Annotated in this window: 54 protein-coding genes (2 of these 54 cut by a window edge); 20 read left to right on the forward strand and 34 right to left on the reverse strand. The window is 66.4% G+C overall.

The features are described 5' to 3' along the window. Positions 1-637 carry the end of a PAS domain S-box protein gene (locus NWF24_RS15185; protein WP_258354892.1) on the forward strand. Its footprint begins 1,478 nt before the window's first position, so 637 of the gene's 2,115 nt are visible here — the last part of the coding sequence; its start codon lies off the left edge, out of view; it ends in the stop codon at positions 635-637. 17 nt (positions 638-654) lie between these two features. Here NWF24_RS15185 and NWF24_RS15190 read toward each other — a convergent pair whose 3' ends face one another. After that, positions 655-1,407 carry a Crp/Fnr family transcriptional regulator gene (locus NWF24_RS15190; protein WP_093074280.1) on the reverse strand — a complete coding sequence of 251 codons (753 nt, stop codon included), beginning with the start codon at positions 1,405-1,407 and terminating at the stop codon, positions 655-657. A gap of 236 nt (positions 1,408-1,643) precedes the next feature. Between NWF24_RS15190 and NWF24_RS15195 the strand changes: the two genes are divergently transcribed. Together NWF24_RS15195 and NWF24_RS15200 are read left to right on the forward strand one after the other, a co-directional pair. After that, positions 1,644-2,147 carry an ornithine carbamoyltransferase gene (locus NWF24_RS15195; protein ID WP_093060163.1) on the forward strand — a complete coding sequence of 168 codons (504 nt, stop codon included), beginning with the start codon at positions 1,644-1,646 and terminating at the stop codon, positions 2,145-2,147. A 53-nt stretch (positions 2,148-2,200) separates the two neighbouring features. Next, the gene (locus NWF24_RS15200) at positions 2,201-2,854 is read left to right on the forward strand and encodes a BON domain-containing protein (RefSeq protein WP_258354893.1); all 654 of its coding nucleotides are present in this window, start codon (positions 2,201-2,203) and stop codon (positions 2,852-2,854) included. A gap of 194 nt (positions 2,855-3,048) precedes the next feature. Here the strand turns inward: NWF24_RS15200 and NWF24_RS15205 are convergent, their stop codons facing one another. Next, entirely contained in the window at positions 3,049-3,873 is an 825-nt protein-coding gene (locus NWF24_RS15205; protein ID WP_258354894.1) for a universal stress protein, read from the reverse strand. 185 nt (positions 3,874-4,058) lie between these two features. On the opposite strand from NWF24_RS15205, the gene NWF24_RS15210 reads away from it, so the two are divergent. After that, complete coding sequence (locus NWF24_RS15210; protein ID WP_258354895.1) at positions 4,059-5,639, forward strand: oleate hydratase; 1,581 nt, start codon at positions 4,059-4,061, stop codon at positions 5,637-5,639. Positions 5,640-5,804: 165 nt separating this feature from the next. On the opposite strand, the gene NWF24_RS15215 is transcribed toward NWF24_RS15210, so the two are convergent. From NWF24_RS15215 to NWF24_RS15225, 3 genes are read right to left on the reverse strand one after another with little or no spacing between them, the layout of a single operon-like run. Continuing rightward, positions 5,805-6,017 carry a hypothetical protein gene (locus tag NWF24_RS15215; protein ID WP_093074290.1) on the reverse strand — a complete coding sequence of 71 codons (213 nt, stop codon included), beginning with the start codon at positions 6,015-6,017 and terminating at the stop codon, positions 5,805-5,807. Positions 6,018-6,061: 44 nt separating this feature from the next. Continuing rightward, complete coding sequence (locus NWF24_RS15220; RefSeq protein WP_258354896.1) at positions 6,062-6,589, reverse strand: hypothetical protein; 528 nt, start codon at positions 6,587-6,589, stop codon at positions 6,062-6,064. Positions 6,590-6,594: 5 nt separating this feature from the next. Continuing rightward, positions 6,595-6,933, reverse strand: coding sequence for a hypothetical protein (locus tag NWF24_RS15225; RefSeq protein WP_258354897.1), 339 nt, complete (start codon positions 6,931-6,933; stop codon positions 6,595-6,597). A gap of 209 nt (positions 6,934-7,142) precedes the next feature. Here NWF24_RS15225 and NWF24_RS15230 point away from each other — a divergent pair, with 209 nt between their 5' ends. Continuing rightward, the gene (locus NWF24_RS15230; RefSeq protein ID WP_258354898.1) at positions 7,143-7,760 is read left to right on the forward strand and encodes a LexA family protein; all 618 of its coding nucleotides are present in this window, start codon (positions 7,143-7,145) and stop codon (positions 7,758-7,760) included. 114 nt (positions 7,761-7,874) lie between these two features. Here NWF24_RS15230 and NWF24_RS15235 read toward each other — a convergent pair whose 3' ends face one another. The 11 genes from NWF24_RS15235 to NWF24_RS15285 form a co-directional block, all read right to left on the reverse strand. Further along, positions 7,875-8,576: a sulfite exporter TauE/SafE family protein gene (locus tag NWF24_RS15235; RefSeq protein ID WP_258354899.1), complete on the reverse strand. Its 702-nt coding sequence runs from the start codon at positions 8,574-8,576 to the stop codon at positions 7,875-7,877. 2 nt (positions 8,577-8,578) lie between these two features. Further along, positions 8,579-9,985 (reverse strand): oxygen-independent coproporphyrinogen III oxidase, encoded by a 1,407-nt coding sequence (gene hemN, locus NWF24_RS15240; RefSeq protein WP_258354900.1) that lies wholly within the window; start codon positions 9,983-9,985, stop codon positions 8,579-8,581. Further along, positions 9,982-10,248 carry a hypothetical protein gene (locus NWF24_RS15245; RefSeq protein ID WP_258354901.1) on the reverse strand — a complete coding sequence of 89 codons (267 nt, stop codon included), beginning with the start codon at positions 10,246-10,248 and terminating at the stop codon, positions 9,982-9,984. The genes hemN and NWF24_RS15245 overlap by 4 nt, the downstream gene beginning before the upstream one ends. After that, entirely contained in the window at positions 10,245-10,541 is a 297-nt protein-coding gene (locus NWF24_RS15250) for a FixH family protein (protein ID WP_256216641.1), read from the reverse strand. Before NWF24_RS15250 ends, NWF24_RS15245 begins: the two co-directional genes overlap by 4 nt. Before the next feature lie 9 nt (positions 10,542-10,550). Next, a complete protein-coding gene (ccoG, locus tag NWF24_RS15255; RefSeq protein ID WP_258354902.1) occupies positions 10,551-11,963 on the reverse strand; it encodes a cytochrome c oxidase accessory protein CcoG in 1,413 nt (470 codons plus the stop codon). Positions 11,964-11,985: 22 nt separating this feature from the next. Beyond that, on the reverse strand, positions 11,986-12,912 hold the full coding sequence (ccoP, locus tag NWF24_RS15260) for a cytochrome-c oxidase, cbb3-type subunit III (protein WP_258354903.1): 927 nt from the start codon (positions 12,910-12,912) through the stop codon (positions 11,986-11,988). Between the two features lie 13 nt (positions 12,913-12,925). Beyond that, on the reverse strand, positions 12,926-13,066 hold the full coding sequence (locus NWF24_RS15265) for a cbb3-type cytochrome oxidase subunit 3 (protein ID WP_258354904.1): 141 nt from the start codon (positions 13,064-13,066) through the stop codon (positions 12,926-12,928). 24 nt (positions 13,067-13,090) lie between these two features. Next, positions 13,091-13,720 carry a cytochrome-c oxidase, cbb3-type subunit II gene (gene ccoO / locus NWF24_RS15270; protein WP_093074307.1) on the reverse strand — a complete coding sequence of 210 codons (630 nt, stop codon included), beginning with the start codon at positions 13,718-13,720 and terminating at the stop codon, positions 13,091-13,093. A gap of 9 nt (positions 13,721-13,729) precedes the next feature. Next, the gene (ccoN, locus tag NWF24_RS15275; protein WP_258354905.1) at positions 13,730-15,169 is read right to left on the reverse strand and encodes a cytochrome-c oxidase, cbb3-type subunit I; all 1,440 of its coding nucleotides are present in this window, start codon (positions 15,167-15,169) and stop codon (positions 13,730-13,732) included. Between the two features lie 65 nt (positions 15,170-15,234). After that, positions 15,235-15,372, reverse strand: a complete 138-nt coding sequence (ccoS, locus tag NWF24_RS15280) for a cbb3-type cytochrome oxidase assembly protein CcoS (RefSeq protein WP_093058414.1) — start codon at positions 15,370-15,372, stop codon at positions 15,235-15,237. Then, positions 15,372-17,690 (reverse strand): heavy metal translocating P-type ATPase, encoded by a 2,319-nt coding sequence (locus NWF24_RS15285; RefSeq protein ID WP_258354906.1) that lies wholly within the window; start codon positions 17,688-17,690, stop codon positions 15,372-15,374. Before NWF24_RS15285 ends, ccoS begins: the two co-directional genes overlap by 1 nt. A gap of 105 nt (positions 17,691-17,795) precedes the next feature. On the opposite strand from NWF24_RS15285, the gene NWF24_RS15290 reads away from it, so the two are divergent. After that, on the forward strand, positions 17,796-18,239 hold the full coding sequence (locus NWF24_RS15290; protein WP_093058412.1) for a universal stress protein: 444 nt from the start codon (positions 17,796-17,798) through the stop codon (positions 18,237-18,239). Between the two features lie 36 nt (positions 18,240-18,275). Here NWF24_RS15290 and fusA read toward each other — a convergent pair whose 3' ends face one another. Further along, complete coding sequence (gene fusA, locus NWF24_RS15295) at positions 18,276-20,336, reverse strand: elongation factor G (protein WP_258354907.1); 2,061 nt, start codon at positions 20,334-20,336, stop codon at positions 18,276-18,278. Positions 20,337-20,473: 137 nt separating this feature from the next. Then, positions 20,474-21,097 (reverse strand): TetR/AcrR family transcriptional regulator, encoded by a 624-nt coding sequence (locus NWF24_RS15300; protein ID WP_258354908.1) that lies wholly within the window; start codon positions 21,095-21,097, stop codon positions 20,474-20,476. 142 nt (positions 21,098-21,239) lie between these two features. Here NWF24_RS15300 and NWF24_RS15305 point away from each other — a divergent pair, with 142 nt between their 5' ends. The 4 genes from NWF24_RS15305 to NWF24_RS15320 all read left to right on the forward strand — a co-directional run bounded on the left by NWF24_RS15305 (position 21,240) and on the right by NWF24_RS15320 (position 28,243). Further along, positions 21,240-22,451, forward strand: coding sequence for an efflux RND transporter periplasmic adaptor subunit (locus tag NWF24_RS15305; protein ID WP_258354909.1), 1,212 nt, complete (start codon positions 21,240-21,242; stop codon positions 22,449-22,451). A gap of 15 nt (positions 22,452-22,466) precedes the next feature. After that, positions 22,467-25,634, forward strand: coding sequence for an efflux RND transporter permease subunit (locus NWF24_RS15310; protein ID WP_258354910.1), 3,168 nt, complete (start codon positions 22,467-22,469; stop codon positions 25,632-25,634). A gap of 10 nt (positions 25,635-25,644) precedes the next feature. Beyond that, entirely contained in the window at positions 25,645-27,075 is a 1,431-nt protein-coding gene (gene adeC / locus NWF24_RS15315) for an AdeC/AdeK/OprM family multidrug efflux complex outer membrane factor (RefSeq protein ID WP_258354911.1), read from the forward strand. 88 nt (positions 27,076-27,163) lie between these two features. Continuing rightward, positions 27,164-28,243 carry a hypothetical protein gene (locus NWF24_RS15320; RefSeq protein ID WP_258354912.1) on the forward strand — a complete coding sequence of 360 codons (1,080 nt, stop codon included), beginning with the start codon at positions 27,164-27,166 and terminating at the stop codon, positions 28,241-28,243. Between the two features lie 9 nt (positions 28,244-28,252). On the opposite strand, the gene NWF24_RS15325 is transcribed toward NWF24_RS15320, so the two are convergent. From NWF24_RS15325 to ssuD, 10 genes are all read right to left on the reverse strand, one after another. After that, positions 28,253-29,014, reverse strand: a complete 762-nt coding sequence (locus NWF24_RS15325) for an ABC transporter ATP-binding protein (protein ID WP_258354913.1) — start codon at positions 29,012-29,014, stop codon at positions 28,253-28,255. 1 nt (position 29,015) lies between these two features. Next, a complete protein-coding gene (locus NWF24_RS15330; RefSeq protein WP_258354914.1) occupies positions 29,016-30,275 on the reverse strand; it encodes an SfnB family sulfur acquisition oxidoreductase in 1,260 nt (419 codons plus the stop codon). Between the two features lie 51 nt (positions 30,276-30,326). Beyond that, positions 30,327-31,649, reverse strand: coding sequence for an ABC transporter substrate-binding protein (locus tag NWF24_RS15335; protein ID WP_258354915.1), 1,323 nt, complete (start codon positions 31,647-31,649; stop codon positions 30,327-30,329). A 54-nt stretch (positions 31,650-31,703) separates the two neighbouring features. After that, positions 31,704-32,717, reverse strand: coding sequence for a branched-chain amino acid ABC transporter permease (locus NWF24_RS15340; RefSeq protein WP_258354916.1), 1,014 nt, complete (start codon positions 32,715-32,717; stop codon positions 31,704-31,706). A gap of 3 nt (positions 32,718-32,720) precedes the next feature. Continuing rightward, positions 32,721-33,617, reverse strand: coding sequence for a branched-chain amino acid ABC transporter permease (locus tag NWF24_RS15345; protein ID WP_258354917.1), 897 nt, complete (start codon positions 33,615-33,617; stop codon positions 32,721-32,723). Beyond that, complete coding sequence (locus tag NWF24_RS15350) at positions 33,617-34,507, reverse strand: ABC transporter ATP-binding protein (protein ID WP_375338476.1); 891 nt, start codon at positions 34,505-34,507, stop codon at positions 33,617-33,619. Before NWF24_RS15350 ends, NWF24_RS15345 begins: the two co-directional genes overlap by 1 nt. Positions 34,508-34,515: 8 nt before the next feature. Next, positions 34,516-35,652 (reverse strand): dimethylsulfone monooxygenase SfnG, encoded by a 1,137-nt coding sequence (sfnG, locus tag NWF24_RS15355; RefSeq protein ID WP_258354919.1) that lies wholly within the window; start codon positions 35,650-35,652, stop codon positions 34,516-34,518. Positions 35,653-35,689: 37 nt separating this feature from the next. Next, a complete protein-coding gene (gene msuE / locus NWF24_RS15360) occupies positions 35,690-36,283 on the reverse strand; it encodes an FMN reductase (RefSeq protein WP_258354920.1) in 594 nt (197 codons plus the stop codon). A 341-nt stretch (positions 36,284-36,624) separates the two neighbouring features. Continuing rightward, positions 36,625-37,815, reverse strand: coding sequence for an acyl-CoA dehydrogenase family protein (locus NWF24_RS15365; protein ID WP_258354921.1), 1,191 nt, complete (start codon positions 37,813-37,815; stop codon positions 36,625-36,627). After that, positions 37,812-38,975, reverse strand: coding sequence for an FMNH2-dependent alkanesulfonate monooxygenase (ssuD, locus tag NWF24_RS15370; RefSeq protein WP_258354922.1), 1,164 nt, complete (start codon positions 38,973-38,975; stop codon positions 37,812-37,814). Before ssuD ends, NWF24_RS15365 begins: the two co-directional genes overlap by 4 nt. 199 nt (positions 38,976-39,174) lie before the next feature. Between ssuD and NWF24_RS15375 the strand changes: the two genes are divergently transcribed. Next, positions 39,175-40,419: an acyl-CoA dehydrogenase family protein gene (locus NWF24_RS15375; protein WP_375338477.1), complete on the forward strand. Its 1,245-nt coding sequence runs from the start codon at positions 39,175-39,177 to the stop codon at positions 40,417-40,419. Continuing rightward, on the forward strand, positions 40,416-41,549 hold the full coding sequence (locus NWF24_RS15380; RefSeq protein WP_093074343.1) for a sigma-54 interaction domain-containing protein: 1,134 nt from the start codon (positions 40,416-40,418) through the stop codon (positions 41,547-41,549). Before NWF24_RS15375 ends, NWF24_RS15380 begins: the two co-directional genes overlap by 4 nt. On the opposite strand, the gene NWF24_RS15385 is transcribed toward NWF24_RS15380, so the two are convergent. The 4 genes from NWF24_RS15385 to NWF24_RS15400 all read right to left on the reverse strand — a co-directional run bounded on the left by NWF24_RS15385 (position 41,518) and on the right by NWF24_RS15400 (position 45,629). Further along, complete coding sequence (locus NWF24_RS15385; RefSeq protein ID WP_258354924.1) at positions 41,518-41,952, reverse strand: hypothetical protein; 435 nt, start codon at positions 41,950-41,952, stop codon at positions 41,518-41,520. The two genes, NWF24_RS15380 and NWF24_RS15385, sit on opposite strands and share 32 nt — an antisense overlap. Before the next feature lie 88 nt (positions 41,953-42,040). Then, positions 42,041-43,507 (reverse strand): N-acyl-D-amino-acid deacylase family protein, encoded by a 1,467-nt coding sequence (locus tag NWF24_RS15390; RefSeq protein WP_258354925.1) that lies wholly within the window; start codon positions 43,505-43,507, stop codon positions 42,041-42,043. Positions 43,508-43,528: 21 nt separating this feature from the next. Beyond that, on the reverse strand, positions 43,529-44,644 hold the full coding sequence (locus tag NWF24_RS15395) for a DSD1 family PLP-dependent enzyme (protein WP_258354926.1): 1,116 nt from the start codon (positions 44,642-44,644) through the stop codon (positions 43,529-43,531). A 13-nt stretch (positions 44,645-44,657) separates the two neighbouring features. Next, positions 44,658-45,629 carry a Bug family tripartite tricarboxylate transporter substrate binding protein gene (locus tag NWF24_RS15400; protein WP_258354927.1) on the reverse strand — a complete coding sequence of 324 codons (972 nt, stop codon included), beginning with the start codon at positions 45,627-45,629 and terminating at the stop codon, positions 44,658-44,660. A 163-nt stretch (positions 45,630-45,792) separates the two neighbouring features. Here NWF24_RS15400 and NWF24_RS15405 point away from each other — a divergent pair, with 163 nt between their 5' ends. The 3 genes from NWF24_RS15405 to NWF24_RS15415 all read left to right on the forward strand — a co-directional run bounded on the left by NWF24_RS15405 (position 45,793) and on the right by NWF24_RS15415 (position 49,157). Beyond that, positions 45,793-46,689 (forward strand): LysR substrate-binding domain-containing protein, encoded by an 897-nt coding sequence (locus NWF24_RS15405; RefSeq protein ID WP_258354928.1) that lies wholly within the window; start codon positions 45,793-45,795, stop codon positions 46,687-46,689. An 81-nt stretch (positions 46,690-46,770) separates the two neighbouring features. Further along, positions 46,771-48,444, forward strand: a complete 1,674-nt coding sequence (locus NWF24_RS15410) for an ATP-binding protein (protein ID WP_258354929.1) — start codon at positions 46,771-46,773, stop codon at positions 48,442-48,444. Continuing rightward, a complete protein-coding gene (locus NWF24_RS15415) occupies positions 48,441-49,157 on the forward strand; it encodes an alpha/beta hydrolase (RefSeq protein ID WP_258354930.1) in 717 nt (238 codons plus the stop codon). The genes NWF24_RS15410 and NWF24_RS15415 overlap by 4 nt, the downstream gene beginning before the upstream one ends. Before the next feature lie 35 nt (positions 49,158-49,192). Here NWF24_RS15415 and NWF24_RS15420 read toward each other — a convergent pair whose 3' ends face one another. Beyond that, a complete protein-coding gene (locus NWF24_RS15420) occupies positions 49,193-49,714 on the reverse strand; it encodes a hypothetical protein (RefSeq protein WP_258354931.1) in 522 nt (173 codons plus the stop codon). Positions 49,715-49,899: 185 nt separating this feature from the next. Here NWF24_RS15420 and NWF24_RS15425 point away from each other — a divergent pair, with 185 nt between their 5' ends. From NWF24_RS15425 to NWF24_RS15445, 5 genes are all read left to right on the forward strand, one after another. Then, positions 49,900-50,733: a DUF6502 family protein gene (locus NWF24_RS15425; RefSeq protein ID WP_258354932.1), complete on the forward strand. Its 834-nt coding sequence runs from the start codon at positions 49,900-49,902 to the stop codon at positions 50,731-50,733. A 5-nt stretch (positions 50,734-50,738) separates the two neighbouring features. Then, positions 50,739-52,085 (forward strand): DUF5666 domain-containing protein, encoded by a 1,347-nt coding sequence (locus tag NWF24_RS15430; protein ID WP_258354933.1) that lies wholly within the window; start codon positions 50,739-50,741, stop codon positions 52,083-52,085. Positions 52,086-52,309: 224 nt separating this feature from the next. Further along, the gene (locus tag NWF24_RS15435) at positions 52,310-52,789 is read left to right on the forward strand and encodes a hypothetical protein (RefSeq protein WP_258354934.1); all 480 of its coding nucleotides are present in this window, start codon (positions 52,310-52,312) and stop codon (positions 52,787-52,789) included. Positions 52,790-53,121: 332 nt separating this feature from the next. Continuing rightward, positions 53,122-54,801 (forward strand): sensor histidine kinase, encoded by a 1,680-nt coding sequence (locus NWF24_RS15440; protein WP_258354935.1) that lies wholly within the window; start codon positions 53,122-53,124, stop codon positions 54,799-54,801. Between the two features lie 35 nt (positions 54,802-54,836). Then, on the forward strand, positions 54,837-55,526 hold the full coding sequence (locus tag NWF24_RS15445) for a response regulator (protein ID WP_258354936.1): 690 nt from the start codon (positions 54,837-54,839) through the stop codon (positions 55,524-55,526). 43 nt (positions 55,527-55,569) lie between these two features. Here the strand turns inward: NWF24_RS15445 and NWF24_RS15450 are convergent, their stop codons facing one another. Continuing rightward, positions 55,570-56,047, reverse strand: the 3' portion of a protein-coding gene (locus NWF24_RS15450) for a type II secretion system F family protein (protein ID WP_258354937.1). It continues 434 nt past the right edge of the window; only the last 478 of its 912 coding nucleotides appear in the window; the start codon falls outside the window, past its right edge; the stop codon is at positions 55,570-55,572.

Genomic DNA, 56,047 nt, shown 5'->3' on the forward strand with positions numbered 1-56,047 from the left:
CTCCATCGCCGACAGCGGCACGGGCATGTCCGAGGAGGTGAAGGAGCGAGCCTTCGAGCCCTTCTTCACCACCAAGGAGGCCGGCCGCGGTACCGGACTGGGCCTGAGCACGGTGCACGGCTTCGTCAATCAGTCTCGGGGCGCGGTCGCGATCGATAGCAAGGCGGGCCGGGGCACTACCGTGACGCTCTACCTGCCGCAACAGGAAGAGGCCGGACCGCCAGCCACCGAGGACGAACGTGCCGACGAAACGATCCCGCCCGGCTTGCGTGTGATGCTGGTCGAGGACGACGCGGAGGTGCGCAAGGTGGTGCACACCTTCCTTGCCACGCTGGGCTGCGATGTTGTCACGGCTGCCACGGCCGAGCAGGCGTTGTCGGCGCTGGACGCAGGCGCCGGGCCTTTCGACCTCCTGCTGAGCGACATCGCCCTGGGCGCCGGCATGCGAGGCACGCGGCTGGCCATCGAGGCGCAGCAGCGCTTTCCCCGGCTGGCGGTGTTGCTGATGTCGGGCTTCTCGTCCGAGTTGCTGGATGCCGACCGAGAGGTGCCGCAGAGCTGGGAACTGCTGCGCAAACCCTACTCGCGCTCCGAACTGGCGCGCGCCATGGCCAAGGTGCTGGCCGGCCACGCCTGAACGCGTGGCTGCGACTTTTACTGGAGCATTGCGGGTGCAGGTGCCAGGCAGCGCTGCACGAAGGCCGACAGTGCGCCGACGTCGGGAATCTGCACATCGCGGCGCCCCTTGGTGGCAAAACCGATGACGTTGTCGCGCGCCAGCCGCGACAGCGCGCGGCTCACGCTCTCGAGCGTCATGCCCAGGTAGTTGCCGATCTCGGCGCGCGTCATGCGCAGGGTGATCTCGTCGGTGCGCATGCCGCGCTCGGCCAGCGTCTCCGCCCAGTAGCGCAGGAAGTCGGCCACGCGGGCGTCGGCCGGCAGTGTGCAGACGGACATCAGCGAGTCCCGGTCGTGCGAGATCTCCCGGCTCATGGCAGTGTGCAGAACTTGCAGCAAGCCGGGATGCGTGACGCAGGCGGCCAGCAGGGCCTCGTATGACACCACCCAGATTTCGCCGGTATCCATGGCCACCGCATCGCATGAATAGCGGCTGCCCGCGATGCCGTCGAAGCCGAGCCAGTCACCGCGGAACTTGAGACCCACCACCTGCTCGCGCCCGTCGGCCGAGAGATTCACGATCTTGAAGAAGCCCGAGTTCAGGATGTAGAGATTGCCGAAGCGCTCGCCCGCCTGGTAGATCGTGTCGCCCGTGTGCACCACACGGCGCTGCGGCTTGAGTTGCTCGGCAAGCAGCTTCAGCGTATCGCCGGTGCTCCGGTCCGCGCACTCCCGGCCGATGGTCGGCAGGACCGGTGTGGTCTTCGAGGAAGTGGCGGTATTGAGCATCTGGACTCCTTGGTGATCTGTCGCGTGTCGATGGATGGATGCTAGGAAGCCCTCGGCAACGCAATGACAACGGTCGGAATCGGTGGGTAACGCTCGGTGAATGAAGTGTGTCCGGCGTGTATCAACGGCATTCGGCGTGCTGCAAGTCACGCGGGACACGCCCTGTGCCTTGACCTGCATCAAGTCCGCGACCGTTGTCGTCTCTAACCTTGGCGAGTCACACATTGACCATTGCCATGCCCCTTTCCAACAACGCCCGCAGTCCCGAGGCCGAGCCGCAGCTCTCTCCCCTGAACGTGGCGAGCCTGCTGTGCCACGCGCGCATCCTCCAGCGCGCCTCGCTGGACGGGACCACCCGCCAGCTGCTGCGCGGCAAGAACCTGGGGCTGCTGTGCGAAACGCAGCCCGACGAGGCTCAAGCGCTGTTCCGCCGTGCCGCGGAGGCATTGGGCGCCCACGTAGCCGTCATGCGCTCGAGCCTGTCGTCAGCAAGTACGCCGCAGGAAGTGCAGCACACCGCCCGCATGCTCGGCCGCCTCTACGAGGCCGTGGAGTGCCAGGGCCTGGAGCCCGTGCTCGTTCAACAGATCGGCCAGCATGCCGGGATTCCGGTCTTCGATGGTGCCGCCATGCGAGGCCATCCGGCCGAGCAACTGGCCGGGCTTCTCGGAGACAAGACCCCGCTGGCCGACAACCGGTGCTTCGTGCTCCAGGCCCTGCTGCTGGACGCCATCGCCTGAGCCGCCGGGCCCGAGGCAACTGCCCTTCCATTCATTCACCGCAAGGAATCTTCATGAAGACCGATACCCAATTGCGCAACGACATCCAGGCCGAGCTGACCTGGGCGCCCGAGGTCAAGACCTCCGACGTCGGCGTGATCGTCAAGGACGGCGTGGTCACCCTCACAGGCCACCTCGCCAGCCACGCCGAGAAGTACGCCGTCGAGCGCGCCGTGCAGCGCGTGCATGGTGTCAAGGCGCTGGCCGTCGAATTGACGGTGAAGCTGCCCTTCGACAACCAGCGCACCGATGCCGACATAGCCATGGCGGTCGAATGTGCACTCGACTGGAACGCGCTCGTTCCCGACGACAAGATCCAGCCCCTGGTGGAAAACGGCTGGATCACGCTGGCTGGCGAAGTCGAGTGGGGATATCAGCGCAGCGCCGCCGAAAGCGCAGTGCGCGACCTGATGGGGGTGACCGGCGTGTCGAACCTCGTGAAAGTCAAGCCGAAGGTGAGCCCTGCCGACGTCGAGAAGAAGATTCACGACGCGCTTTCGCGCCAGGCCGACCGCGAAGCCCGCCAGCTCGCCATCACGGTCGACGGCTCGCAGGTCACGCTGCGCGGCACGGTCCACTCCTGGACCGAGCGCGATGCGGTGCAGGGTGCCGCGTGGGCCACGCCAGGCGTCACTGTGGTGGTGAATGACCTGCTGGTGGACGCCTGAGGCGGCAACGCCCGGGCTGTCTTTTGAGCGAGTCCTGCCGTGAATGCCGCACTGCCGCCACTCGAACTGGAGCAATGCAACATCTCCGGGCCCGGCTCCGGGGGAACAGGCTATCGCGCGGGGGCGCAATTCGCGGTAGCTGCGGGTAGTCAAGTGCATTGCAGCCCCCTCTTCGCACTGGCGCCCCAGTGGCCTCAGTGCGACATCAGCACGGGCAGAGTCATCCACTGAAGCATGGACAGCGTGGCGCCGCCCATCACCCATTCGCGCGCCCGGCTGTGGCCGTAGCAGCCCATCACCAGCAGGTCCGAGCCCAGGTCGGCAGCGAAGGACAGCAGCTTGTTGCCGATATCGTCTTCCTTGTCGCCGCCGGGATGCAGCGTGATGTTCTGGACGTCCTGCATCCGCAGGTAGTTCTGCAGTCTCTGCAGCGACGCCTCCGCGTCCTCGCCGTAGGCCACGACATGCACCCGGGCCGCCTTTCGCAGCCATGGCAGCGCGGCGGTCACGGCGCGCGCGGACTCGGGGGTTTCCTTCCACGCCACCAGCACGTTGCGGCCGACGGAACCGACCGGCCCCGCATACGGCAGCACCAGCGCCGGCCGACCGCTCTGCACCAGAACGCTGGGCAGGAAATCACCGGGGAGCTCGCCGTCTATCGGGTCGTTCCGGTCGCGTTGGCCGAGGACCATCAGGTCGCCGTAGAGCGCGCGCCGCGCGAATCCCCACGGACCATCGCTCTCAGGCTCGGCCCAGTGCAGGCGCTGGGAGCCTGCACTGTGCTCCATGAAGGTCGCGTGCATCCTGTCGCGCGCGTCCTTGTCGATCTCCTGCATGATCGCGACCGCCTCCGCGGCAGCCTCGATGGCGAACGGGTAGCGCATGAGCGCGGACAGGGTGCACGGCTGGCCTGTCACCTCGGCATCGAAGGTCTCTGCGAGCTGGCGCGCCAGCTTGATGCGCTCCACGGTACGGGCCGAGCCGTCGAGGTGAAGCAGGATGGATTTCGGGGTCTGCATGAAGGCTCCTTGGGCTGGCGGGATGTGATGCGCTCACCTTAGGCCTGCCCACCAGGCACAGCCTTGCGCTGAATCAACCGCCCGCAAACTTCCACGCGACAGCGCCGATGCTTGATCGAGCGCAAGGCCGGGCCGGGCACGCAGGCCTAGCCTCGGACCTCGTCTTCGCATCACGGCACCACTCCATGACCTCTCTCCAACAGGCCTGCATCGTCGGTAGCGGCATCGGCGCGCTTTCCGCGGCCGTGCTTCTGATTCGCGACGCCGGCATGCCCGGATCGCACATCCGCATCCTCGAGGAGGGGCCGACACCCGGTGGCGCTCTCGATGGCAGCGGCAATGCCATCCAGGGCTACGTGACGCGCGGCGGACGCATGTTCACCGATGAGACCTACACCTGCCTGTGGAATGTGCTGCAGAGCATTCCCTCTCGCGGCGCGCCGAACCGCACGGTGCGCGACGAGATTCAGGCCTTCAATGCGCTGTGGCGTTCCGATGCGCACGCCCGGCTGATCGACCGGCATCGCCGCATCCTCGATGCCAGCGACCTGGGTTTCAATTTCCAGGATCGGGTGGAGCTGATGCGCCTGCTGGCCACGCCCGAACGGGTGCTGGGCAGGCAGCGCATCGAGGAATGCTTTTCCACCCACTTTCTCGACACTCATTTCTGGGCCATGTGGCGCACGACCTTCGCATTCCAGAACTGGCACAGCGCCGTCGAGCTGAAGCGCTACATGCTGCGCTTCCTGCAGGAGTTGCCGCGCATCCACACGCTGGGCGGCGTGCGACGCACCGAGTTCAACCAGTACGACACCATCGTGCGCCCCATGGTGAGGTGGCTGCTGGATCGCGGGGTCCGGTTCGACTACGGCATGCGCGTGGTCGACGCGGACTTTGCCGCCGGCGCAGACGGCCTGCGGCTCGAGACCCTGCATTGCGTCAAGGAAGGCCGACCTCTGGCATACCGCCTCGGCGCAGAGGAATGTGCCTTCATCACCATCGGCTCCATGACCGCCGACTCGCGCAACGGCAACGACCACCAGGCGCCGCAACTGGTGCGTGACCAGAGCGACGGGGCCTGGACCCTGTGGCGCAACATGGCCCGCAAGGCACCGGGCCTCGGCAGGCCGGAAACCTTCTGCGGCAACGTGGACGAGAGCAAGTGGGAGTCGTTCACGCTCACGATGCGCAGCCCCTTGCTGATCCAGCGCATCCAGGCGCTATCGGGCAATCCGCCCGGCACCGGCGGGCTCATGACTTTCAAGGATTCGAGCTGGCTGATGTCGATCGTGGTGCCGCACGCGCCGCACTTCGAGGGCCAGCCCGAGGGGGTCTACACGCTGTGGGGCTACGGGTTGCTGATCGACACCCAGGGCAATCACGTCGACAAGACGATGGCACAGGCCAGCGGCCAGGAAATTCTCACGGAGCTGATGCATCACCTGGGCTTCGAGGACATCCTCGAGGAAGTGCGGCGCACCACGACCGTGGTGCCGGTGATGATGCCCTACATCACCAGCGAGTTCGCATGCCGCAGCGCATCGGACCGCCCGCCCGTCATACCGGCCGGCGCGAAGAACTTCGCCCTGCTGGGCCAATACGTGGAGATTCCGGAGGATGCGGTCTTCACGGTCGAGTACTCGGTGCGCGGCGCGATGCACGGGGTGTACGGACTCATGGGCCTGGGCCTCGAGGTGCCGCCCATCTACCACGGCATCGCCGATCCGAAGGTGGCGCTCGCGAGCCTGCGCACGTTGATGGGTTGAGCCGCCGGCCACGTCAGGGTGCGGATTCCTCCTGCCCACGTGGACTGCGACGACTGCCAGCGTCAGGACGCGGCCACGGTATTCGAGATCACGCCCCGGGGATGGAAGACCCTTGCCGCGGATGCGCCTGAAGAGGAAGCACCGCTGCGTCGCGGGTAGATGAAGCTATCGGATGCTGGAGGCGAACCATCGAAAGATGTTCTGCCGGCTCTCCGAGCTACCTCCAGTCCGCACGAAGAGGAAGCCGGTTTTCGCGTTGCCCAGCCAGTCGACTGGAATGCCTGCGGTTCGCAGAGCCTCGATTTCATCGCGCGCGTTCATGCCGAGCGGCAGTTTCAAGGTAATGGTCGCGCTGTGGATGGTCCGCCTTTTCGTCATTCGCTTCCCTTGCGTATTCCTGGAGATCCGGCCAAACCATTCCCCTATGCAGGACCGGCAGCCAGGAGCCTTGCGCGCACCATGCCTTCGCGCAAGGCACGGGCAACATCGGCGGACATGCCGTTCCTTGAATCGAAGGTGGTTGCCTCGCCTGCGCCCGATCTCGCGACGACGCCAGCCTGCCCGCCACCCGGCGTCTCCACCACTTGCTGCAGGTACAGATCGAAGCGCCCATGAAAGCCGAGAGGGAGCAATTCACCATGCTCCTGCCGGACGGCTTGCCGATAACGCGGCCCGGGGAAGAAAGCGGACTTCCAGCGAATGCTCGCACCCCTGTCATCGATGGAGGTCACGCGAGCTCCAACGAAGACCGCACCATCGGCGAACATGCTGAATTTTCCGAGCGCCTCGAAGTACTGGAACTGACGGTCGATACGCTCCTGAACCCAGCCGGTCGTGTACTCGATCGGCTTCGGCGCAAACGGCGCCTGGCAGGCGGCCCTTATACGCGCACCGAGCGTTGTGCCCACGGCGACTTCACTGGGTGGAGTCACACGCAGATCGTGGAACATTGCCGTCATGGCCTGCGCGCGGCGGCAGCCGATGGCGGGCCGATCTTCGCTAGCACGTATGAAGCACTGGCCGATGCAGCGGAAAGAGCGGTGCGCAAGTGGATGTGCGTTGGCTTGCTCTCGCAGGAAGGGAATGCAGCAGCCATTCGACGGCCGTTCTCCGTGATCTGGAACATCGTCGCCATGATCACTTTGCCCCCGGTGGAAGGCGTCGAGTCCACACGCAGATCCGCGCGCACGAGACCACCAAGAACCAGAACCTTGATCTCCTCGATTTCATCGAGCGAGAAGGTTCTCGCCGGCAATGCCCCTTCGACCAGGCGATGCAGCAACAGCATGGGCATGGGACTCCCCCCAAAACCGCCAGCGATGGACTGATTGTTACGCGGGCTGACAGTTGGATCATCCTAAGACTGCGAAAGCTTTAAAACCAGGATAGAAATTTCGTCGAGCAGGTACAAAACTATCAAACTGCCGGAATGCCCTCTGGCTTGACGATGGAAGAGCTATCATCGATTTTCTTTCTATCCGAAACAGCGCCTACCCTAGGGCTGTGAACAGCCGTCAACTAATTCGCGAAGGACGCAAGCGCCTCCAGATGAGCGAGCAGCAATTTGCTGATGCGCTGGGGGTGAGCCGTGGCGCAGTACAGCAATGGGAAAAACAAGGCGGCACAGCTCCCAAGCGCGCCAACCAGGCGCGTGTGGCCAAGCTGCTTGGAATTTCCGTTGCAGAACTGGTCTCGGGTGTGTCGGCGGGCGCACGAGGGGTCGACGTGCGCGCTGAGGTTCCTCTGGTGTCCGAGGTCGAGGCAGGCAACTACACCGTCATCGACAACTTCAAGCCGACGACGCAATTCGACACCATCCCGGTGAGCGTGCCGGTCAAGAAGCACACCTATGCACTGCGGGTGCATGGCGACAGCATGGTCAGCGAGGCCGGCGACTCGTTTCCCGCCGGATCCATCCTGGTCGTGGAGCCGGAGATGGAGGCGGTGCCCGGCGACTATGTCATTGCGCTGAACGACGCCAGCGAGACCACGTTCAAGCAGCTCGTGAAAGACGGTGGAGACCTGTATCTCAAGCCGTTGAACAGCCGTTATCCCATCAAGCCGCTCGGCGACGCCCAGGTCATCGGCGTGGTGCGCGAGTTCACCAAGCGTTTTCGATAGCCGTCGCGAAAAACGCACGACGGTGTAGATAGATTTTCTAAGCAAAGATACATTTTTCATCCTGACGCAGCAACGGCCTGAATCGCATCCGGTGGGCACAGATCGACGCCCGGCTCAGCGGCACCAGGCGTCGATCTGGCGAATGAGGTCCGACCACAGAGCCTGTACCGCCACGGCCGCCAGCAGCAGGCCGGCCACCCTCGCCCCGCAGGTCTGGCGTGCCCCGCCGCCGCCCCACCGCAAGCGCTGCCAGAGCCACGGCCCGATCAGTAGCGAAAGACTGCTTCCCAGCGCAAACAACGCCATCAGTCCGGCACCCTGCAATGGTCCGCTGCCCAGGCTGGCCAGCATCAGGGCCGAATAGAGCAGCCCGCAAGGCAGCGCGACCCAAAGCAGCCCGGTTGCAAGCACCCCCAGCCACGTGCCGCCGGCATGGGGACGAAGACGCGACTCGAGCGAGCGGCCGACGCGCTGCGCCCACAGCGGCTGCCGCCCCGTGGCGGCCAGCATCGCGCCCCAGGCGAACACGAAGACGTGCAGCAGCACCCACAGCGGCCGCAGTGCGGCAACCTGCGTGCTGGCCTGCGCCAGGCTGTCGACGCTGGCCGCTGCAATGGCGCCTGCCGTCGCGTAGCTCGCAATGCGGCCGAGATGGAAAGCGGCCGGCGCCGCTCGCGCCGACACGGCGCCCTGCCCCGCCGGCACGAGCGGCACGATCCGTATCACCGCCGATGAAGCGGCGCCGCACATCGCCACGCAATGCGGCCCACCGGCAAGGCCCATGAGAAATGCGGCACTGGCGAGCGCGAGTTGCATGGTCAGACCACGCGGGAAAAGCGCGTGCGGTTCGTGCGGCAATACCGGTCGAACACCATGGCGACCGCGCGCACCAGGAACCAGCCCTGCTCGGTGACCGCGAGATCGTGGTCGCTCAGCCGCACCAGGCCGTGAGCGACCAGCGGCCCGAGCGCCGCGAACTCGGTGGCGAAGTAGCGCTGGAAGTCGACTGCAAACGCGTCCCCCATGGCGTTGAAGTCGACCCGACCGCGGCACATCAGCGCCATGATCACGTCCCGCCGCAACAGGTCGTCGCGAGATAGCGCAAGGCCGCGAACCACGGGCAGGCGCCCCTGGTCGAGGAGGTCGTAGTACTCGTCCAGGCTCTTTGCGTTCTGGCTGTAGGTGGCGCCCACGCGGCCAATGCCGGAGACGCCGAGTGCGATCAGGTCGCCTTCGGGCCTGGTCCCGTAGCCCTGGAAGTCGCGCTGCAAGCGCCCTTGCCTCCTGGCAACCGCGAGAGGATCGTCGGGCAGCGCGAAGTGGTCCATGCCGATGTAGACGTAGCCCGCTTCGGTCAGCCGCGTGATCGCGCTTGCGAGCATGCGCACCCGCGTGGCGGCATCGGGCAATTCTTCGGCCGCAATGCGCCGCTGCGGCTTGAAGCGCTCGGGCAGATGCGCATAGGCGTACAGCGCGATGCGGTCGGGCCGCAGCTCGTTGATCTGCGCGAGCGTGCGCTCGAAGGAGGCATCGTTCTGCCGCGGAAGGCCGTAGATCAGGTCCACGTTGATCGATTCGAAACCCAGCGTGCGCGCCGCATCCATCAGCGAGAAGACCTGCGACGCCGGCTGGATGCGATGCACCGCCTGCTGCACCTCGGGGTCGAAGTCCTGCACGCCGAAGCTCAGGCGATTGAAGCCCAGCGCGGCCAGGTTCGCCAGCCGCTGCGCGTCGACCGTGCGCGGATCGATCTCGATGGAGCGCTCGCCTCCGGGCACGAAGGCGAAAGACCGGTGCAGCAGCGCCATGAGCTCGCCCAACTCCGAGTCGTCGAGGAAGGTCGGCGAGCCACCGCCCAGGTGAAGCTGGCCTGCGGTGGCGCTGCGGCCCAGTTGAGCGACCTGCAGATCCACCTCGCGCGCGAGGTAGGCCAGGTACTGCCGGCCCCGTTCGCGGTGGCGAGTGACGATCTTGTTGCAGGCACAGTAGTAGCACAGCGACTCGCAGAACGGAATATGGACGTACAGCGACAGCGGCGGTGCCTCCGCGCCCGCCGCACGCCGGCGGCTCAGCGCCCGGGCGTAGTCGTCGGCGCCGAAGGCCTCGACGAAACGGTCGGCTGTGGGATAGGAGGTGTAGCGCGGCCCGGGAACGTCGAACTCCCGCAGCAGATCGATGGGCAGCGGTGCCTGCACGGGCACAGGGGCAAGAGCGGCAGGAGTCATTGCAAGGGTGTCTGCAGAGGTGATCCAGAAGGTTCCGAAGCCGATGGCCTGGCGAGCAATGCCGTGCATGCGCTCGACGACGCCGCCATCAGCCAGAAGACGAAGAAGGCGGCGGTGTAGATACCCTGGCGCGACATCCGCAACGCGTCGGCGCCGCAGAACGCGTTGACGGGATCGACGAGCGCGAACACCAGCACCTCCATGCCGCAGGCCACCAGGAAGGACGGCCACAGGATGCCCGCGAGCTGGCGCACTCCGTTCATGGTGCGGCCTTCCGGGCCGGCGGCGGCATGTCGCTCGCGGGCGTGGTCGCGTGGTTGCGCCCGGTCAGCGCGGGCAACAGCTTCTTCGCGGCCAGGGTCTTGTTGATCTCGACGCCTTCGCGGTAGTAGTCCTCGGACACCAGCGCATCGGGGCTGCGCCAGGCCAGCCAGAAGGTCACGAAGCTCGCGACCACCACGACCGCCGGACCGCCGATCACCATCCAGAGCAGCGGATAGCGCCACCAGGCCTGGGCCGCCGGTTCATTCGTTGTCGCCATTGTTGTTGCGTTCATCTCGACCTTTCAGCGCGGCACAAGGAAGGCCGCTTTTTCCGAAACCTCGGCGCCGCCGCCCTCCTCGCGGATGCCGAAGTGCACCGTGTGCGATCCGGCAGGCACGGCTCCATAGGGCACCTGCAGCCGCACCGCGACCCAGCGCGACTGGGCGGCATCGACCGTCACCGGCTCATCGGGCGAGACGCTGAGGCCTTCCAGTCCGTCGGCGACGATGCGGTACTGCTGCGGTTTTTCAGTGGCATTCATGATCTGGAGCCGATAGACGTTCTCCAGTCGCCCGCCCTCGGCGATACGGGCCAGCGAAGCGCGGTCGCGCACCACGTCGACCTTGAACGGCGTGCGCACGATCAGGCTGGCCAGCAGTCCGGTCACCAGCAGCGCCAGGATCGTCGTGTAGAGCAGCACGCGCGGCCGCAGCACGCGCCGCAGCAGTTCGCGGCGCGACCAGCCGGCTTCCATGCCGTTCTGCGTGTCGTAGCGGATCAGCCGCGGCGGGTAGGCCATCTTCTGCATGACGGTATCGCAGGCATCCACGCAAAGGCCGCAGCCGATGCATTCGTACTGCAGGCCCTGGCGAATGTCGATGCCGGTCGGGCACACCTGCACGCACAGGCCGCAGTCGATGCAGTCGCCCAGCGCCAGCGTGCGCGGGTCGGGGCCCTTGCGGCGCGGCGCGCGAGGTTCGCCGCGCTGCGGGTCGTAGGTGACGATGAGCGTGTCGCGGTCGAACATGGCGCTCTGGAAGCGCGCGTAGGGGCACATGTACTTGCAGACCTGCTCGCGCATGAAGCCGGCATTGCCGTAGGTGGCAAAGCCGTAGAAGAAAACCCAGAACACCTCCCACGAGCCCATCTGCGTCTGCAGGAAGGCCATGCCCAGTTCGCGGATGGGCGTGAAGTAGCCCACGAAGGTGAAGCCGGTCCACAGCGCGATGCCGATCCAGACGATGTGCTTGAACCATTTCTTCACCAGCTTCTCGAGCGACATCGGCTCGGCGTCCAGCTGCATGCGCGCGGTGCGGTTGCCTTCGATCTTGTGCTCCACCCACATGAAGATCTCGGTGTAGACCGTCTGCGGGCAGGCGTAGCCGCACCACAGGCGACCCGCCACCGCGGTGAAGAGAAAGAGAGACAGCGCACTGATGACCAGCAGGCCCGAGAGATAGATCAGGTCCTGCGGATACAGCACCAGCCCGAAGATGTAGAAGCGGCGTGCGGCCAGGTCGAACAGCACCATCTGCCGCTCGCCCCACTCCACCCACGGCAGGCCGTAGAACACCAGCTGCGTAAGAAAGACCATGGCCCAGCGCCAGCGCGCGAACATGCCGCGCACCGTGCGGGGATAGATCTTCTTCGTGGCCTCGTAAAGGCCGACCTCCTCGCTGCCCGCGCTGACGATGGGAATGATCTTCCTGGTCATGGCGTTGCACCGATCTCGGGTTTCACGGCGTGGCCGCGACCGTGTTGGTGTTGTTGTTGGAGAACCCCCAGACATACGACGCGAGCATCCGGATCTGCGCCTCGGTGAGGCGGCCTTCCTGCGCGGGCATCTCGTTGTGCTTGCCCGCGTTGATCATCTGGACGATGGCGGCCTCGCCGTAGCCGTGGAGCCAGATCCTGTCGCTGAGGTTGGGCGCACCGATGGCCTGGTTGCCCACGCCCCCGATGCCGTGGCAGGCCGCGCAGACCGTGAACTTCGACTTTCCGAGGCCAGCACGCAACGAATCGTGCGGCTCGCCCGCCAGGCTCAGCACGTAGTTGGCAACGTTCTTCACGTCATCCGGTGTGCCGACGGCCGCAGCCATCGGCGGCATCACGCCGACTCGGCCCTTGGTGATGCTCTCGACGATCTTCTCTGGCGTGCCGCCGTGCAGCCAGTCCTTGTCGGTCAGGTTAGGAAAGCCCTTGCTGCCGCGCGCGTCGGAACCATGGCACTGGGCGCAGTTGTTCATGAAAAGACGCTCACCGATGGCCTTGGCCTGCGGGTCTCTTGCCACCTCCTCTACCGGCATGGCGGCGTACTTCGCGTAGACGGGTGCCAGCTCTTGCGTGGCCTTGGCGACTTCCGCTTCGTATTCGCCGCGCGAACTCCAGTCGGACTGGCCGCGAAAGCTCCCCAGGCCCGGAAAGATCGCTAGGTAGCCCAGCCCGAAAACGATGGTCAGCACGAACAGGCCGATCCACCACATGGGCAACGGGTTGTTGGCTTCGCGCAGATCCTCGTCCCAGACGTGGCCCGTGGTGTTGTCGGCGCTTGGCGCAACCCGCTTGCGGGCTGTGAACCACAGCAGCAGCACGCAGCCGAGGATGCTCAGCAGCGAAACCGCGGCCACATAGTTCGACCAGAAATGGCTGATGAAATCGCTCATCGTGGTTCTCCCTTCAGTCCTGCTCGAACGGCAAGCGGGCCGCTTCCTGGAAGTCGCGCGCGTTGCGACGCGAATACGCCCAGATCACGATGCCGATGAAAAGCGTGAAGCACACGACGGTGGCTGCAACGCGCAAGGTGGTGACGTCAATCATGGTTTCGGTCCTTTGCCGCCGTGCTTACTTGAGAGCCAGGCCCAGCGATTGCAGATAGGCCACCGTGGCCTCCATCTCGGTCTTGCCCGTGACCTCTTCCGTGGCCTTGGCGATTTCCTCGTCGGTGTAGGGCACGCCGACACGGCGCAGCGCGCGCATGTGGGTTGGCAAGGCTTCGGCGTCGACGAGGGCCTTTTCCAGCCATGAATAGGCCGGCATGTTCGACTCGGGCACCAGGTCGCGCGGATTGTTCAGGTGGATGCGGTGCCACTCGTCGCTGTACTTGCCGCCCACGCGGTGCAGGTCTGGGCCGGTGCGCTTGCTGCCCCACTGGAACGGGTGGTCGTAGACGAACTCGCCCGCCACCGAGTAGTGGCCGTAGCGCAGCGTCTCCGAGCGGAAGGGCCGGATCATCTGCGAGTGGCAGTTGTAGCAACCCTCGCGCAGGTAGACGTCGCGGCCCGCGAGCTGCAGCGGCGTGAGCGGCTTGACGCCCTGCACCGCCTCGGTGGTCGACTTCTGGAAGAAGAGCGGCACGATCTCGACGAGGCCGCCGACGGCCACGACCACGAGGATCAGCACGATCATCAGCAGGTTGTTGGTCTCGATCTTCTCGTGGGTAAAGCCGCTGGACTTGGGAGTGTTCGGGTTCATCGTGCGTCCTCAGGCGTGGGCCATGACGGGGAGCGGGATCTCGACGCGCACCGAGCGGCCCGAGATGACGGTCATCCAGACGTTCCAGGCCATCACCAGCATCCCGGAGAGGTAGAGCAGCCCGCCGATCAGGCGCACCACGTAGAACGGGAATGTGGCCTTCACGCTTTCCACGAAGGTGTAGGTGAGCGTGCCGTCGGGGTTGATGGCGCGCCACATCAGCCCTTGCATCACGCCGGCGATCCACATCGCGGCGATGTACAGGACGATGCCGATGGTGGCGATCCAGAAGTGCGCCTCGATGGCCTTCACGCTGTACATGGTGGTGCGGCCGTACATGCGCGGGATCAGGTAGTAAAGCGAGCCCATGGTGATGAACCCCACCCAGCCGAGCGCGCCGGAGTGCACGTGGCCGATGGTCCAGTCGGTGTAGTGGCTCAGGGCGTTGACGGTCTTGATGGACATCATCGGGCCCTCGAAGGTCGACATGCCGTAGAACGACAGTGCGACGATCAGGAAGCGCAGGATCGGGTCGGTGCGCAGCTTGTGCCAGGCGCCCGAGAGCGTCATCACGCCGTTGATCATGCCGCCCCAGCTGGGCGCCAGCAGGATCAGCGAGAACACCATGCCCAGCGATTGCGTCCAGTCCGGCAGCGCCGTGTAGTGCAGGTGGTGCGGGCCCGCCCACATGTAGGTGAAGATCAGCGCCCAGAAGTGGACGATGGACAGCCGGTACGAATACACCGGCCGGCCGGCCTGCTTGGGGATGTAGTAATACATCATCCCGAGGAAGCCCGCGGTGAGGAAGAAGCCCACGGCGTTGTGGCCGTACCACCACTGCACCATCGCGTCCTGCACGCCGGCATAGGCCGAGTAGCTCTTCATCCAGCCCGCCGGAACCTCTGCGCTGTTGACGATGTGCAGCAGCGCCACCGCGATGATGAAGGCTCCGAAGAACCAGTTCGCCACGTAGATGTGGCGCACGCGGCGCATGCCGATGGTGCCGAAGAACACGATGGCGTAGGCCACCCAGACCACCGCGATCAGCAGGTCAATGGGCCATTCCAGCTCGGCGTATTCCTTGCCGCTGGTGTAGCCCATCGGCAGGCTGATGGCGGCCGCGACGATCACGGCCTGCCAGCCCCAGAACACGAAGGATGCGAGCTTCGGCGCAAAGAGGCCCACTTGGCAGGTGCGCTGCACCACGTGGAAGCTCGTGGCCATCAGCGCGCAGCCGCCGAACGCGAAGATGACCGCGTTGGTGTGCAGCGGCCGCAGCCGTCCGTAGCTGAGCCATGGAATGCCGAGGTTGAGCTCGGGCCACGTCAGCTGGGAGGCGATGATCACGCCGACCAGCATGCCGACCACGCCCCAGACCACGGACATGAGCGCGAACTGCCGCACGACGGTGTCGTCGTATACCGCGGCGGGTGGGTTCGGTTGTTGCATCGTCGTGCCCTTGAATGAGTTGTGGGCAGTTTCCGTGGCCCCCTGCCTCGCGGGATTGATGCAAATCAATCGCCGTGCAGGATGCGGTCGCCTTCGGTCTCGACGTCGTCGAACTGGCCGCGCTCGATCGCCCACCAGAGCCCGCCGAGGATCGCGAGAACCAGCACCACGGACAGCGGGATGAGCAGGAAGAGGATGTCCATCAGCGGCTTGCCTTGCCGGCGGCCGCGAGCCGTGCAGCATTGAGGACCACCACGAGGGAGCTCGCGGCCATGCCCAGGCCCGCGAGCCACGCCGGCAACCAGCCTGCTACCGCGAGCGGCACGCACAGCGCGTTGTAGCCCGCGGCCCACCAGAGGTTCTGGCGCACCACCTGCAGCGTCTTGCGGGCTTGCGCGATGGCATCTGGAATGGTGGCGAGCCTGTCGCCCAACACGACGAAATCGGCGTGCGCGCGCGACAGCGGCACGCTGCGGCCGAAGGCGAACGAGGCGTTCGCACGCGCCAGCGAGGGGCCGTCGTTGAGGCCGTCGCCCACCATCGCAATCTGCCGTCCCTCGGCCTGCAGCCGCCAGAGCACGTCGAGCTTGTCCTCCGGCGTGCAGCCACCCTGCGCGAAGTCGATGCCGCAGCGCGCGGCGATCTCCTTCGCGGCGCTGTCGCGATCACCCGAGAGCAGCCGCACCGTCAGGCCCTGCGCGCGCAGCGCAGCCACCGCAACGGCGGCATCGGCGCGAAGCTCTTCGGCCAGCACGAAGCTGGCGACCCATCCCTGCTCGTCGGCCAGGTGGACCTGCGCAGCGTCAACCTCCAGCGCATTCACGCTGCAGAAGGCCGACGAGCCAAGACGCGCACGCTGGCCTGTTCCGGCGCGCGCACACGTCCGGCGCAGCAGGCCTTCGAGCCCGAGCCCTGCGGCTTCGGTGGCCTGTTCCACGGTCCAGCCCGGTGGCGAGCGGAACTGGGCATTCCATGCATTCACCAGCGCCTGCGCAACGGGATGCAGCGACTGCGCAGCGAGCGCCGCCGCCATTTCAAGTGCGTCGCCGGGCCGCAGGCCCTGCCGGCAATAGATGCGCTCCAGCCGCGGGATGTCGCCAGTCAACGTGCCGGTCTTGTCGAACACGACCGTATCGACCGACGCCAGCGCCTCCAGCGCTTGCAGGTTGGAAGTCAGTACGCCGCCGCGCGCCAGGGCACCGGCGCTCGCGAGCATGGCAGCCGGTGTCGCGAGCGAGAGCGCACAGGGGCAGGTCACGATGAGCACCGCGACCGCCACCATCAGCGCCTTGCCCGGGTCCGTGTGCCACCAGAACACTGCCGCCACCGTCGCCGATGCGAGCACCGCGACGAGAAAAGGCCGCGCCACCCGGTCCGCCAGCAGCGCCAGGCGCGGCTTGCGCGAGGCGGCGCTTTCCATCAGCCGCACGATCTGGGCGAAGCGCGTGTCCTCGCCCACCGATTCGATCCGCACACTGACCACCGCCGATAGGTTGTGGCTGCCGGCCAGCACACGATCGCCGCGGGGGCGCGGCACGGGCCGGGATTCGCCGGTCAGCAGGGCCTCGTCGGCGCTGGTGTCGCCTTCGATCACCACGCCGTCGGCCGGAAACGCCTCGCCGGGGCGCACGCGCACCACGTCTGCGGCTGCGAGCCTGCGCACGGCCACGCGGGTCCAGCTGCCGTCGGGCGCGAGTCGATCGATGCTGTCGGGCAGGCGGTTCATCAAGGCCTCGAGCGAGCCGGCGGTACGGTCTCGCAGGCGTGCCTCGAGCCAGCGGCCGGTCAGCAGGAAGAAGACGAACATCGTCAGCGAGTCGAAGTAGACCTCGTGGCCCAGCGGCCCGCTGGCGTCGAAGGTGGCGGCGCTGCTGACCGCGAAGGCCGCGAGCACGCCGAACGCCACCGGAAGATCCATGCCGATGCGGCCCGCGCGCAGGTCGCGCCAGGCGCTGCGGAAGAAGGGACCGCAGGAGAACAGCACGACGGGCAGCGTGAGCACCCAGGAGGCCCAGCGCAGCAACTGCGCCGCGTCGTCCGTCATGTCGCCCGGCCTGGCGATGTAAGCCGGGTAGGCATACATCATCACTTGCATCATGCAGAAGCCCGAGACCAGCCAGCGCCACAGCGCCATGCGCAGTTCGCGCGCACGCCCCGCGCTTGCCAACTGGCTGCCGGCGGGAACCAGCGGGTATCCGGCAGCAGCCGAAGCCTCGAACCAGCGTGAAGGCCGGGTGACCGCGGCCGACCACACCACGCGCGCCCGCCGGCTGGCCCCATTGACCTGTGCCTCGCGCACCCCGGGCACCTTCAGCAGCGCGGCCTCGACGGTAAAAGCGCAAGCGGTGCAGTGCATGCCCTCGACCGCGACCTGCGATGCCCACTGGCCGGTGGCTGCATCGCCCTCCACCAGCTGGCCGAACGCCGGCCATTCGGCCGGGTCGTCGAGCACCTGCCAGGTGTCGGCGGTGGCCGCAGCGGCCGGCGGATGCGTAGAGAACGGGGCGAGCGCAGCTTGCATCGGAGCGAGGCTAAGGGCGGGCCTCGCGGTGCCCTTTGATCTGCATCAACGTCCGAAGCCGTGGCCTGCCTAAGCTCGCGGCACACCTATCCCTGGAGACCTCACATGTTCAAGCGCATCCTCGTCGCCACCGACGGCTCCACACTTTCGAAGAAGGCTGTCGCGAGCGCGATCGCTCTCGCCGCACAGAACGATGCCGACCTGGTGGCGCTCAACGTGGTTCCGCGCTACCCCCGAAGCTACTTCGAGGGCTCCATGACCTTTTCGCCAGAGGACATCGGCCGCGTCGAGAAGCAATGGGCCGAGAAGGCACAGGCAATGCTCGACACCGTGAGCGCACGCGCCAAGGAAAGCGGCGTGCGTGTCAAGACGGCGACGGCCAACTCTGACTTGGTGGCGGAGTCGATCATCGCCGCGGCGAAAAAGCACAAGAGCGACCTGATCGTGATGGCCTCGCACGGCCGCAAGGGCATCAAGCGGCTGCTGCTTGGCAGCGAGACGCAGCACGTGCTGGCGCATTCGGCGCTGCCTGTGCTGGTGCTTCGCTAGCCGGGCCCATTGCGATATCTCGCAAACACAATTCCCCTAGTCCTCTTCATGCACCCGGTACTGGTCCGTCAGCGTCTGCTGGACAGCCGGTGGCACCGCTTCGTAGTGTGACAACGCAATGGTGTAGCGCCCCTGGCCGCTGGTCATTGCATTGAGTCGCGACTGGTAGTTGGCCAGTTCGGCCATGGGCACCTGCCCGCCGACGGTCACAACACCGCCCCCCAGGGCCGACGTTCCGGTGACTAGGCCGCGCCGCGACGACAGGTCGCTGGTGACATCGCCGACGGAATGCTCCGGCACGTCGATCTCGATCTGGACGATCGGCTCGAGCACGACCGGCCGGGCCTCGCGGATGGCGGCCATGAAGGCCTTGCGGCCGGCTGTCGCGAAGGCGATGTCCTTGCTGTCGACGCTGTGGTGCTTGCCATCGTGCACAACAACGCGCACATCGACCACGGGGTAGCCGGCGATCGCGCCGCACACCAGCACCTCGCGCACGCCCTTCTCGACCGCGGGGATGAACTGGCCCGGAATCGCGCCACCCCTGACCTCATCGGCGAACTGGAAGCCCGCGCCGCGCGCCAGCGGCTCGATGCGCAGGAAGACTTCGCCGAACTGGCCAGCGCCGCCGGTCTGTTTCTTGTGCCGGTGGTGGCCCTCGGCCGGCACGGTCACGCTCTCGCGGTAGGCAATGCGGGGCGGGCGCGTCTGGACCTCGAAGCGGTACACCTCGCGCAGGCGTTCGAGCACGATGCGCAGGTGCAGTTCGCCGAGCCCGTAGAGGACCGTCTCGTTGGTCGCGGCCACATGCTCGATGCGCAGGCACGGATCCTCGGCCGTGAGCTTGCCGAGGATCTCCCAGGCGCGCTGCTCGTCGCCATGGCGCTTGGGCTCCACGGCCAGGCCGTACACCGGCACCGGGAACGCCAGAGGCGCGAGATGCACGTGGCTGTCTTCGGCCACATCGTGCAGCACGGCGTCGAAATGGATCTCCTCGACCTTGGCCACCGCCACGATGTCGCCGGGCACTGCGTGCGACACCTCGACATGGTCCTTGCCCTGGAGCATGAACAGGTGCCCCACCTTGAAGGGCTTGCGGCCGTCGCCAATGTAGAGCTGGCTGTCGCGCGTGAGCGTGCCCTGGTGTACGCGGAAGATGCCCATCTTGCCGACATAGGGGTCGATCGTGACCTTGAACACGTGCGCCAGCACGTGCAGCGACGGGTCGGGCCTGGCCTCCATGGGCTTGGCCTGCCCGCCCTCGCCAACGATGAAGTCCGGCGGGTTGGCCTCGGTCGGGTCTGGCAGGAGCTTGACGATCACGTCCAGCAGCTCGGCCACGCCGGCGCCGCTGCGCGACGAGACGAAGCACACCGGGATCAGGTGGCCTTCGCGCAGCGCCTGCTCCAGCGGCGCATGCAGCTCGGCCGGATCCACGTCGCCTTCCTCGAGGTAGCGGTCGACGAAGGCCGCGTCGACCTCGACCACCTGCTCCACCAGCGCGCGGTGCGCCGCTTCTACAGGGCCGAAGTCGGACCGCCCGAAGCGGTTGAAGAAGCAGTCCACCACCTGCCTGCCGACCCCGTCGGGCACGTTCAGCGGCAGGCATTCGCGGCCGAAGGTGGCCTGGATGTCGGCCAGCAGGCCCGCCAGCGAGACGCCCTGCGAGTCGATCTTGGTGACGATGATCATGCGGGCAAGGTGGCGCGAGGCCGCGTACTCCATCATGCGCACCGCCATCGGCTCGATGCCTGTGGCGGCATTGATGACCACCGCCGCCGTTTCGACCGCCTCCAGCGCCGGCAGGCTCTGGCCGAGGAAGTCGGGGCCGCCGGGCGTGTCGATGAAGTGGATGCGCGTGCCGGCATGCGTGAGGTGCATCACCGATGCGTTGAGCGAGTGCTGCATGCGGCGCTCGAGCGGGTCGTGGTCGCTGACGGTGCTGCCGCGTTCGATGCTGCCGCAGGCACCGATGGCGCCTGCCTTGTACAACAAGGCCTCGGCAAGAGAGGTCTTGCCGGCGGCCGCGGCGCCGACGAGCGCCAGCGTTCGCACTGCTTCCACTTCGGCCGCGAGGCCGTTCGATCGGCTTGGCATGGCATGGACTCCTTGGCGTCCGCAAGGCTGGCCCGGCGGCCCGCAGGGGCTCGGGCGGTGCGCAAAGACGCCGGGTCAGCGTACGGGATTGACCGTGCCAACGCAAGCTGGGTGCGCGCGGCGCGCTTGTCGCAAGCTCACTTCGTCTTCTTTCCTTCGGGCGCATAGCCTCCGAGAAAGGTCTGCAGAGCCCGTCGCGTTGCTTCCCGCAAATCCTTTCGGGATAACGGTCCTTCGATACCGAGAAGAGCCGGCATGACGGTCTCCGAATCCAGCAATGCCGTCAAGTGGCGCGCCGCTACCTGCGGATCGGCCTTGCGCAGCCGGCCCTTTTGCATCTGCAGTTCCAGAAACCCCGCCACCTCCGTCAGCCCCTTCTTGGGCCCTCCTTCGTAGAACAACCGCCCGATGTCGCTGCGGCCTGACTCCGCGATCACGGCCCTGCGCGCCTGGATGGCCTCTTGCGAACACACCACCGCCAGGATTTTTTCGCCGAAGCGTTGCAGCACTTGTTCGAGGTCGTCGTCACTCTCCTGCCCGAGCGCCTCAAAAATTGGCGCGAAATGGACCTTGGCCGTGCCGTGCGTCACGGCAACGAACAACTCCTCCTTGGAGCTGAAGTAGCCATACAGCGTGGCCCTCGAGCCGCCCACACGCGCAGCGATCTCCACCATGGAGGCCCCTTCGAATCCCAGCTCCCGGAAGACCTCCGCGGCCACCTGAACGATGGCGTCGCGCTTGGCCTCTGTTTTGACTCGCATCTAAATGTCTCCTCATTTCTAGACAATAGTGTTCATTATTAATTGACAACCTCTGGAAGTCAAAATACATTACTGGACACTACTGTCTGTTTAACAGCAGGCCGGCCCCATCACCAATCCGTCGCTCTTCAGGAGATTCGCCATGCGTCCACCTCTCACCTATGGCCTGACCTTCACGGCAGCCCTCGCTTCTACCTTCATGCTTGTCGCCTGCGGCAAGCCACCGGGCGGGCCGCCTGCCGCGCAGGGCATGCCCGAGGTCGGGGTGGTGTCGGTGCAGCCGCAGCGCGTGGCCATCACGGCCGAGCTGCCCGGGCGCACGACGCCCTTTCTCATCGCCGACGTACGGCCCCAGGTCGGCGGCATCGTGAAGGCCCGCCAGTTCCGCGAAGGCAGCGACGTGAAGGCCGGCGAAACGCTCTATCAGATCGATCCCGCCACCTACAAGGCGACCTACGACAGCAACGTCGCCGCGCTCGCCAAGGCGCAGGCCAGCCTCACGACCACGCGGCTGAAGGCCGAGCGCTACAAGGAACTGGTCGCCATCAAGGCCGTGAGCCAACAGGACTACGACGACGCCGCCGCCTCGCTGGGCCAAGGCGAGGCCGATGTCGCCTCGGCGCGGGCCAATGTGGAGACGAGCCGTATCAACCTCGCCTATGCGCGCATCGACGCGCCAATCTCCGGGCGCATCGGCAAGTCGACAGTCACGCCCGGCGCGCTGGTCACGGCGAGCCAGTCGACCGCGCTGGCCACCATCCAGCAGCTCGATCCGATCTATGTCGACGTGACGCAATCCAGCGCCGCGATGCTTCAGCTGAAGCAGGCCATGGCCCGCGGCGATCTGCAAAAGAGCGGCGCCAACGCCGCGAGGGTGCGGCTGCTGCTCGAAGACGGAAGCGCCTATCCGCTCGAAGGCAAGCTCGAGTTCTCTGACGTCACCGTAGACCAGAACACCGGCGCCATCACGCTGCGCGCGGTGTTTCCCAACCCCAAGGCGGACCTGCTGCCCGGCATGTACGTGCGCGCCGTGTTGCAGGAAGGCGTGAAGGAACAGGCGCTCATGGTGCCGCAGCAGGCCGTGTCGCGCGACAGCACCGGCAAGCCGACGGCCTATGTGGTGAATGCCCAGCACAAGCTGCAGCGGCGCGTGCTCGAAACGGAACGCGCCATCGGCGACCAATGGCTGGTGCGCAGCGGCCTGCAGGCCGGCGACCAGCTCGTGGTGGACGGCCTGCAGCGCGCGGCGCCAGGCGTCGAGGTGAAGACGGTGCAGTGGAACCCCAAGTCCAAGCCCGGCACTGAAACGACTGCCAAGGCGGCCCTCCCCTCGCCCGGCACCACGGCGGACTGATCCAGGAAGACCACCATGGCACGCTTCTTCATCGACCGCCCCATCTTCGCGTGGGTCCTCGCCATCATCGTGATGCTGGGCGGCGTCATGTCCATCGCCACGCTGCCGATCGCGCAGTACCCGAGCATCGCGCCGCCCGCCGTCGCAATCACCGCCAACTACCCCGGCGCTTCCGCCAAGACGCTCGAAGACACCGTCACCCAGGTCATCGAGCAGAAGATGAAGGGACTGGACCGGCTGAGCTACATGGCATCGACCAGCGAGTCGTCGGGCTCGGTCACCATCACGCTCACCTTCGAGAACGGCACAGACCCCGACACCGCGCAGGTGCAGGTGCAGAACAAGCTCTCGCTTGCCACGCCGCTGCTGCCGCAAGAGGTGCAGCAGCAGGGCGTCACCGTCACGAAGTCGGCCACCAACTTTCTGAACGTGTTGGCCTTCACCTCCGAAGACGGCAGCATGAACGGGTCGGACCTGTCCGACTACGTCGCGGCCAACGTCCAGGACGCAATCAGCCGCGTCGAGGGCGTGGGCGACACCACGCTCTTCGGCTCGCAGTACGCCATGCGCGTATGGCTCGACCCGAACAAGCTCTCCAGCTTCAGCCTCACGCCGCTGGATGTGAAGAACGCGATCACGGCGCAGAACGCGCAGGTTTCGGCCGGCCAGCTCGGCGGCATGCCTGCGGCAAGCAACCAGCAGCTCAACGCCACCATCACCTCGCAGACACGCCTGAAGACCGCGCAGGAGTTCGAGGACATCCTGCTGCGCACGCAGACCGACGGCTCGCAGGTTCGCCTGCGCGACGTCGCCCGCATCGAGCTCGGCAGCGAGTCGTACAACACGGTCGGTCGCTACAACGGCAAGCCGGCCGCGGGCCTGGCCATCAAGCTGGCCACCGGCGCCAATGCGCTCGACACGGTCAAGGCCGTCGATGCGCGCCTCGCCGAGCTCGAGAAGTTCTTTCCGCAGGGCATGAAGGTGCAGAAGCCCTACGACACAACGCCCTTCGTGCGGATCTCCATCGAGGAGGTCATCAAGACGCTCGTAGAGGCCGTGGTGCTGGTGTTCCTGGTGATGTATCTCTTCTTGCAGAATTTCCGCGCCACGCTGATTCCGACCATTGCGGTTCCCGTGGTGCTGCTGGGCACCTTCGGCGTGCTCGCGGCCTTCGGCTTCACCATCAACACCTTGACGATGTTCGCGATGGTGCTCGCCATCGGGCTGCTGGTGGACGATGCAATCGTGGTGGTCGAGAACGTCGAGCGTGTGATGGCCGATGAAGGCCTCCCGCCCAAGGAGGCCACGCGCAAGTCCATGGGCCAGATCACCGGTGCGCTGGTCGGCGTGGCCCTGGTGCTGGCGGCGGTGTTCGTGCCGATGGCTTTCTTCGGCGGCTCCACGGGCGTGATCTACCGGCAGTTCTCCATCACCATCGTGTCGGCCATGACGCTGTCGGTGCTCGTGGCGCTGGTGCTCACGCCCGCTCTTTGCGCGACACTGCTCAAGCCGGTCGACAAGGATCATGCGATGGCCACCACCGGCTTCTTCGGCTGGTTCAACCGCAGCTTCGATCGCGGCAACCGCCGCTACCAGGGCATCGTGCGGCACATGGTGGGCAAGGGCTGGCGCTACATGGCCTTGTACGCGGTCTTGTTTGCCGTGGTGGTGTTCGGCTTCATGAAGCTGCCGGTCGGCTTTCTGCCCGACGAAGACCAGGGCACGATGTTTGCGCTGGTGCAGCTGCCGCCGGGCGCGACGAACACGCGCACGGAAGAAGTCATCCGCCAGGTGGAGCATCACTTCCTGGTCGATCAGAAAGACGCGGTCTCGGGCATCTTCACGGTGGCGGGTTTCAGCTTCGCGGGCAGCGGGCAGAACACGGGCTTTGCCTTCATCAAGCTCAAGCCCTGGAATGAACGCGAGGGCGAAGCACTGAGCGTGACGGGAGTGGCCGCAAAGGCCGGCGCCTTCTTCAACACAATCAGGGACGCAAAGGTGTTTGCCTTCGCACCGCCCGCCGTGGCGGAGCTCGGCAACGCGACCGGCTTCGACCTGATGCTGCAGGATCGCGCCAACCTCGGTCACGAGGCGCTGATGCAGGCGCGCAACCAGCTGCTCGGCACGCTGGCCAAGGACAAGCGCCTGGTGGCCGTGCGCCCCAACGGGATGGAAGACACGCCCGAATTCAGACTCGAGATCGATCCGCACAAGGCGCAGGCCCAGGGCCTTTCGATGTCCGACATCAACGACACCTTCTCCACCGCCTGGGGCAGCAGCTACGTCAACGACTTCATCGACAAGGGGCGCGTGAAGAAGGTGATGCTGCAGGCCGATGCACAGTACCGGATGCTGCCGGAGGACATCGACCGCTGGTACGTGCGCAACAGCGCCGGAACGATGGTGCCCTTCACCTCGTTCGCCAAGGCTGGCTGGAGTTCGGGCTCGCCCCGCCTGGAGCGCTACAACGGGGTGCCCTCGGTGGAAATCCTGGGCATGGCGATGCCGGGAGCTGCATCGAGCGGTGACGCTCTCGCCATTGTCGAAGCCGCAGTCGCCAAACTGCCGCCGGGCATCGGCTACGAATGGACCGGCCTGTCGCGCCAGGAAAAGGCATCGAGCGGCCAGACCGGCCTGCTCTATGGGTTGTCGATCCTGATCGTGTTCCTGTGCCTTGCAGCGCTGTACGAGAGCTGGGCGATTCCGTTCTCGGTGATCCTGGTGGTGCCGCTCGGCGTGCTGGGCGCGCTTGTCGGCGCGATCCTGACGTGGAAGATGAACGACGTGTACTTCCAGGTCGGCCTGCTCACGACCATCGGGCTGGCGTCGAAGAACGCCATCCTGATCGTCGAGTTCGCGAAGGACCTGCATGCGCACGGCAAGAGCCTGGTCGAGTCGGCGATGGAGGCTGCTCGCATGCGGCTGCGGCCCATCCTCATGACCTCGCTGGCCTTCGTGCTCGGCGTGTTGCCGATGGTGCTGGGCACCGGTGCCGGGGCCGGCGCGCAGCATGCGCTGGGCACGGCCGTCATCGGCGGCATGCTGTCGGGCACGCTGCTCGCGATCTTCTTCGTGCCTCTTTTCTTCGTGCTGGTGCGCGGTCTCTTCAAGGGACGGTCGCCCTCGCCTGCTTTGCCCGCCTTGCCGGACTCGCATGCACAACCGGCCGCGGCCGCTTCCTGAGGTGTCTGCCATGAAACCATTCCGCCTTGCTCCGCTCGCGCTCGCCGCCCTGATGGCCGGCTGCAGCCTGATTCCCACCTACCAGCAACCCGCGGCGCCCGTGGCCGGCAAATTCGCCGGCGACACGGGCAACGCCCCGGCCTCCACGCCGGTGGCCGACCTCGGCTGGCGCGACGTCTTCACCGATCCGTCGCTGCAGCGCGTGATCGAGATGAGCCTCGCCAACAATCGCGACCTGCGCGTCGCGGTGCTGAACATCGAGAAGGCCCGCGCCCAGTACCGGGTGCAGGACGCGGCGCTCTTCCCCACCGTCAACGCCAGTGCCGGCGGCAGCGGCAGCCGCACGCCGGCCGACCTGTCGTCGACCGGCGAAGCCCTCACGGCGCGGCAGTACAGCGCTTCGGTCGGGTTCAGCTCCTACGAAATCGACCTGTTCGGCCGCGTGCGAAGCCTGAGCGCACAGGCGCTGGAGCAGTTCTTCTCCACGGCCGAGGCACGCCGCAGCACGCAGATCACGCTGGTGGCCGAGGTGGCGACGAGCTACCTCACGCTCGCGGCCGACCAGGACCAGCTGAAGCTCGCGCGCGACACCCTGCGCAGCCAGAGCGATTCCTACAGCCTCAACCAGCGCAGCTTCGAACTGGGCACGGCGTCGGCGCTCACGCTGAGCCAGGCGCAGACCAGCGTCGACACCGCGCGCGTCGACGTCGAACGCTATACCTCGCAGGTAGCGCAAGACCGCAATGCGCTGGTGCTGCTCGTGGGCGCCGACGTGCCGGACGAACTGCTGCCGCAGTCGCTGCCCGATGGCACGGCAGCCGCAGCGAGCCCGCTGGCCACCATTCCGCCTGGGCTGCCCTCGGAGCTGCTGCAACGGCGGCCCGACATCCTGCAGGCCGAGCGCGACCTGAAAGCCGCCAACGCCTACATCGGTGCGGCGCGCGCGGCTTTCTATCCGAGCATCAGCCTCACCGCGTCGGCCGGCACGTCGAGCAGCCAGCTCTCGGGCCTGTTCAAGGGCGGCTCGGGCAGCTGGAGCTTCGCGCCGCAGATCACGCTGCCGATCTTCGACGGCGGCGCCAACCGCGCCAACCTCAAGATCGCGACCGTGAGCCGCGACATCTCGGTGGCGCAGTACGAGAAAGCAATCCAGACGGCGTTCCGCGAGGTTTCGGACGCGCTGGCGCAACGCAACACGCTGGGCCGCCAGCTCGATGCACAACAGTCGCTGGTGAACGCAACGGCAGAGAGCTACCGGCTGTCGGACGCGCGATTCCGCCGTGGCGTCGACAGCTATCTGAGCGTGCTCGATTCGCAGCGCTCGCTTTACACGGCGCAGCAGAACCTCATCACCACGCGCCTGTCGCGCCTGACGAACCTCGTGACCTTCTACAAGACGCTGGGCGGTGGATGGACGGAGAACACTGGCACGCCGATCTGAGCGCCGTTGGCAATCCGGCTCCTCGCTAAGATGCGCACGGTAACGCCCGGCATCGCCGCCGCGGCGCAATCGCCACGAGGGAGCACCTTTGACCATCGACCTGCAGACGCTGAAGTGCGGTGAATGCGGCAGCAGCGTGCTTCAACGCGCCGGCCTCAACCAGTACACCTGCGCGCATTGCGGGTCGATGTCGGTCGTCGAGGACGACGTCTCCGACCGGCTGGAGCGGGTGCTCGAGCAGGTCAAGAACGAAGCCGGCCGACGGTTGGCGATCGAGCAGTCGGCACGCAGCAAGAGCATGGCGCGGATGATCGCCCTGGGCGCGGCGGCGGTGGTGGTGCTGGTCACGGGCTTCTTCGGTGTCATGGCCTACGTCATCGACCGCAACCAGCCGCCAGGAACGTACAGGCCCGGTGGGGCCTCGACGGCGCAGCGCACCATTCCGAGCGAAGGCCTCAAGCTCGAGGCACGCCAGGTGCTGGTGGGCAACGGCAGCTCGGCCAAACCCCAACTGCTGGTGATTGCGCGCAACGAAACCGGCACAGCCCTCGAGCGGCCGAACGTCAAGGCGATCTTCTTCGACCGCGACAGCCGCATCGGCGAGAACAGCGAATCTGTCCCCATCGGCACGCTGATGCCCGGCGAGACGGTGCCGGTACTGATCAAGCTGCCGGGCGACGGCCCCCCCACGCGGCAGGAGCTGCAGGTGGATGCGCTGTCGGCACCGTACTGGAAGATCGAGGGTCCGCCGCTGCAGTTCACGCGCGTGCGACTGGTGCAGCAAGATGGCGAGACGTGGCTGTTCGGCCGCCTCGTCAATGCGCGCAAAGACGAAATGGCACTTGTCGGCATCGAGGTGCTGGTCACGCTGTACGACAGTGCCGGAACGGTCATCGGCTTCGGGCGGGGCTTCTCGCAGGCCAGCGAGATCAGGCCGGGCGAGCGCAGCGCGGCGGAAGTGCGCATCGAGCGCCTTGGTGATCGCAAGGTGCCGGTCGCGGCATGGGACTACCGCATCGACTACAACCTCACGGCAGGGGCGCAGCAGGTCCGCAACCGGGTATTGAGCAGCAACCGCGTGATCCGCACGACCGGCGCGCCGGAGGCCCTTCCCCCGTCGCCGCAAATGAGCAGCCAGGCGCTGCTGGCCGACGTTGCCGGGCGCTAGGTTCGGTCTTCAGGCCACGGCTTCGGGAACGCCTTCGCCGAAATAGAAAGACTGGATGTCGGCGCGCTGGCGCAGGGCCTGTGCATCGCCGCCAAGTACCGCGACTCCCGCATCGAGCACCGTTGCGCGGTCGGCGTACTGAAGCGCGACGGTGGAGTTCTGCTCGGCAACGAGGATCGACAGGCCCTGCTCGCGGTTGAGCCGCCTCAGTTGCTCGAAGATGTCGCGCACCACCAGCGGCGCCAGCCCCATCGACGGTTCGTCGAGCACCAGCAGCCGGGGCCGCGACATCAGCGCGCGGCCGATGGCCGTCATCTGCTGTTCGCCGCCGGAGCTCAGGCCGGCGAGCGTGCGTCGTCTTTCCTTCAGCTTGGGAAAGATCGCGTAGACCCGCGCGAGGTCTTCGGCGACTTCCGAGCGCCGCGTGTTGCGGCCGAGCCCGCCGGTCAGCAGGTTTTCTTCCACGGTCAGCGTGCGAAAGCAGTGGCGGCCCTCCAGCACCTGCACCAGACCGAGCCGCACGAGATCTGCCGGGCTGGTGCGGCTCGTGTCGTGCCCGTCGAAGACGATGCGCCCGGCCGTCACCTGCCCGCGCTCGGCCGGCAGCAGGTTCGACACCGCCTTGAGCGTGGTCGACTTGCCTGCCCCGTTGGCGCCGAGCAGCGCGTGGATTTCGCCGGCGCGCACGTCCAGGCTCACGCCGTGCAGCGCGACGATGGAGCGTTGGTACGCGGCCTCGATGGCTTCGATGCGCAACAAGGGGGCCGTCACCTCAGCTCCAGGCATGGAACGGCGGCTTCACACCATTGAGGAAGTAGTTGCCCACGATGGCGTACTTCCACCGCACCGGGTCATGCAGCGTGTGCGTGCGTGCATTGCGCCAATGGCGGTCGAGGTTGTACTGCCCCAGCGTCGATCGCGTGCCCGCCAGTTCGAACAGCTTGTTGGTCGCAAGAATCGCGATCTCGGTAGACAGCACCTTGGCCTCCGCCGTCGCAATCTGCGCCGCAGCCACGCTGTCGGCATCTGGCGCGGCCACCGCGCGGTCGATCGCACGGCCCGCACGCTCCAGCAGGGCCTCGCTCGCATGCAGCCGGATCTGCAGGTCGCCCACCGCCTGGATCGAGTACGGGTCTTCCCATGCATGGTCGCGCTGGCTGTCTATCCACGGGCGCGTCTTGGTGCGGATGAAATCGACCGTCTCCGCGATGGTGCCGCGCGCAATGCCCACGTCGACCGCCGCCTGGATGATCTGGAAGATGGCGCCGTCGGCCGAGGGCGTGTCGTAGCCCTTGTAGGCCGGGATCAGGTGCGTCTTCGGCACCTTCACGTGGTCGATGACCACCGTGCCGCTGAGCGTGGTGCGCTGGCCGAAGGCCGACCAGTCGTCGATCACCGTGAGGCCCGGCGCATTGCGCTCGGCCACCACGTACCAGGTGTTGCCCTGCTCGTCGTTGGCCACGATGGGCACGTAGTGCGCGAGCAGCGCGCCGGTCGAATAGAACTTCTTGCCGGTCACCACCACGTGGTCGCCCGCATCGGTGAAGCGCGTCTCGAAATCGGCCGCGCGCCTGGAGCCCGATTCCGAGAACGCATTGCCCCAGCGCACGCCGCGCAGGAAGTCGGCGAAGAACAGCTTCTGCTGCGCCGCGTCGGACACCGTGCGCACCGCGGCGACGAAGCCCAGGTGGTTCTGCGTGATCTGCCCGAGCGAGGGGTCGGCCGCCGAGATGATCGCGATCACCTCGGCCAGCGTGGCGTACGAAACCTCTGCGCCGCCGAAGGCCTTGGGCACGTTGATGGCCCAGAGGCCGCTCTGTGAATAGGCGTCGATCTCCTCGACGGGCCAGCGGCGCAGGCGGTCGCGCTCGGAGGCGCCGACGATCAGCTTCGCGGCCAGGGCATGCGCCACGGCGATGGCTTCGGCGTCGTCGCGGATCACATGCGCGGGCGCGTCGGGCAGCGGCAGGCCGGGCACTGCATCGTTGGCTGCGGCCGGTGCGGATGCGGAGGGTTGGAGAACAGCGGACATCGGATGGCCTTTCGACTTGCGAGTGATTTCGAATGAGGACGTGCGTGGGGTTCAGTCGTCGATGCTCTTGCGCACCTTGACGTTCTTTTCCTTGGCATAGGCCAGCGAAGATTTTTCGATGATCGGCCGCAGCAGCTTCCAGTCAGGCGCGATCCAGTCGGACACCACGTTCCACTTGCTGCCGTCCCACTGCTGGAAGGCCACGCGGCCATCGCCTTCGTGGTTGTCCCAGGTCACGTTGATCGAATGGAACAGGCCCTTGGCGCCGAGCGCCGCGGCGCGTGCCTCGTCGATCTTCAGGTTTTCCAGGCCCCAGCGGACTTCGTCGCCGGTGAGCGTGCGCTTGCCGAACTTCGCCTGTGCGATGCGGATGGCCTCCACGTTCAGGATGCCGTTGAGCACGCCGAGGTTGTGATAGACGCTGCCGATGCGCTTCGGGTCCTGCAGATTGCCCTTGCCCGCGCCGTAGACGGTCTTGGTGATCTCCTGCAGCACCGGGTACTGCGCGCCCGCGGCCACGGTGGTGATGGCCACGTAGCCCTTGGCCGCATCGCCGGCAGGGATCACGTCTTCCTCGGAGTTGGACCAGACGTTGCCCACGATGTGGTCGACCGGAAAGCCCGTCTTCTGCGCTGTCTTGAGCGCCACCGGATTCATCACGCCCCAGCCGCGCAGCACCACGTAGTCGGGCTTCACGCGGCGGATGGTGAGCCACTGCGATTGCTGTTCGTTGCCCGGGTGCGGTACCTCGATCTGCTGCAGCGTGAAGCCGTACTTCTTCGCGAGCAGCTCATAGATCGGGATGGTCTCCTTGCCGTAGGGCGAGCCGTGGTACAGCACCACGATCTTCTTGCCCTTGAGCTTGTCGGCGCCGCCCTCCTTGCCCGCGATGTAGTTCACGATGCCGGAGGTTTCGCTGTACGGGTTGAGCAACAGCGGAAAGATGTACTTGAACACGCGGCCGTCGGTGGTGTCGGTGCGGCCGTGGTTGATGGTGAGCAGCGGCACCTTGTCGGCCGTCACGCGGTCGATCAGCGCGTAGGCGATACCGACCGACAGCGGGTTCCAGGTCGCGATGCCGGGGCGCTGCTTGAGGCGCTCGTACACCTCCACGCCGCGCTCCACTTCGTACTGCGTCTCGCCCTCCTCCCAGGTCAGCTTGACGCCGCCCACGCCGCCGTCGCGCGTGTTCACCAGGTTGAGGTAGTCGATGAAGCCGCCGAAGAAGCCCGTGCCGCCAGCCGCGTAAGGACCGACGCGATAGCTCTGCAGCGGGAAGAACTGTTCGTTGCCGTCGGCATGCGCAAGCTGCAGGCCGCTCGCGGCCAGGGTAACGGCCACGGCCGCGGTTTTCAGGTGCTTGATGAAGGACATGGTGATGAAGACTCTCGGGATGCGAAGGAAAAAGGAAAGAAAGGTGCTGTGCGCTCAGGCCGGCAGGAACCTCAAGAAGCGCATGCGTGCACGGTCCCAGAGGGCGACCAACCCCTGCGGCTCGACGGCGAGGAAGAAAATGATCAGCGCGCCCAGCACGATGCGCTGGCTCATGTCGAGCACGCCCGAATCGAACCAGCCGCCGAAGAAGAAGCTGCCCACGCGCGAGAGCAGCAGCGGAAACACCACGATGAGCGCCGCGCCGAAGAAGGCCCCGCGGATCGTCGCGAGCCCGCCGATGATCACGATGAACAGGATCTGGAACGAGCGGTCGAGGTTGAAGCCCGCCGGCTCCACGGTGCGCAGGTACACGAAACCCCACAGCACGCCCGCCACGCCGACGATGAACGACGACACCGCGAACGCCAGCAGCTTGGTGCGCAGCACCGGCACGCCGATGACGCGCGCCGCCAGTTCGTTGTCGCGCACGGCGATGAAGTGGTGGCCCGTCTGCGTGCGCACGAGGCGCCATGCCAGCAGCGTCAACGCCGTGACGACGGTCAGCGAGAAGATGTAGCGCCCCACCGGCGTGTCGAACACGATGCCCGCCACTTCGAGCGCTGGCGCGTCGATCACGCCCGAGGCGTTGTCGTTGCTGAACCAGCCGAACTTGGTCAGCGCCCATTGCACGAAGAACTGCGCGGCCAGCGTCGACACCGCAAGGTAGAAGCCGCGCAGCCGCAGGCTCGGCAGCCCGAACACCAGGCCGACGGCCGTGGCGGCAAGGCCAGCGAGGCCGATGCTCACGAGCAGCGGCAGTCCTTCCACGCGCAGGTTGAAGTTGTAGGCCGCGAAGGCGCCGACCGCCATGAAGGCCGCGGTACCCAGCGACAGCTGGCCTGCATAGCCGGTCAGCAGGTTGAGGCCTACAGCCGCGAGCGACAGCGCAAGGAACGGGATCAGCAGCGCGTCGAACACATAGCCGGACGCAACAAACGGCACGACGCCGAAGGCGACGGCCAGCACGGCCAGCGGCCAGGTCAATGGATGCACAGAAACGGTACGCATGGCTCAGGCGCGCTCCACCAGTTTCTGTCCGAACAGCCCGCTTGGCCGGATCAGCAGGAAGGCCAGCGCTGCGACGTAAGCGAACCAGCTCTCGATGCCTCCGCCTACGAAAGGCCCGATGTACACCTCGGCCAGCTTCTCCAGTGCGCCGATCACCAGCCCGCCGACGATCGCGCCAAGAATGGAGTCGAACCCACCCAGCACCAGCACAGGCAGTGCCTTCAGCACCACGAGCGAGAGGGAGAACTGCACACCCAGCCGCGCGCCCCACAACAGCCCGGCCACCAGCGCGATGACGCCGGCCGCTGCCCACACAGTGGCCCAGATGCGCGGCAGGCGCAGGCCCACCGCGATGGCCGCATAGGTGTCGTCCGCCACCGCGCGGAACGCCTGGCCCACGCGTGTGTAGCGGAAGAAGGCCGAGAGCGCCGCCACCATCACGCCGGCCGTCGCGGCGGCGAACAGGTCGAAGGTCGATACCATGATGCCGAAGAACTGCAGCGGCTCGTCCGCGATGCCAAGCTCCAGCGCATGCACCTGCGTGCCCCACACCAGCTGGGCCACGCCCTCGATCACGTACGACAGGCCCAGCGTTGCCATGAACAGCGTGATCGGCGGCTGGTTCACCAGCGGGCGAAGCACGGTGCGCTCGATGGTCAGGCCCAGCAGCACCATGAGGGAGAAGGTCAGCACGAGCGCAAGTGCAAAGGGCACGCCGCGCTCGACCAGGCTCACAAAGGTGAGCGCAGCAAACAGCAGCTGCGCGCCCTGCGCGAAGTTGAGCACGCCTGAAGTCTTGTAGATCAGCACGAAGCCGATGGCCACCAGTGAATACATCACGCCCGAAAGCAGGCCGCCGATGAGCACCTCGGCGAAGAAGCTGAAGTCAGCGCCGTCCATCAGGCCTGCCCCTCTGCGTCGTCATGTGCCACGCCCAGGTAGGCATCGATCACGGCCGGGTCGCTGCGCACCTCGGCCGGCGTGCCGTCCGCGATCTTGCGGCCGTAGTCGAGCACGGCCACGCGGTCCGACAGGCCCAGCACCACACCGATGTCGTGCTCGATCAGCAGGATGGTGGTGCCGAACTCGTCGCGTGCGGCGCGCACGAAATGCGCCATCTCGCTTTTCTCGGTGACGGTCATGCCGGCCATCGGCTCGTCGAGCAGCAACAGTCGAGGCGATGCGACCAGCGCACGCGCCAGCTCCACGCGCTTCTGCAGGCCATATGCCAGCGTGCCGGCCAGCCGCTCGCTCACGGTGCGCAGCCCGAGAAAGCCGATGATCGCTTCGGCCCGTGCGCGCGCATCATCGCGCTCACGACGTGCGCGGCCCAGCCCGACCAGTTGTTCGATGAAGGTGGAACGCGCCGCATCGACGCGGCCGAGCACGATGTTGTCGCGCACGCTCAGGCCCTTGAACAGCGCGAGATTCTGGAAAGTGCGCGCAACGCCCAGCCGTGCCAGTCGCGCCGTCGGCACGTGGCCGAAGCCGCGCCCGCCGATCCACACGCGCCCGCGATCGGGCCGGTACAGCCCGCTGATGATGTTGACCAGCGAGCTCTTGCCGGCGCCGTTGGGGCCGATGATGGCGCGGATCTCTCCTTTCGCTATCGACAGGTTCACACCCGACAGCGCGGTGACGCCGCCGAAGGACAGGTCGATGCCCTCCAGCCGCAGCACGGCCGAGGTCGCGGTATCTCCCCCTGCCGCAGCCGTGCGACCCGCCGGCACGAAGGCCACCGGATCGACACCGAGCGAGACGGGCCCCGCCTCGAAGAAAAGATCGGGCATCACGAGGCTCACGCCACGGCTTCCAGTGCCGCCTTGCTCGGCTTTTCTCCGCGGGCGGCCTGTTCCGCTTCGAGCTTGCGCACCAGCGGCAGCACCTTCTGGCCGAAGTACTCCACCTCCTCGATGAAGTGCAGGAAGCCCGTCAGGACGAGGTCGACGCCGATGGCCTTGAGCGCCACGATGCGTTCGGCAATCTGCTGCGGCGTGCCGATGAGGTTGGTGCGAAAACCGTCGTTGTATTGCACGAGGTCTTCGAAGGTGGACTTGGCCCAGTTGCCCTCGCCTTCGGGCGAAGACTTGCCAGCCTGCTTGGCCGCATCGCCGAAGGCGTGCACCGCCTCGACGTGTGCGTGCTTGATGATGTCGGCCAGCACGGCCTTGGCTTCCTCTTCGGTGTCGCGGGCGATGACGAACGCGTTCACGCCGATGCGCACCGTGTGGCCGTTCTGCGCGGCCTTGGCCTGGATGTCGTCGATCTGCGCCTTCAGGCCCTCGGGCGTGTTGCCGTTGGTGAAGTACCAGTCCGACACGCTGGCCGCGTTGTCGCGCGCTGCGCGCGAGCTGCCACCCTGGAAGATTTCGGGGTGGGGCTTTTGCACCGGCTTCGGGCTCAGCGTGTAGTCGCTGAAGCGATAGAAGTCGCCCTTGAAGGTGAAGTTGTCCTGCGTCCAGATGCCCTTGAGCGCGCGGATGAATTCGTTGGAGCGGCGATAGCGCTCGTCATGCTCCAGCCACGGCTCGCCAATGGCCTGGAACTCACCCTTGAACCAGCCGCTCACCACGTTGATGGCGATGCGGCCATTGGAGATGTGGTCGATGGTGGCGATCTGCTTGGCCACCACGGCCGGATTCCATGGACCGGGCAGGATCGCAGCCAGCACCTTGAGCTTGGTGGTCGCATGCAGCAGCGCCTGGCTGAAGGACACCGACTCGTGCTGGTACTCGGCACCGTAGCCAGCGGTGAAGCGGATCTGGCTCAGCGCGTATTCGAAGCCGGCCTTCTCGGCCGCGAGTGCGAGGCGCTGGTTGTATTCGAGGCTCCAGTCGGTGCGCTGCTCGATGGTGCTGACCACGAGGCCGCCGCTGACGTTGGGCACCCAGTAGGCGAACTTGACGGGGGCGGCGGTGGAAGACGGTTGGCTCATGGCAGGTTTCTCTCTGTGAACGGTCGGTGGGAGGGCATCAGGCGGCCAGCGCAACGGGCGCGGGCTTGCGGATGGCGGGCGTGGTGGCCGGCGAGGCATCGCGCAGTTGTGGCACGGCGCGCGCCACGGCCAGCGCGATGCGTTCGCGCAGCGCGGGGTTGGCGATCTCGTAGCCCTCGAAGTCCTTCTCGACCGCGTAGACGCCGATGGGCAGCGTGCGGGCCTGGAAGAAGCTGAAGAGCGGGCGCAACTGGTGGTCGATGACCAGTGCGTGGCGGTCGCTGCCACCGGTGGCAGCGAGCAGCACGGGCTTGTCGGTCAGCGCCTCGTGGTGAACAAAGTCGAACAGGTGCTTGAAGAGGCCGGTGTACGAGCCGCGATAGACCGGGCTTGCTACCAGCAGCAGGTCGGCGGACTCGATGGCGGCAATGCTCTCTTCGACGGCGGCAGGCAACTGGTTGCGGTAGAGCACGCCGGCAAACTGCGGCCCGATCTCGCCGAGCGAGAGCACGCGCGCATCGATGGCGATCTCGTTGCCGAGCGCGGCCAGCAGTTGATCGACCAGCACCAGGGTGCGCGAGGGACGTTGCAGGCTGCCGGAGACGGCAACGACTTTCAGTTTTCGACTCATGTTGATATGACCTCTGTTTGGAAGCTGCGATCGATTCGCGGCGCACTCGATATAAGCGAATGGCGTGCCACTTCCTTTTTCCTTATGAATCAACGAGTTAGAGCGAAATGGCTATCTGCGCCCATGCTGGATCGGCAGCAGGCTGCGGGTGGGTTGCTGATGGGCCAGCACTTCCGCAGCGATAGTTGTTTGGGGTAGATCGGTATGCGGCCGTCGCATGAACGCCAGGCAGCAATCCGATGAAGAAGCTGCTTCCCCTGCAGCAGGGTGATGTGCGCGTTGGAAAGCACAACGGGCCTGCGACGCGAAGCCGCAGGCCCGTTGCAAGGCAATGCCGAAATTCAGGAATAGAAGCTGGGTTGCGGCACGCGCGCATTGAGCGCCCAGTCGCCAAGTTCTCGCAGCTTGTAGTCGACCGGATCGTGCAGCGTGTGCACGCGCAGGTTGCGCCAGTAGCGGTCCAGGCGCAGCGCGGCGGTGGTGGCGCGCGCGCCCGTCACCTCGAACATGCGGTGCGCCACCTCGAGGCTCGCGCGTGTGCTCGCGACCTTGGCTGCGGCAACAGCAACAGCCACCTGCCCGCGCTCGTGTTCATCGAGCGAAGTGCCACGCAGCCACGCCTGATCGAAGGCCGCGGCCGCATGGTCGAGCAGCATGCGGGCGCCTTGCAGCGCGAGCCAGAAATCGCCGTAGTGCGTGAGCACGTAAGGGTCTTCGTTTGCAGCCGAAGCCGTCGAGAACAGCCAGGGGCGGCCTTGCTGCAGCGTGAACGACTTCGCCTCTTCGAGTGCGCCCTCCCCCAGCCCGAGGTAGATGTTCGCGAGGATCAGTTGCGCAAGCAGCGGGCGCAGGCAGGCGAACGGCGTCGAGAGCGGGCCGGGGTCGAGCAGCAGTTCATTCGCCTCGACGCGCACGCCATCGAACACCACGCTGCCGCTGTCGGTCTGGCGCTGGCCCATGTTGTCCCAGTCGCCCTGCACCGCAATGCCGGCGCGCCCCGTGGGCACGACGCCAATCAGCAGGCGATCGTTCGCGTCGAGGGCCGAGGCGAGCAGCATGTCGGAGTCGCTGGCACCGGAGCAGAAGCTCTTGCGGCCCGAGAACACATAGCCCCCGTCGACGGCTTGCGCGCGCGTGGACTTGTCGAGCGGGTTCAACGCATTGCCCCAGAACCAGCGCTGCGCGCGGGTCTGTTCGATCCACGGCAGCCACTGCGCGCGCTGCGCGAAGAGCTGCGTGGTCGCGAGCAGCAGGTGATGAAAGGCGAACAGGTGCGCCACCGAGCTGTCGACACGCGCAAAGCCACGCACCACGTCGAGTGTCTGTTGCCAGCTCGCGCCCAGGCCGCCTAGTTCGGTCGGCACGCTGAGCATCAGCAGGCCGCTGCCCCGCAGCAGGTCGCGCTCGACCTTCGGGGTGCCGCCACGCTGGTCGCGCTCGACGGCGGTCTGCGCCAATGTCTGCGCGACGCGCTGCGCGGTCGCGTGCCACGGTACGACTTCGTCGCCGGCCTCCGCGGAGAAATGCTTCATGCGGCGGCCTTCTCGGGCACCAGCACTCGCGACGACGGCGGCACGATGTCGTTGGCAATGACCTCGCCGAAGGGCCCGGTGATGTTGGCTTGCCCCGCCGGGCGCACATGGTCGAGCGGCAGCAGCGGAAACAGCAGTTCGGCCACGCGATAGGCCTCCTCAAGATGCGGATAGCCCGAGAAGATGAAAGTCTCCACGCCGAGTGCCGCGTATTCCTTGATGCGTGCCGCCACCTCTTCGGGGCTGCCCACCAGCGCCGTGCCCGCGCCACCGCGCACCAGGCCCACGCCGGCCCACAGGTTGGGCGACACCTCCAGCCTGTCGCGCCGCCCGCCGTGCAATGCGGCCATGCGCTGCTGGCCCACCGAGTCGAAGCGCGAGAAAGCCTTCTGAGCGGCGGCGATGGTGTCGTCGGTCACATAGGAAATGAGTTCGTCGGCGGCGCGCCAGGCCGCCTCGCTGGTCTCGCGCACGATCACATGCAGCCGGATGCCGAAGCGCAGCGTACGGCCGTGCTTTGCCGCCGCGGCGCGGGCCTTCGCGATCTTGTCGGCCACATCGGCCGGCGGCTCGCCCCAGGTGAGGTACACGTCGACCTGCTCGCCCGCGAGTGCAATGGCCGCGTCCGACGAGCCACCGAACCACAGCGGTGGATAGGGCTTCTGCATCGGCGGATAGAGCGTCTTGGCGTTCTCCACGCGCAGGTGCTTGCCCGAGAAGTTGACGGTCTCGCCGGCCGCAACGCCGCGCCAGATGCGCAGGAATTCATCGGTGACCTCGTAGCGCTCGGCATGCGTCAGGAAGCTGCCGTCGCCATGCTGCTCGTCGGGGTCGCCGCCGGTCACCACGTTGATGAGCAGGCGGCCATCGGAAAAGCGGTCGAGCGTCGCGGCCTGGCGCGCGGAAACGGTCGGCGAAATGATGCCGGGGCGTATCGCCACCAGGAACTTGAGCCGCTCGGTCTGAGCCGCCAGCGACGAGGCGACCACCCACGAGTCTTCGCAGGAACGCCCCGTGGGAATCAGCACGCCCTCGTAGCCCAGTTCGTCGGCGGCCTGTGCCACTTGCCGCAGGTATCGATGGCTCACGGTGCGCGCACCGCGCGAGGTGCCGAGGTAGCGACTGTCGCCGTGCGTGGGGAGAAACCAGAAAAGTTGCATGAGGCGGTTCAGCAGTTAGCGTGCCAGTCGACCTGCCTGTGGGAACGCGCCGAAACGCGCGATTTCTGCTGCTCCAGCAGCAGCGGAACACCACATCTGCTGCACGCAGCACATTGCCCGCCCGCACTGCTGCCATGGAAGCAAAACAAGGATCGATATACGCATCGCATCGTTGGCCGGGCGCTTGCGCGCCGCCAACATGCTGCTGGCGCAGCAACCGTGCTGCCTGCACATACCGAGGCCTTGTGTGAGTTCAGTGAGTTCCGTTCTTTCCATTCCTGCTTCCGAATCCACTCGCGACATCGCGCGCGAGCTGATGCAGCGCTTCGCAGCCACCGCGGTGGAGCGCGACGAGCGCGGTGGCACGCCGAAGGCCGAGCGCGATGCCCTGCGTGAAAGCGGCCTGCTCGCCTTGAGCATTCCGTCCGAATTCGGCGGCAGCGGTGCTGACTGGCGCGAGACGCTCGATGTCGTGCGCCTGCTCGCGCAGGCCGACAGCTCGCTCGCGCATGTGTTCGGCTTTCATCACCTGATGCTCGCCACGGTGCGCCTCTTCGCGCGGCCCGTGCAATGGCAGCCATGGTTCGAGCAGACCGCGCGCCGTCGATGGTTCTGGGGCAACGCCCTCAATCCGCTGGACGACCGCACGGTGTCCAGCGCGCACGAGGGCTGGCGCGAATTCACCGGGCAGAAGAGCTTCTGCTCGGGCGCGCTCGATTCCGAAATGCTCATCGCCTCGGCGCGCGAGGAAGGCAGTGGCGCCTTCATCGTCGCGGCGGTTCCCACCGGCCGCTCGGGCATCTTCGTCGCGCCCGACTGGAACAACATCGGCCAGCGCCAGACCGACAGCGGCAGCGTGACCTTCGAGAAGGTGCGCGTCGAGCAGCACGAGGTGCTGGCCGACCCGGGCCCGCTCTCGACCCCCTTTGCCTGCCTGCGGCCGCTGGTGTCGCAACTCGTGCTGGCCAACATCTACCTCGGCATTGCGGAGGCGGCCTTCAACGATGCAAGGCACTACACGCTGCACGAGTCGCGCCCGTGGCATGCGGCCCATGTATCGCAGATGCACGAGGACCCCTATGTGCTCGGCCACTACGGCGACTTCTGGGTCGGCCTGGAGAGCGTGCGCGTGCTGGCCGACCGCGCGGCCGACCGGCTCGACGCGGCATGGCGGCTCGGCCCCGCGTTGACAGAGGCCGAGCGCGGCGACGTCGCGGTGGCCGTGGCCACCGCGAAGGTCGCGGCGACGAACACGGGGCTGGACATCTGTACGCGCATGTTCGACGTGGCCGGCGCGCGCGCCACGCATGGCGGCCTGCGCCTGGACCGTCACTGGCGCAACCTGCGCACCCAGACCCTGCATGACCCCGTGGCCTACAAACTGCGCGAGCTCGGCGAATGGGCCCTCAAGCAGCAATACCCCGTACCGACCTTCTACTCATGACCGCCTACACCCGCCCTCTTGCTGTGCTGCCGCCGGCCGACGCCTCCCCCGCATCGGACGAGGACTGGGATGCCCCCACCCTGCTGACGCTGCCCAACCCGCGCAAGCTCACCACCTCGATCCGCGCCACGGCCCAGGTGTTCCAGGATCCGCGCTCGGCTGCGCTGCTCGAACGCGTGCGCATGGTGGCGCCCAGCGATGCCAACGTGCTCATCATCGGAGAGACCGGCACCGGCAAGGAGCTGATCGCGCGCCACGTACACGACCTGAGCCGCCGCAGCAGCCGGCCTTTCGTGGCCGTGAACTGCGGTGCCTTCTCCGAGAGCCTGGTCGAGAGCGAGCTCTTCGGCCACGAGAAAGGCGCCTTCACCGGCGCGTTCTCGGCCAAGACGGGCTGGTTCGAGGCGGCCAACGGCGGCACGCTGTTCCTCGACGAGATCGGCGACCTGCCACTGTCGATCCAGGTCAAGCTGCTGCGCGTGCTGCAGGAGCGCGAGGTGGTGCGGCTGGGCTCGCGCAAGAGCGTGCCCATCGACGTGCGCGTGGTGGCCGCGACCAATGTTCGGCTGCAGGACGCGGTGGCCGCCGGCAACTTCCGCGAAGACCTGTTCTACCGGCTGCACGTGGTGCACCTTGCGCTGCCGACGCTGCGCGAGCGGCCCGGCGACATTCTTCCGCTGGCGCGGCATTTCATCGAGGAGTACCGTCAGCGGCTGGGCTACGGCGCGGTGCGGCTCGATGCGAGCGCCGAACAGAAGCTCTCCGAGCACGCCTGGCCCGGCAACATCCGCGAGCTGGAGAACGTGATTCACCACGCGCTGCTGATCTGCCAGCACGGCGTGCTGGGCGCGGAGCATCTGCATCTGTCCTCGTTGAACATCCAGAGGCGTCCAGCCGAGAGCGAGGTCTCCGCGCACGCCACGCCGCAGCAAGCGCTGGAGACGGTGCTGCGCGAGCTGTTCAACGAGCCTCACGAACAGATGTTCGAACTGATCGAGGACACCGTGATGCGCACCGCCTTCGAGTTCTGCCACCGCAATCAAGTGCAGGCGGCCAGGCTGCTTGGGATCAGCCGCAACATCCTGCGCTCCAGGCTCATCAAGAGTCGGGAGATTTCCGCGTTGAAGTAGTCCCCGGACTGGTTCGGTCTTTCGCAGCATTGCGGTCATCGCGTTGCCGTTGTCGATGCTCAGGGCCGTGCATTGAAGGCAGTCGCCAGCGCAGCAGCCTGGAGGTGAAGGACCGTGGAGCCAATGCGACCAGTGCGTCCAGATGGTTCAATGACCCGCCGGGTGGCGGCGCTGCAAGTCGCGCGGCCGAGAGTGCTGCAACGTTGATCTTCGAGGTCAGGCTTTGCGACGGCGAGCGCCCGGTGGCTTCGTTGATCCAGGCGCCCCCCGTCTGTGGGTCGATGTGGTGGCAGATGTATCGGGTCGTGGTCTTGGGCCAGAAGAGGCGCCCGATCGAAACGGTCGCGATCAGGCCCGTGCCGCCGTGCTCAGTCGAAAATTCAACGTTGATCGAGGTTGCCATCGAGCCACCATTCTTTTCTGATGTGTTGGCATCGGATTGTCAGGTGTGCCAGCCCGCTTGCGGAAGAAAGGCTCGGTGCGCGCGCTGCTCAGCCCGCCGTCTGCGGCACTTCGCGCGCCAGCACCCGCCCAGGCCGCGCGCCCGTCGACCCGCCATCGCGCCACACGATCGCACCATTGACGATCACCGCCTCGATGCCATGGGCCGGTGCAATGGGCGCTTCGTACGTGGCGGCTTCGCCCACGGTGTCCGCGTCGAACAGGGCCAGGTCGGCATATGCGCCTTCCTTCAGCACACCGCGGTCCTTCAGGCCGAAGTTCTTCGCCGTCAGTCCGGTCATCTTGTAGATCGCGGTTTCCAGCGGGAACAGTCCGAGCAGGCGCCCGTAGTGGCCCAGCACGCGCGGAAAGCTGCCCCACAGCCGCGGATGCGGCGATGCATCGTGCGGCAGGCCGTCGGAGCCGATCATGGTCTGGTCGAATTTCAGGATGCGCTGCACATCGGCCTCGTCCAGCCGGAAGTAGATTCCGCCAGCGGGGCTCAGGCGCCGGATCGCCTCTTCCTCGGTGACGCCCATTTCCTTTGCGATGACGTCCAGGTCACGGCCGGCGTGTTCGGGCAGCGATTTCGACCAGCTCACGATCACGCGCGAGGAGCTTGCCGCCCGGTCTGCCGACAGGATGGTGGAGCCGGCCGTGTAGGGATAGCAGTCCAGGCAGATCGGCTGGTTGGCCATGTTCTTCTCGATGAACGACAGCGCTTCCTCCGAACGGCCGTGGTTCGCCGGCCCCACCACCTTCATGTGCGAGATCACGACCTGCACCCCGACCTCGCGACCGACGCGAAAGGTTTCTTCGAGCGAGTCGATCACCCGGTCGGCCTCGTTGCGCATGTGGGTGCAATACACGCCGTTGAATTCCTTCAGCGGACGGCAGGTTTCGATCACCTCCTCGGTGGGCGCGGCAATCGACGGCTCGTAGAACAGGCCGGTGGACACGCCGATGGCGCCGGCCTGCAGCGCCTCTTGCACCAGTTCGCGCATGCGGGCGATCTGTTCCTGCGTCGCCGGCAGGTCGAGATCGTCCAGCGTTGCAACGCGCAAGGTGGTGTGGCCCACGAGCAAGGCGCAGTTGGTCGCGGCGGGCTTGGCGCGCAGTTCCTCGATGTACGAGGCGAAGGTGGGAAAGGAGAACCAGTCGCCCTGCTCGTCGAGCAGGTTCAGCGGCGGCGTGACCGGTTGCGTGATGCCGCCCGGCATCGGCGCCAGCGAAATGCCGCAGTTGCCCGCGATCACCGTGGTGATGCCCTGGCTGACCTTGGGCGCCATGTCGGGGTCGGACAGCATGAGGCGGTCGTCGTGAGTGTGCGCGTCGATGAAGCCGGGCGCCGCGATGCGCCCTGCCCGGTCGATCTCCACCTCGCCGTGCGCAGCGGACAGATCGCCGATGCGTGCGATGCGGTCGCCGCGAATGCCGATGTCGCCCGTGAAACGGGGCGCGCCGGTGCCGTCGACGATGCTTGCGTTGCGGATCAGAAGGTCGAATTTTTCCTGCATCGATTGCCTTGAATTGAGGAGTTAAAGCAGCGCGCCGCGTGCGGCGATAGGCCACAGGGCCTCCACCCGCTCGCCGCGCACGCAGACCAGGTCGTCGTAGAGATTGACGGTCGGGTCGCAATGGCCGGGCACCAGCATCAGTTGGTCACCCAACGAAAGCGCCGCAGCATCGGGCGTGGCCAGCGCACCGTGCTCGTCGGCGGCTTTCACGTAGCGCAGGTCGGGGCGCTGCCACACGGTGGGCATACCCGAGTCCACGCTGGAGGCCTTGAGGCCTGCGTCGACGATGGCGCGTTCGGGCGTCGCGCGGCTCATGACGGTGGTGCGCACGAACAGGGCATGCTCGAACCCGATGTCGTGCTCGCCGCGCTGGTTATCGCCGTAGTCACGGTCCATGAAGACGTAGGAGCCTGCCTGGATTTCGTTGAAGACGCCGGAGTCGCGCTCGTGCAGGAAGCTGCCGGTACCCGCGCCCGTCACGCGCTCGACGGCGATGCCGCAGGCTTCGATAGCGGCGCGGGTCATGCGCGCGGCCTCTGCGGCAGCGGCAATGGCCGCGGCGCGGTCTTGCGGCGCGCGCAGGTGCTGGGCCGGCCCGTGATAGCAGTGCAGGCCCATGAAGCGCAGCGGTGCACTGGCCGCGATCTGCTGCGCGAGCCGCACAGCTTCTTCCCCGGGTGCAACACCACATCGGTTGGCCCCGACGTTGACCTCGACGTACACATCCAGCGTCACGTCCTCAGCCTGCGCTACGGCAACCAGCGCCTGCACCTGCTGCGGGTGATCGACCAGCACGCCCATGCGCGCGCGACGGGCCAGCGTAGCCAGGTGGCGCAGCTTGGTTTCGCCCATCACCTGATTGGTGACCAGCACGTCGGAGATGCCGGCATCTACGAACACGGCCGCCTCGCTGACTTTCTGGCAGCAGATGCCGGCCGCGCCCAAGGCGATCTGGCGCAGGGCGATTTCTGGCGTCTTGTGGCACTTTGCATGGGCGCGCAGGCGCACGCCGCTGCCGCGCAGCGCTTCGGCCATGCGAGCGAGGTTGCGCTCGAAGGCATCGAGGTCGAGCACGAGCGCGGGGGTGTCGATGGCGTCGAGGCGATCGCCGGGCCTTGCGGCTTTCCAGGGAGTCATGGTGAGTTGGCCTTCAGTCGATCTTCGCGCCCGAGTCCTTGATGATCTTGGCCCACTTGAGCGTCTCGCGGCGCGACAGCTCGAGGAACTGCTCCGACGTGGCGAAATCGGTCTCGGCGCCCAGCAGCCTGAAGCGCTCGCGCAACGCCGGGTTGGCCAGCGCGGTGCGGATCTCGGCATTGAGGCGCGCCACCACGTCCTTGGGCATGCGGGCCGGCCCGATGATGCCGCCCCAGGCTTCCACCTCGAAGCCCGGCACGCCGGCCTCGGCGATGGTGGGAATGTTCGGATAGGTGGGCGAGCGCTGGCGCGACGAGATGCCCAGCGCCCTCACCTTGCCCGCCTGGGCCTGCGGGCCGGACACCGGCGTGTTGACCATCATGAGCTGCACACCGCCGCCGATCAGGTCGGTGATGGCCGCCGTTGCGGCCTTGTAAGGCACGTGCAGCATGTCGGTGCCGGTCATGGCCTTGAAGAGCTCGACGCCCAGGTGCGCGGTGGTGCCGTTGCCGTCGGACGCGAAGGCCAGTTTGCCGGGGTTCTTCTTCGCGTAGGCAATCAGCTCGGGCACGCTCTTCACCGGCAGTTCGTTGTTGACGATCAGCAGGTTGGACAGGCGCAGCGTGTTGGCGACCAGCGTCAGGTCTTTCTCGACGTCGTACGGCACGCTGGGCAGCAGCGACCGGTTGGTGGCCAGCGAGACGATGTTGCCGTAGGCCAGCGTGTAGCCGTCGGGCGCGGAATGCACCAGGTCCATGGTGCCGATCGTGTAGGAGCCGCCAGGCTTGTTGTCGACCACGATGGGCACGCCCATCTGCTGCGACAGTTGCGCCCCCAGTGCGCGCATCAGCGCGTCGGGTGCGCCGCCCGGGGCCGAGGGCACGATCAGGCGAATCGGCTTGTCGGGATAGGCCGCGAGGCCCGGCATCGAAACCGCCGACAGTGCGGCGAGAACGAGAGTACACAGCAAGGCACGTAGACGCATGGCAGAGAACTCCGGCAATGAAGGATCGGTGGGCGGATGATCTGCCCGCGAAGCGGGTTGGACAAGCCATGTTTCCTGGGTTTAGCATGAGCTTTCCTCATGCACGAGGCCGGTGCGTATAGGTAGCTTCATCGGGTGCATGCACCAGACTTGCTCTTTTCTCATGAACCATCACGTTCGCGCTCCTTCGACGATGTCCCTGATGTGCCTGGAGGCCAGCGCGCGGCTGCGCTCCTTCACCGCTGCCGCGCAGGAGCTCCGCCTCACGCAAGGCGCTGTGAGCCGGCAGGTGCAGACACTGGAAGACCGGCTCGGCGTAAAACTCTTCACGCGTCGGCGCGAGGCCCTGGCCCTGACGGACGCGGGCCGCTACTACCTGGGCGAGGTCGGGCCGCTGCTGCAGAGGCTGGAGCGCGCCACCGCCAATGTGATGGCGCTCAAGGGCCGGGGCGGCGAGCTGTCGCTGTCGGTTGGCGCCTCGGTCGGCAGCTACTGGCTGATTCCGCGCCTGCCGGGGTTCACGCGCGACCATGGCGAGATCACGCTCAACCTGGGCACGCGCGTGGGGCCGGTGGACTTCAGCGCCACGCCGGTCGATGCGTCGCTGGAGTTCGGCGACGGCCAGCGGCAGGGCCTGCACAGCGAGTTCGTGCTGCCGCTGGACCTCTCGCCCTACGCGGCGCCAGCCTGGATCGCCGTGCACGGCAAGGCGGTCGATGCGAACACGCCGCGTTCGGCACTGATCCACCACCAGACCCTGCCCGGCGCGTGGGACGAATGGTTCGCACGCGAAGGCATCGTGAGCGAGGCAGGACGCGAAGGGCCACGCTACGACATCATGTCGATGGCCCTCAACGCCTCCCTGGCCGGCATGGGCGTGGCGCTGCTGCCGCCCTACATGAGCGACGAGTCGGTGGCGTCGGGGCGCCTGCGGCGGCTGTCGCGCCGCAAATGGCGCTATGCCAAGGGCTACTACCTCGTGTATCCGGAAGAGTCGGCGCAGATGCAGTCGCTGCAGGTCTTCAGGCAATGGCTGCTGGCGCAGGCGAACGACTCCTAGCGTCCTGCCGCCGGTCTTGACCCAGGTCAAGCGCCAGGCCCTACCTCGTGGCTAGCATCGAAGGCGACACGAGGAGACACCGTGGAACTCGAGATACCGGAGATGCTGGCCGCTGCGCTGCAGGGTCAGGTCGGCGCGCAAACGCCGCTTGGCCTTCAACTGGGTGGGCTTGGCGCCGGCAGCAGTGTGCGCGTCGTGTCCAGTTGCCATTTCGACGGGCACTCGCTCAACCTGCTCTTCCAGTTGGGCCTGGCCGCCGGCTCGCGCGACCTGGTGTTCCAGCTGCTCGCGCTGGACAACCTCAACGGCGAACCGCCTTCGCAGCCCATCTCCAGCCTGGAGTCGATGGTCCCGGCGTTGACCGAGTGGCTCGCACGCGACCTGATCGATGGCTGGCTCTACCAGCGCGGCAAAGACGGCGTACTGCTGCCCTGGCTGGTGCATGCAGTGCGCCTTGTGCAACCGGCGGACAACGAGGCGTACGTGCTGGTGGGCCTGCTGGCCAACACGCTGCAGGCTGCCGGCCGCGAGCCTCCCTCCGAACCGCGGTTGCGTTTCGCGGGCATGACCTGGGGCCTGAGCTTCTACGCGGAAGACCTGCCCGGCCGCACGCTGGCCGGCCTCTTCGCCGACCACGGCTTTCACAAGGAGTGCGCCGAGTTCAAGCGCGAGTACGACAAGCAGGTGGCGTGCTTCACGAGGCTGCAGCCGCAGTTCGGTGCCCAGTTCACCATCGACGGCAGCGCCTGGATGGCCGGCGAAAGCCCCCGCGCAGGCATGGCGTGCCACCGGCTGCCCGAAGGGGCGGTGGCGCGCTGCGTGAATGACGAGGAACTGCTGCAGCGCCGCTTCGACCTGGCCGCCGATCCGCACTACTGGCGCGAGAGCGGTGTCGACAGCGGCTTCGACCGCATCCCCCAGCACTGCTATTTGCACCTGTTCCACCTCGACTGGCACCGCAACATCTGGGTGCATGCGCAGCACGTGCAGGAATACAAGTACCAGCCCGGGCTGCGCGAGCGGCTGGTGCTGCCGCAGGCGCACCGCGACCTGATCGACATCCTCACGGCCGACCGCTGCTTCCTCGTGGAAGACGTGGTGCCCGGCAAGTCGGGCGGCACCACCATCCTGTGCAAGGGCGCGCCTGGCCTGGGCAAGACCCTCACCGCCGAGGTCTATGCGGAAGTGGTCGGCAAGCCGCTGTACCGCGTGCATTCGGGCCAGCTCGGCGTGACGGCCGACTCGGTGGAGGCCAGCCTGACGAAGATCCTTCAGCGCGCCGCACGCTGGGACTGCGTGCTGTTGCTGGACGAGGCCGACGTGTACATCCGCCGGCGCGACAACGACCTGCAGCACAACGCCATCGTGGCCGAGTTCCTGCGCACGCTGGAGTATTTCAGCGGCCTGCTGTTCATGACCACCAACCGGGTCGGTGACATCGACGAGGCCATCCTGTCGCGCTGTATCGCGGTGATCGACTACCAGCCACCGGGACCCGACGACGCGCGCCGGCTCTGGTCCACGCTGTCGACCCAGCTGGGCGTCGAGCTTCCGGGCACGGTGATCGACAGGCTGGTGGTCGAATATGCCGGCGCCAGCGGCCGCGACATCAAGGAACTGCTCAAGCTCACCAGCAAGTACTGCCGCAGAAAAGAGCTGCCGCTGTCGGCGCAGTCTTTCGCGCAATGCGCGGTGTTCCGCGGCATCGCCTGCGCCTCGTCGCCGGTGTCGTCGCAGATGGGAGCAATCGAATGATCGACGCCAGCCTGCTGGGTGGCGCACTGACCGGTCGCATGAGCTTTCGCCCGGGTGCCGCGCCCGTTGCCGAGCAACTGTCACCCGGACGCCACGGCCTCTCGTTCGCCGAAGGGCGCGAGGCGGTGCTGGTGGTGCCCGAGGGGCTGCCCACCGATGCACCGCTGCCGTTGCTGGTGATGTTCCACGGCGCGGGCGGCGAAGCCAACCGGGTGCTGCCGCATCTGGTGGCCCATGCGCGTGCGCGGCGCTTTCCTCTGCTGGCCCCGCAGTCGATGTACCCGACGTGGGACATCGTGGTCGGCGGGCATGGCCCCGACCTTGAACGGCTCGACGGCGCGTTGTCGACGGTAGCCGCGCATTTCCGCATCGACCCCGCGCGCCTGGCGTTCGCCGGTTTTTCCGATGGCGGCAGCTATGCCCTGTCGCTAGGCCTGACCAACGGCGACGTGGCCAGCCACGTGATCGGGCTGTCGGCGGGCTTCATGAACACGTTCACGCAGACGGGGAAGCCGCGCGTGTTCCTGGCGCACGGGCGCTCGGACAGCCAGTTGCCGATCGAGACCAGCGCGCACCCGCATGCGCGGCGGCTGCTGGAGAGCGGACACGACCTGACGCTGCAGCCCTTTGACGGTGACCATGTCATCGTGCCGTGGGTGGTAGCGCGGGCGGTCGAGTTCTTCCTCGGGCCTCAGGCGGCGGCACCAGCCTGAACTAGAGATTAGAGGTGCGTCAATGCCTGGCGGCTTCAGCAGAACGGATCCAGATCCGTGTCGGCTCCGCAAGACGGGCATGTGACCACCAGATTCCGGCCTGGCCGGACCCGCATCCGCTGCTGGCAACAGTGGCATCGGATCACGATCTTCTCGATGAGCGCTGAATTTGCGGGCTTCAGCGAGTAGATGGAGTACGTGATCTGGTCGTCCACGATGAACTCATTGCTGGAAAGGAAGCCGGCAATGAACCCGTTCACGGGGAAAAGAACGCTCGAGCCGGGGACTTCCGGCCAGAAGAAGCGAGTCGCGGTTTCCGCGGGCGCACGTACCAGGCGCGCCGCGCCTTTCAGCTGAGTCGGCTCGAATTCCAGATATGCGTCGCATGTCTTCCTGACTCTTCGACAGATTCCGGTCAATGGGTCCGGAATCAGCACACCTGTTCCGTGCCGTTGCGTGCACAACTTTGTCAAGGTTGCGCCTGGGCCGATGTCCGCTCTAAGCACATGCAGAGCGGCACGCAAGCTTTCGAAATTTCTGGTCGGGTTCGGGTCCATTGCTTCAGTTTGCGCACGTCGCGCGGGAACTGAAAGGGGCATTTGTCCTGTTCTTGCCGGACGACACAACAGTAGTCCAAAGCTTTCACATGTGACTATTGCACATGACAATAGCGGACCGTGATCGGCGGCTGGTGCCGCTGATCCTCCGTTGAATCGCACCTTCAGGATTAACGCTCGCCTCCATGGAACATCGGCTGGACTGGGCTCTCGCTGCCTGCGCTCGCATTCTGCGACCGGTGGTAAGGCTCGCCCTCGCGATGGGGGTCAAGCACCCCCACCTCGAGGAGTTGCTGCGCGACCTGCTGATCGAAGAGGCCCAGCGAAGCTGGCGCAACCAGGGCGTGCCCAAGCCCAACCTGAGCCAGTTGTCCATCACGACCGGCCTGAACCGCAAGGCAGTGACCGCCAAGATTCGGGCCACCGTCGACCCCCTGCCCCACACCGAGCTGTCGGCAGCAGCCAAGACTTTCACGTTGTGGTTGCAGATGCTTACCAAGGATGACACTTTCAGGCGCCTGCCCATCACGGCAGGCAATGCCGCGCCTTCCTTCGAGGCCGTGGCGCGAATGAGCAGCCGCGGCGACGTGCACCATCGCACCATCCTCGACGAGCTGGTGCGCCTGCAAATGGTGACCGAGGACGCAGGAGTGGTCGAACTCACGGCCGACGGCTTCGTGCCGGTGCAGGATCTCCAGTCCATGCTCGCCTTCCTGGGCGACAACGGCCGCGACCATCTGCTGGCGGCAGTCTCCAACACCCTGGGCGAGGAGCCCAGAATGCTCGAGCGGGCGGTGTACGCGCGCGGGCTCACGCTGCAGGAATGCGAGCAGATCCAGCGCCTCGTGCGGGAACGCTGGGCAGCCCTGCATCACGAGCTGACGCAGGAAATGACACAGGCAGTCGACCGCGCCCCTGCTGGAGCAAAGGGGCGCATCAGGGTCGGCATCTACACCTATTACGAAGACGAGAGCGCGCCTGTGCCGCCCCGCCCCCCTGAAAGCGAGCCCAAGCCATGAACACGATGAAGACACCCCGCCGGCTCATGCTCGGCCTTTTGTCCGTCGGCCTCATGGCCCTGCTGCTGTCCTGCGGCGGGGGTGGAGGCAGCGGTGGCGGCTCCGTGGGCGGCCTGGGTGTCGGCACGGGTGGCACCACGCAGACGGGCACCGGAGGGGATACCTCTACAGGAGCGGGGACAGGAACTGGAACTGGCACAGGTTCCACAGGCTCGGGCGGTTCGGGCGGAGATACGACCGCCGGCAACAGCAACACCGACGGCTCCGGCGTAGGTTCGGGCGGCACTGGCGTGACTGCCGACGCCGCCGGCATCGGCGCGGCGGACGGCCTGGGCAGCATCATCCTCAACGGGCTGCGCTACGACACCGACACCGCCACCTTCACCATTGAAGACGCCACCGAGTTGCAGATCGGCATGAGTGCGCGCGTCGCCGGCAAGGTCGACGCCAACTTCACCAGCGGCGTCGCCACCCAGGTCCAGTCGGCTGCCGAACTACGGGGCGCTGCCTCAGGCATCGACACCTCGGCCGGTAGCTTCGTCGTGATGGGCACCGTCGTGAGCATCGACTCGGCCACCGTCTGGGCCGACGCGAGCGGACTGGCGGACGTCGGCGCAGGCAGCATCGTCCAGGTGTGGGGCCTGCCGAGCGCACCGGGCGCCCTGCGCGCCACGCGCATCCAGATCGCACCCACCCTGACCGATCCGCTGGTCACAGGGACCGTGCAGAACCTGGACACCGTGCGCAAGACCTTCACGCTCGGCCAGCTCACGATCAACTTCAGCTCGGCGGCCTTCACGGGCATGAACGCATCGTCGCTTGCCAACGGCATCATCGTGCGCGCCCGGGGCACCGCCGCGCCGGTCGCGGGCGTGCTCACGGCCACGACGATGCAGGGCTGGTATGCCATCCCGGTGAGCGACGGCATTGCTGTCCAGCTGGCAGGCGTCATCACCGACTTCGCCTCGCGCAGTTCGTTCAAGGTGCTGGGCACGCCGGTCGACGCGACCAATGGGCAGATCACCGGCGGCCCCGTGGGCTCGCTCGGTAACGGCGTAAAAGTCGAAGTCGACGGCTTCATGTCGGGCGGTGTGCTGGTGGTGAAGAAGCTGCGCATCCGCAACGTTCCGGGCACCGGGGGCCCGGCTTCGTTCACGCTGATCGGCGCCATCGGCGCGTATCAGTCCCTCGCCGACTTCAGGGTCCGCGGTCAACCAGTGGACGCCAGGGGCGCCGTCTTCGAGAACGGCACCGCCGCGAACCTGGCCAACGGCCAGCGCGTGACCGTCGTCGGAGACCGGGTGATCGACGGCGTGCTGATCGCACAGCGGGTGACATTCACCACGCCTTGAGGCTGCCGCGGGGCGCCCGCAATGCCTGGGCGCCCTCTTCTTTCGCAATCCACAGCAAATTTCATCCACGGCCTCATGGCCGTGGAGTGCCTCCTATCGACAAGGTCGGGCGGTTGATGTAAAACAAAATAATTAAAGTGAAAAAATCACATTTAAACCCGAACGACCCTCGGACCTCGTGACGAACCGCTCGATACGCACAGAAGGTCCAGATAGGAGCATGTATGCCGCTTGCCCTCCTCCTTCGACTTCTGCACGAGAAGTTTCCGGCGACGCTCACGGCTGACCCGGACATCAGGAACGCATCGGTCCTGCTGGCGACCGGACTCATCGAGGCCGAATTTCATCTCGATCACTTCGGCTACCAACAGTATGAGAGCGCCGTGGTGTTCGCCATCACGGACGCAGGGCACGCGGAGATCGCCAGCCTGCAGACCGGCAACGTTGCAACGACTGCCGAGGGCCAGGAATGGCCCGTCATGCCACTCGACTACCTGCGCAAGATCGGCAATTCGATCTTCCCCCTGCGCATCGACGATCCAGCGGGGATCAACTCGGTGGCCGTGTTGAATGCGGCGGGCATGGTGGAAGCCACGCTTCCCCCGACCTGCCGCTCCCGGCAGACCCAGCAGAAGTTCAAGCAGGCGGTCGTCCTGCGGGTCACTCCCCTGGGGCGCACGGCCCTGGTCGCACGGCGGATGTGAACTTGGAGGGGCAGCGAGTGGCTCGCTGGAACGCATCGAACGGGTACCTGTAAATAGCGTACTTTTCGCCATCGGGCGGGGCAGCCCCCCTCGACAGGCATTCGAAAAAGCCCGAGATTTGGATGAATGTTTCTTAATGCAACAGACGTCACAAATCAGCCAGGCCCGTCGACCCCAATTGTCTTTGACTACCAAAGTAGTAATGTGAAACCTTCACATACATCGCTTTCAGGTGCAAAGAATGAATTCCAAAATGACACCGTCGAGCTTCTCTGCCCACTCAGGAATGGCCTGCCTGGCGTGATGCGCCTGGGTGCCAAGGATCCTTCGCCATGCTGGCTCGCACTACTGCTGCCCCCGACGTCGACGCGAGCGTCGCCGCGGATGCCCTCATGGTGGCCCGCATGCGAATGGTGCTGTCGGTTTCCGCGCTGCTGGCTGTCGCGGTCGATGCCGGTGACAACCGGCTGCAGGTTCCCGTCTGGCTGGCCTTTTCCGGATACATCCTGCACAGCCTGCTGGTGTATGCATGCACGCGAATGGGCCGCCCGTATTTCCAGGGCAAGGCCATCCACTGGTCCGACGTGCTGTGGTTCACGCTGATCATCTTCGTGACTGACGGCGTCCAGAGTCTTTTCTTCCTCTTCTACTTCTTCGCAATCCTCACCTCCTCGTTCCGCTGGGGTTTCGAGGAAGGCGCCCGCGTGACGGTCGCATCGGTCGCGTCGTTCGCCGCCTGCGGCCTGGCCACCAGCACGGGCGGCGACTCGCCGCAGCTGCTGATGCGCACCACCTTCCTGCTGGCGCTGGGGCACATGATCGTGCACTGGGGCGGCTCGAAGCTGGGCCTGCAGCGGCGCCTCGCGCTCCTGGGCGATGTCTGCCAGCTTTCGAACCCCCGCTTCGGTGCCGGCCGCACCGTCGCCCGCACGATGGAAAAGACACTGGCCTTCTTCAGGGCAAGCCACTGCATCCTCCTGACGCGGGACACATCCACCGGCAACTGGATCCTGCGCACGCTGCGCAAGAACGACGCCTGCGAACACGTCAGCGTCGAGACGATCGGCCGCATCGCCGAATCGCCGCTCATGGCGCTGGCGCCGGACCACACCGTGCTCAGCAACCGCCTGCCCTGGCCCCTGAGCCTGCTGTGCGCGCAAAGTCATGTCTTCGAAGCCGGCGCAAGCGGCTGGCGCATAGAGGACGACGACGGCGCGCAGCAGTGCGCCGCCGTGGCCGCCATGCTGGAGGCCCGCGCCTTCATCAGCGCCCCGCTGCCGATGCGGCTGGGCGAGGGCCGGGTCTTCGTGTCGTCCCGTGACGGACTGTTCAACAAGTCCGACGCGCTGTTCCTGGCGCACCTCATGGAACAGATCTTCCCGGTCATCGAGACCATCGAGGTGCTCGACCGGATGGCCTCCGAAGCCGCCGCTACAGAGCGCCTGAAGTTCGCGCTGGACCTGCACGACACGGCCGTGCAGCCGTACATCGGCCTGCGGATGGGTCTGTGCGCGCTGCGCAAGAAGGCGGCCACCGACAACCCGCTGCGCGAAGACCTCGACAAGCTCGCGAGCGTGGCCGACGGCGTGATCGCCGACCTGCGCCGCTACGCCGGTGCGGTCAAGCACAGCGCGAACAGTCCCTGCGGGCTTGTACTGCCCCATCTGCATCGCCAGGCCGAGCGGATCAAGGGGCTCTATGGCATCGAGATCGCCATTACGGTCGACGGCCAGGTCCAACTGGACGACCGGATGACCGCGGAAGTCCTGCAGCTGGTGGGCGAGGGATTGAACAACATCTGCAAGCACACCCAAGCGCGTCACGGCAGCATCCGCCTCGACTGCAAGAACGGGCGCCTGCAGTTGCGCATCGAGAACGAAGCGTGTGAAGAGAGCTTCACGAAGTTCCTCCCGCGCTCCATCACCGAGCGCGCTGCGGCTCTCGGCGGGCGGGCACAGGTGCACCAGTGCGCGAGTGGCGGCACCGCGGTACTGGTGGAAATTCCCATCTGAGAAAAACAACCCAGAAGACAAATCAGGAGCCTGTCATGCAACCAGTTGCCCATCCCATCGGTGTCCTGCTCGTGGACGACCACCAGACCATGCTGTGGGGCCTGTCCAGGCTGATCGACGGCGAGCAGCCGCGCATGCGGGTCGTCGGCACGGCCAGCTGTTGCGAAGACGCCGTGGCGACCTCGGACGACCTCGCCCCCGACGTCATCGTGCTCGATCTCGACCTCGACGGTCGGTGCGCCATCGACATCCTGCCCAGGCTTTTGTCGAACGAGGTGTCGCGCGTCGTCGTGCTCACAGCGGAGCGCGAGCAGCGCACGATCGACCTTGCCGTGCTGCACGGCGCGCGCGGCGTGATGCGCAAGGACGCTCCGGCCCAGCAGGTGCTCGAGGCCATCGAGCGCGTCTACAAAGGCGAGCTTTGCGTCGATGCGCAAACCATGGGCCGCGTCTTCTCTCAGCTGACTTCGGTGAAGAAGCCCCCGAAGGCCGACCCCGAAGCCGCCAGGCTGGCGAGCCTGACGCAGAAAGAACGGGAAATCGTCCGCATCGTCGTGGCTGGCAGCGGCGCCTCGAACAAGGCATTGGCCGAGAAGCTCTTCGTCACCGAGCACACGCTGCGCAACCACTTCACGTCGATCTACCAGAAGCTCGGCGTGACAAACCGCCTCGAGCTGTACATCTACGCGGTGAAGCACCAGCTCGACACGACGCCGGTGCACTGAAAACAACGCGCCGCACCGGGTTGCCCCAGGAGCGGTGCCCGGTTCAATACCCGTTCAGCATCGGCATGATCATCCGGATGATCCGGATCGCCGCCGGCGTGAGTATCACCATCGAGATGCACGGAAAGATGCACAGCACCAGTGGCAGCAGCATCTTGGTCGGCACCTTGGCCGCCAGTTCTTCCGCACGAACCTGCCTCTTGTGGCGCAGATCGTCGGAGAACACGCGCAGCGATTCGCCGATGCTGGTGCCGAACCGGTCCGACTGGGTCAGCATGGTCGCGAAGGTGCCTATCTCTTCCACGCCCGTGCGCAGCGCCAGGTTGCGCAGCGACTTCTCGCGCGTGGCTCCGGCGCGCATTTCCAGGTTGGTCCAGTGCAGTTCCTGCGCCAGCGCCACGCTCTTGACCTGGATTTCCTCTGTGACCTTGGCCAGGCCGGCGTCCAGCCCCAGGCCCGCTTCGACGCACACGAGCATCAGGTCGGCGGCATCGGGGAAGTTCTCGAATATCTCGCGGCGG

It is taken from the genome of Variovorax paradoxus (genome assembly GCF_024734665.1).
GTDB lineage: Bacteria > Pseudomonadota > Gammaproteobacteria > Burkholderiales > Burkholderiaceae_C > Variovorax.

Bases quoted from the DNA above. Each gene is read 5' to 3' on its own strand.
- NWF24_RS15190 (WP_093074280.1), bottom strand. From the start codon at position 1,407: ATGCTCAATACCGCCACTTCCTCGAAGACCACACCGGTCCTGCCGACC.
- NWF24_RS15195 (WP_093060163.1), top strand. From the start codon at position 1,644: ATGCCCCTTTCCAACAACGCCCGCAGTCCCGAGGCCGAGCCGCAGCTC.
- NWF24_RS15200 (WP_258354893.1), top strand. From the start codon at position 2,201: ATGAAGACCGATACCCAATTGCGCAACGACATCCAGGCCGAGCTGACC.
- NWF24_RS15205 (WP_258354894.1), bottom strand. From the start codon at position 3,873: ATGCAGACCCCGAAATCCATCCTGCTTCACCTCGACGGCTCGGCCCGT.
- NWF24_RS15210 (WP_258354895.1), top strand. From the start codon at position 4,059: ATGACCTCTCTCCAACAGGCCTGCATCGTCGGTAGCGGCATCGGCGCG.
- NWF24_RS15215 (WP_093074290.1), bottom strand. From the start codon at position 6,017: ATGACGAAAAGGCGGACCATCCACAGCGCGACCATTACCTTGAAACTG.
- NWF24_RS15220 (WP_258354896.1), bottom strand. From the start codon at position 6,589: ATGTTCCACGATCTGCGTGTGACTCCACCCAGTGAAGTCGCCGTGGGC.
- NWF24_RS15225 (WP_258354897.1), bottom strand. From the start codon at position 6,933: ATGCCCATGCTGTTGCTGCATCGCCTGGTCGAAGGGGCATTGCCGGCG.
- NWF24_RS15235 (WP_258354899.1), bottom strand. From the start codon at position 8,576: ATGCAACTCGCGCTCGCCAGTGCCGCATTTCTCATGGGCCTTGCCGGT.
- hemN (WP_258354900.1), bottom strand. From the start codon at position 9,985: ATGACTCCTGCCGCTCTTGCCCCTGTGCCCGTGCAGGCACCGCTGCCC.
- NWF24_RS15245 (WP_258354901.1), bottom strand. From the start codon at position 10,248: ATGAACGGAGTGCGCCAGCTCGCGGGCATCCTGTGGCCGTCCTTCCTG.
- NWF24_RS15250 (WP_256216641.1), bottom strand. From the start codon at position 10,541: ATGAACGCAACAACAATGGCGACAACGAATGAACCGGCGGCCCAGGCC.
- ccoG (WP_258354902.1), bottom strand. From the start codon at position 11,963: ATGACCAGGAAGATCATTCCCATCGTCAGCGCGGGCAGCGAGGAGGTC.
- ccoP (WP_258354903.1), bottom strand. From the start codon at position 12,912: ATGAGCGATTTCATCAGCCATTTCTGGTCGAACTATGTGGCCGCGGTT.
- NWF24_RS15265 (WP_258354904.1), bottom strand. From the start codon at position 13,066: ATGATTGACGTCACCACCTTGCGCGTTGCAGCCACCGTCGTGTGCTTC.
- ccoO (WP_093074307.1), bottom strand. From the start codon at position 13,720: ATGAACCCGAACACTCCCAAGTCCAGCGGCTTTACCCACGAGAAGATC.
- ccoN (WP_258354905.1), bottom strand. From the start codon at position 15,169: ATGCAACAACCGAACCCACCCGCCGCGGTATACGACGACACCGTCGTG.
- ccoS (WP_093058414.1), bottom strand. From the start codon at position 15,372: ATGGACATCCTCTTCCTGCTCATCCCGCTGTCCGTGGTGCTGGTTCTC.
- NWF24_RS15285 (WP_258354906.1), bottom strand. From the start codon at position 17,690: ATGCAAGCTGCGCTCGCCCCGTTCTCTACGCATCCGCCGGCCGCTGCG.
- NWF24_RS15290 (WP_093058412.1), top strand. From the start codon at position 17,796: ATGTTCAAGCGCATCCTCGTCGCCACCGACGGCTCCACACTTTCGAAG.
- fusA (WP_258354907.1), bottom strand. From the start codon at position 20,336: ATGCCAAGCCGATCGAACGGCCTCGCGGCCGAAGTGGAAGCAGTGCGA.
- NWF24_RS15300 (WP_258354908.1), bottom strand. From the start codon at position 21,097: ATGCGAGTCAAAACAGAGGCCAAGCGCGACGCCATCGTTCAGGTGGCC.
- NWF24_RS15305 (WP_258354909.1), top strand. From the start codon at position 21,240: ATGCGTCCACCTCTCACCTATGGCCTGACCTTCACGGCAGCCCTCGCT.
- NWF24_RS15310 (WP_258354910.1), top strand. From the start codon at position 22,467: ATGGCACGCTTCTTCATCGACCGCCCCATCTTCGCGTGGGTCCTCGCC.
- adeC (WP_258354911.1), top strand. From the start codon at position 25,645: ATGAAACCATTCCGCCTTGCTCCGCTCGCGCTCGCCGCCCTGATGGCC.
- NWF24_RS15330 (WP_258354914.1), bottom strand. From the start codon at position 30,275: ATGTCCGCTGTTCTCCAACCCTCCGCATCCGCACCGGCCGCAGCCAAC.
- NWF24_RS15335 (WP_258354915.1), bottom strand. From the start codon at position 31,649: ATGTCCTTCATCAAGCACCTGAAAACCGCGGCCGTGGCCGTTACCCTG.
- NWF24_RS15340 (WP_258354916.1), bottom strand. From the start codon at position 32,717: ATGCGTACCGTTTCTGTGCATCCATTGACCTGGCCGCTGGCCGTGCTG.
- NWF24_RS15345 (WP_258354917.1), bottom strand. From the start codon at position 33,617: ATGGACGGCGCTGACTTCAGCTTCTTCGCCGAGGTGCTCATCGGCGGC.
- NWF24_RS15350 (WP_375338476.1), bottom strand. From the start codon at position 34,507: ATGCCCGATCTTTTCTTCGAGGCGGGGCCCGTCTCGCTCGGTGTCGAT.
- sfnG (WP_258354919.1), bottom strand. From the start codon at position 35,652: ATGAGCCAACCGTCTTCCACCGCCGCCCCCGTCAAGTTCGCCTACTGG.
- msuE (WP_258354920.1), bottom strand. From the start codon at position 36,283: ATGAGTCGAAAACTGAAAGTCGTTGCCGTCTCCGGCAGCCTGCAACGT.
- NWF24_RS15365 (WP_258354921.1), bottom strand. From the start codon at position 37,815: ATGAAGCATTTCTCCGCGGAGGCCGGCGACGAAGTCGTACCGTGGCAC.
- ssuD (WP_258354922.1), bottom strand. From the start codon at position 38,975: ATGCAACTTTTCTGGTTTCTCCCCACGCACGGCGACAGTCGCTACCTC.
- NWF24_RS15375 (WP_375338477.1), top strand. From the start codon at position 39,175: ATGCTGCTGGCGCAGCAACCGTGCTGCCTGCACATACCGAGGCCTTGT.
- NWF24_RS15380 (WP_093074343.1), top strand. From the start codon at position 40,416: ATGACCGCCTACACCCGCCCTCTTGCTGTGCTGCCGCCGGCCGACGCC.
- NWF24_RS15385 (WP_258354924.1), bottom strand. From the start codon at position 41,952: ATGGCAACCTCGATCAACGTTGAATTTTCGACTGAGCACGGCGGCACG.
- NWF24_RS15390 (WP_258354925.1), bottom strand. From the start codon at position 43,507: ATGCAGGAAAAATTCGACCTTCTGATCCGCAACGCAAGCATCGTCGAC.
- NWF24_RS15395 (WP_258354926.1), bottom strand. From the start codon at position 44,644: ATGACTCCCTGGAAAGCCGCAAGGCCCGGCGATCGCCTCGACGCCATC.
- NWF24_RS15400 (WP_258354927.1), bottom strand. From the start codon at position 45,629: ATGCGTCTACGTGCCTTGCTGTGTACTCTCGTTCTCGCCGCACTGTCG.
- NWF24_RS15405 (WP_258354928.1), top strand. From the start codon at position 45,793: ATGAACCATCACGTTCGCGCTCCTTCGACGATGTCCCTGATGTGCCTG.
- NWF24_RS15415 (WP_258354930.1), top strand. From the start codon at position 48,441: ATGATCGACGCCAGCCTGCTGGGTGGCGCACTGACCGGTCGCATGAGC.
- NWF24_RS15420 (WP_258354931.1), bottom strand. From the start codon at position 49,714: ATGGACCCGAACCCGACCAGAAATTTCGAAAGCTTGCGTGCCGCTCTG.
- NWF24_RS15425 (WP_258354932.1), top strand. From the start codon at position 49,900: ATGGAACATCGGCTGGACTGGGCTCTCGCTGCCTGCGCTCGCATTCTG.
- NWF24_RS15430 (WP_258354933.1), top strand. From the start codon at position 50,739: ATGAAGACACCCCGCCGGCTCATGCTCGGCCTTTTGTCCGTCGGCCTC.
- NWF24_RS15435 (WP_258354934.1), top strand. From the start codon at position 52,310: ATGCCGCTTGCCCTCCTCCTTCGACTTCTGCACGAGAAGTTTCCGGCG.
- NWF24_RS15440 (WP_258354935.1), top strand. From the start codon at position 53,122: ATGCTGGCTCGCACTACTGCTGCCCCCGACGTCGACGCGAGCGTCGCC.
- NWF24_RS15445 (WP_258354936.1), top strand. From the start codon at position 54,837: ATGCAACCAGTTGCCCATCCCATCGGTGTCCTGCTCGTGGACGACCAC.